General features: G+C 41.0%; 59 protein-coding genes (2 of these 59 only partly in view). 27 read left to right on the forward strand and 32 right to left on the reverse strand.

All coding sequences use genetic code 11. From position 1 onward, the window contains the following. On the forward strand, positions 1 to 231 hold the 3' end of the coding sequence (locus LCM11_RS18620; protein ID WP_224895775.1) for a YqjF family protein. 474 nt of this gene lie to the left of the window's left edge; the window shows 231 of its 705 coding nt (coding positions 475-705); the start codon falls outside the window, past its left edge; it ends in the stop codon at positions 229 to 231. 96 nt (positions 232 to 327) lie between these two features. Next, a complete protein-coding gene (locus LCM11_RS18625) occupies positions 328 to 1287 on the forward strand; it encodes a ring-cleaving dioxygenase (RefSeq protein WP_224895776.1) in 960 nt (319 codons plus the stop codon). A 46-nt stretch (positions 1288 to 1333) separates the two neighbouring features. On the opposite strand, the gene LCM11_RS18630 is transcribed toward LCM11_RS18625, so the two are convergent. Together LCM11_RS18630 and LCM11_RS18635 are read right to left on the reverse strand one after the other, a co-directional pair. Further along, positions 1334 to 3283 (reverse strand): aconitate hydratase, encoded by a 1950-nt coding sequence (locus LCM11_RS18630; protein ID WP_224895777.1) that lies wholly within the window; start codon positions 3281 to 3283, stop codon positions 1334 to 1336. 350 nt (positions 3284 to 3633) lie between these two features. Beyond that, on the reverse strand, positions 3634 to 5220 hold the full coding sequence (locus LCM11_RS18635; protein WP_224895778.1) for a M4 family metallopeptidase: 1587 nt from the start codon (positions 5218 to 5220) through the stop codon (positions 3634 to 3636). A 225-nt stretch (positions 5221 to 5445) separates the two neighbouring features. On the opposite strand from LCM11_RS18635, the gene LCM11_RS18640 reads away from it, so the two are divergent. The 3 genes from LCM11_RS18640 to LCM11_RS18645 all read left to right on the forward strand — a co-directional run bounded on the left by LCM11_RS18640 (position 5446) and on the right by LCM11_RS18645 (position 7632). Next, positions 5446 to 6729, forward strand: coding sequence for a helix-turn-helix domain-containing protein (locus LCM11_RS18640; protein WP_224895779.1), 1284 nt, complete (start codon positions 5446 to 5448; stop codon positions 6727 to 6729). Then, entirely contained in the window at positions 6726 to 6851 is a 126-nt protein-coding gene (locus tag LCM11_RS20470; RefSeq protein WP_263622732.1) for a hypothetical protein, read from the forward strand. The genes LCM11_RS18640 and LCM11_RS20470 overlap by 4 nt, the downstream gene beginning before the upstream one ends. 121 nt (positions 6852 to 6972) lie before the next feature. After that, positions 6973 to 7632 (forward strand): DUF429 domain-containing protein, encoded by a 660-nt coding sequence (locus tag LCM11_RS18645; RefSeq protein ID WP_224895780.1) that lies wholly within the window; start codon positions 6973 to 6975, stop codon positions 7630 to 7632. Positions 7633 to 7662: 30 nt separating this feature from the next. Here the strand turns inward: LCM11_RS18645 and LCM11_RS18650 are convergent, their stop codons facing one another. The 4 genes from LCM11_RS18650 to treP all read right to left on the reverse strand — a co-directional run bounded on the left by LCM11_RS18650 (position 7663) and on the right by treP (position 12206). Then, positions 7663 to 8166 carry a DUF6933 domain-containing protein gene (locus tag LCM11_RS18650; RefSeq protein WP_224895781.1) on the reverse strand — a complete coding sequence of 168 codons (504 nt, stop codon included), beginning with the start codon at positions 8164 to 8166 and terminating at the stop codon, positions 7663 to 7665. Positions 8167 to 8359: 193 nt separating this feature from the next. Continuing rightward, positions 8360 to 9076: a trehalose operon repressor gene (treR, locus tag LCM11_RS18655; RefSeq protein WP_224895782.1), complete on the reverse strand. Its 717-nt coding sequence runs from the start codon at positions 9074 to 9076 to the stop codon at positions 8360 to 8362. A gap of 22 nt (positions 9077 to 9098) precedes the next feature. Further along, a complete protein-coding gene (gene treC, locus LCM11_RS18660; RefSeq protein ID WP_224895832.1) occupies positions 9099 to 10781 on the reverse strand; it encodes an alpha,alpha-phosphotrehalase in 1683 nt (560 codons plus the stop codon). A 15-nt stretch (positions 10782 to 10796) separates the two neighbouring features. After that, a complete protein-coding gene (gene treP / locus LCM11_RS18665) occupies positions 10797 to 12206 on the reverse strand; it encodes a PTS system trehalose-specific EIIBC component (RefSeq protein ID WP_224895783.1) in 1410 nt (469 codons plus the stop codon). 715 nt (positions 12207 to 12921) lie between these two features. Between treP and LCM11_RS18670 the strand changes: the two genes are divergently transcribed. The 4 genes from LCM11_RS18670 to LCM11_RS18685 all read left to right on the forward strand — a co-directional run bounded on the left by LCM11_RS18670 (position 12922) and on the right by LCM11_RS18685 (position 17619). Beyond that, on the forward strand, positions 12922 to 14109 hold the full coding sequence (locus tag LCM11_RS18670) for an MFS transporter (RefSeq protein ID WP_224895784.1): 1188 nt from the start codon (positions 12922 to 12924) through the stop codon (positions 14107 to 14109). A gap of 427 nt (positions 14110 to 14536) precedes the next feature. After that, a complete protein-coding gene (locus LCM11_RS18675) occupies positions 14537 to 15085 on the forward strand; it encodes a cysteine hydrolase family protein (protein ID WP_224895785.1) in 549 nt (182 codons plus the stop codon). Positions 15086 to 15231: 146 nt separating this feature from the next. Continuing rightward, entirely contained in the window at positions 15232 to 16593 is a 1362-nt protein-coding gene (locus LCM11_RS18680) for an MFS transporter (RefSeq protein ID WP_224895786.1), read from the forward strand. Between the two features lie 84 nt (positions 16594 to 16677). Then, positions 16678 to 17619 (forward strand): rhodanese-related sulfurtransferase, encoded by a 942-nt coding sequence (locus tag LCM11_RS18685; protein WP_224895787.1) that lies wholly within the window; start codon positions 16678 to 16680, stop codon positions 17617 to 17619. Between the two features lie 32 nt (positions 17620 to 17651). Here LCM11_RS18685 and LCM11_RS18690 read toward each other — a convergent pair whose 3' ends face one another. The 3 genes from LCM11_RS18690 to thiD all read right to left on the reverse strand — a co-directional run bounded on the left by LCM11_RS18690 (position 17652) and on the right by thiD (position 19691). Beyond that, positions 17652 to 18101 carry a regulatory YrvL family protein gene (locus LCM11_RS18690; protein ID WP_224895788.1) on the reverse strand — a complete coding sequence of 150 codons (450 nt, stop codon included), beginning with the start codon at positions 18099 to 18101 and terminating at the stop codon, positions 17652 to 17654. A 101-nt stretch (positions 18102 to 18202) separates the two neighbouring features. Further along, positions 18203 to 18832 carry a Type 1 glutamine amidotransferase-like domain-containing protein gene (locus LCM11_RS18695; RefSeq protein WP_224895789.1) on the reverse strand — a complete coding sequence of 210 codons (630 nt, stop codon included), beginning with the start codon at positions 18830 to 18832 and terminating at the stop codon, positions 18203 to 18205. Positions 18833 to 18890: 58 nt separating this feature from the next. Continuing rightward, positions 18891 to 19691 carry a bifunctional hydroxymethylpyrimidine kinase/phosphomethylpyrimidine kinase gene (gene thiD, locus LCM11_RS18700; protein ID WP_224895790.1) on the reverse strand — a complete coding sequence of 267 codons (801 nt, stop codon included), beginning with the start codon at positions 19689 to 19691 and terminating at the stop codon, positions 18891 to 18893. A 115-nt stretch (positions 19692 to 19806) separates the two neighbouring features. Between thiD and LCM11_RS18705 the strand changes: the two genes are divergently transcribed. The 4 genes from LCM11_RS18705 (at position 19807) to LCM11_RS18720 (ending at position 23273) form a co-directional block, all read left to right on the forward strand. Further along, entirely contained in the window at positions 19807 to 20151 is a 345-nt protein-coding gene (locus LCM11_RS18705) for an MGMT family protein (RefSeq protein ID WP_224895791.1), read from the forward strand. Positions 20152 to 20183: 32 nt separating this feature from the next. Then, a complete protein-coding gene (locus LCM11_RS18710; protein WP_224895792.1) occupies positions 20184 to 21119 on the forward strand; it encodes a PD-(D/E)XK nuclease family protein in 936 nt (311 codons plus the stop codon). A gap of 109 nt (positions 21120 to 21228) precedes the next feature. Next, positions 21229 to 21861, forward strand: a complete 633-nt coding sequence (locus LCM11_RS18715; RefSeq protein ID WP_224895793.1) for an SDR family oxidoreductase — start codon at positions 21229 to 21231, stop codon at positions 21859 to 21861. Between the two features lie 149 nt (positions 21862 to 22010). Next, a complete protein-coding gene (locus LCM11_RS18720) occupies positions 22011 to 23273 on the forward strand; it encodes a tetratricopeptide repeat protein (RefSeq protein ID WP_224895794.1) in 1263 nt (420 codons plus the stop codon). 28 nt (positions 23274 to 23301) lie between these two features. On the opposite strand, the gene LCM11_RS18725 is transcribed toward LCM11_RS18720, so the two are convergent. Next, complete coding sequence (locus LCM11_RS18725) at positions 23302 to 24177, reverse strand: 5'-3' exonuclease (RefSeq protein ID WP_224895795.1); 876 nt, start codon at positions 24175 to 24177, stop codon at positions 23302 to 23304. Between the two features lie 199 nt (positions 24178 to 24376). On the opposite strand from LCM11_RS18725, the gene LCM11_RS18730 reads away from it, so the two are divergent. Next, positions 24377 to 25897 carry an aldehyde dehydrogenase family protein gene (locus LCM11_RS18730; RefSeq protein WP_224895796.1) on the forward strand — a complete coding sequence of 507 codons (1521 nt, stop codon included), beginning with the start codon at positions 24377 to 24379 and terminating at the stop codon, positions 25895 to 25897. Between the two features lie 24 nt (positions 25898 to 25921). After that, complete coding sequence (locus LCM11_RS18735) at positions 25922 to 26287, forward strand: DUF779 domain-containing protein (RefSeq protein ID WP_224895797.1); 366 nt, start codon at positions 25922 to 25924, stop codon at positions 26285 to 26287. A gap of 35 nt (positions 26288 to 26322) precedes the next feature. Here LCM11_RS18735 and LCM11_RS18740 read toward each other — a convergent pair whose 3' ends face one another. Together LCM11_RS18740 and LCM11_RS18745 are read right to left on the reverse strand one after the other, a co-directional pair. Then, positions 26323 to 27033, reverse strand: coding sequence for an alpha/beta fold hydrolase (locus LCM11_RS18740; RefSeq protein WP_224895798.1), 711 nt, complete (start codon positions 27031 to 27033; stop codon positions 26323 to 26325). Then, positions 27011 to 27775, reverse strand: coding sequence for a GNAT family N-acetyltransferase (locus LCM11_RS18745; protein ID WP_224895799.1), 765 nt, complete (start codon positions 27773 to 27775; stop codon positions 27011 to 27013). The genes LCM11_RS18740 and LCM11_RS18745 overlap by 23 nt, the downstream gene beginning before the upstream one ends. A gap of 149 nt (positions 27776 to 27924) precedes the next feature. On the opposite strand from LCM11_RS18745, the gene LCM11_RS18750 reads away from it, so the two are divergent. From LCM11_RS18750 to LCM11_RS18770, 5 genes are all read left to right on the forward strand, one after another. Next, a complete protein-coding gene (locus LCM11_RS18750; protein ID WP_224895800.1) occupies positions 27925 to 28935 on the forward strand; it encodes an NADP-dependent oxidoreductase in 1011 nt (336 codons plus the stop codon). 323 nt (positions 28936 to 29258) lie between these two features. Beyond that, a complete protein-coding gene (locus LCM11_RS18755) occupies positions 29259 to 29828 on the forward strand; it encodes a biotin transporter BioY (protein WP_224895801.1) in 570 nt (189 codons plus the stop codon). 322 nt (positions 29829 to 30150) lie between these two features. Continuing rightward, positions 30151 to 30360, forward strand: coding sequence for a helix-turn-helix transcriptional regulator (locus LCM11_RS18760; protein ID WP_224895802.1), 210 nt, complete (start codon positions 30151 to 30153; stop codon positions 30358 to 30360). Continuing rightward, entirely contained in the window at positions 30353 to 30664 is a 312-nt protein-coding gene (locus tag LCM11_RS18765; protein ID WP_224895803.1) for a DUF2178 domain-containing protein, read from the forward strand. Before LCM11_RS18760 ends, LCM11_RS18765 begins: the two co-directional genes overlap by 8 nt. A gap of 30 nt (positions 30665 to 30694) precedes the next feature. After that, positions 30695 to 30871 (forward strand): hypothetical protein, encoded by a 177-nt coding sequence (locus tag LCM11_RS18770; RefSeq protein WP_014645080.1) that lies wholly within the window; start codon positions 30695 to 30697, stop codon positions 30869 to 30871. A gap of 11 nt (positions 30872 to 30882) precedes the next feature. Here the strand turns inward: LCM11_RS18770 and LCM11_RS18775 are convergent, their stop codons facing one another. Genes LCM11_RS18775 through LCM11_RS18785 form a run of 3 tightly spaced genes read right to left on the reverse strand, consistent with a single transcriptional unit; the run spans position 30883 to position 33602 of the window. Next, positions 30883 to 31251 carry a thiol-disulfide oxidoreductase DCC family protein gene (locus tag LCM11_RS18775; RefSeq protein WP_224895804.1) on the reverse strand — a complete coding sequence of 123 codons (369 nt, stop codon included), beginning with the start codon at positions 31249 to 31251 and terminating at the stop codon, positions 30883 to 30885. Positions 31252 to 31275: 24 nt separating this feature from the next. Then, the gene (gene pabB / locus LCM11_RS18780) at positions 31276 to 33000 is read right to left on the reverse strand and encodes an aminodeoxychorismate synthase component I (protein WP_224895805.1); all 1725 of its coding nucleotides are present in this window, start codon (positions 32998 to 33000) and stop codon (positions 31276 to 31278) included. Beyond that, a complete protein-coding gene (locus LCM11_RS18785; RefSeq protein ID WP_224895833.1) occupies positions 32997 to 33602 on the reverse strand; it encodes an anthranilate synthase component II in 606 nt (201 codons plus the stop codon). Before LCM11_RS18785 ends, pabB begins: the two co-directional genes overlap by 4 nt. Positions 33603 to 33790: 188 nt before the next feature. Here LCM11_RS18785 and LCM11_RS18790 point away from each other — a divergent pair, with 188 nt between their 5' ends. The 3 genes from LCM11_RS18790 to LCM11_RS18800 all read left to right on the forward strand — a co-directional run bounded on the left by LCM11_RS18790 (position 33791) and on the right by LCM11_RS18800 (position 36594). Next, complete coding sequence (locus LCM11_RS18790; RefSeq protein ID WP_224895806.1) at positions 33791 to 35143, forward strand: sensor histidine kinase; 1353 nt, start codon at positions 33791 to 33793, stop codon at positions 35141 to 35143. Continuing rightward, on the forward strand, positions 35121 to 35744 hold the full coding sequence (locus tag LCM11_RS18795; protein WP_224895807.1) for a response regulator: 624 nt from the start codon (positions 35121 to 35123) through the stop codon (positions 35742 to 35744). The genes LCM11_RS18790 and LCM11_RS18795 overlap by 23 nt, the downstream gene beginning before the upstream one ends. Positions 35745 to 35871: 127 nt before the next feature. Continuing rightward, positions 35872 to 36594, forward strand: a complete 723-nt coding sequence (locus tag LCM11_RS18800) for a Bax inhibitor-1/YccA family membrane protein (RefSeq protein ID WP_089751541.1) — start codon at positions 35872 to 35874, stop codon at positions 36592 to 36594. Between the two features lie 38 nt (positions 36595 to 36632). On the opposite strand, the gene LCM11_RS18805 is transcribed toward LCM11_RS18800, so the two are convergent. Next, positions 36633 to 37937, reverse strand: a complete 1305-nt coding sequence (locus LCM11_RS18805) for an alpha/beta hydrolase (protein ID WP_224895808.1) — start codon at positions 37935 to 37937, stop codon at positions 36633 to 36635. Positions 37938 to 38290: 353 nt separating this feature from the next. After that, positions 38291 to 39466 (reverse strand): MFS transporter, encoded by a 1176-nt coding sequence (locus LCM11_RS18810; protein ID WP_224895809.1) that lies wholly within the window; start codon positions 39464 to 39466, stop codon positions 38291 to 38293. Positions 39467 to 39704: 238 nt separating this feature from the next. On the opposite strand from LCM11_RS18810, the gene LCM11_RS18815 reads away from it, so the two are divergent. Further along, positions 39705 to 39809 (forward strand): putative holin-like toxin, encoded by a 105-nt coding sequence (locus LCM11_RS18815; protein WP_014645089.1) that lies wholly within the window; start codon positions 39705 to 39707, stop codon positions 39807 to 39809. Between the two features lie 148 nt (positions 39810 to 39957). Here LCM11_RS18815 and LCM11_RS18820 read toward each other — a convergent pair whose 3' ends face one another. Next, positions 39958 to 40422 carry an NUDIX hydrolase gene (locus LCM11_RS18820; RefSeq protein ID WP_224895810.1) on the reverse strand — a complete coding sequence of 155 codons (465 nt, stop codon included), beginning with the start codon at positions 40420 to 40422 and terminating at the stop codon, positions 39958 to 39960. Between the two features lie 299 nt (positions 40423 to 40721). Between LCM11_RS18820 and nagZ the strand changes: the two genes are divergently transcribed. Next, the gene (nagZ, locus tag LCM11_RS18825) at positions 40722 to 41960 is read left to right on the forward strand and encodes a beta-N-acetylhexosaminidase (RefSeq protein WP_224895811.1); all 1239 of its coding nucleotides are present in this window, start codon (positions 40722 to 40724) and stop codon (positions 41958 to 41960) included. 41 nt (positions 41961 to 42001) lie between these two features. Here the strand turns inward: nagZ and LCM11_RS18830 are convergent, their stop codons facing one another. Next, a complete protein-coding gene (locus LCM11_RS18830; protein ID WP_224895812.1) occupies positions 42002 to 43399 on the reverse strand; it encodes an amidase in 1398 nt (465 codons plus the stop codon). A gap of 189 nt (positions 43400 to 43588) precedes the next feature. On the opposite strand from LCM11_RS18830, the gene LCM11_RS18835 reads away from it, so the two are divergent. Further along, the gene (locus LCM11_RS18835; RefSeq protein WP_224895813.1) at positions 43589 to 44224 is read left to right on the forward strand and encodes a hypothetical protein; all 636 of its coding nucleotides are present in this window, start codon (positions 43589 to 43591) and stop codon (positions 44222 to 44224) included. A 31-nt stretch (positions 44225 to 44255) separates the two neighbouring features. Here LCM11_RS18835 and LCM11_RS18840 read toward each other — a convergent pair whose 3' ends face one another. From LCM11_RS18840 to LCM11_RS18895, 12 genes are all read right to left on the reverse strand, one after another. Next, the gene (locus LCM11_RS18840) at positions 44256 to 45545 is read right to left on the reverse strand and encodes a TRAP transporter large permease (RefSeq protein ID WP_224895814.1); all 1290 of its coding nucleotides are present in this window, start codon (positions 45543 to 45545) and stop codon (positions 44256 to 44258) included. Then, complete coding sequence (locus LCM11_RS18845; protein WP_224895815.1) at positions 45542 to 46021, reverse strand: TRAP transporter small permease; 480 nt, start codon at positions 46019 to 46021, stop codon at positions 45542 to 45544. The genes LCM11_RS18840 and LCM11_RS18845 overlap by 4 nt, the downstream gene beginning before the upstream one ends. A gap of 68 nt (positions 46022 to 46089) precedes the next feature. Continuing rightward, on the reverse strand, positions 46090 to 47127 hold the full coding sequence (locus tag LCM11_RS18850) for a TRAP transporter substrate-binding protein (protein ID WP_224895816.1): 1038 nt from the start codon (positions 47125 to 47127) through the stop codon (positions 46090 to 46092). 38 nt (positions 47128 to 47165) lie between these two features. Beyond that, the gene (locus tag LCM11_RS18855; protein WP_224895817.1) at positions 47166 to 47807 is read right to left on the reverse strand and encodes a bifunctional 4-hydroxy-2-oxoglutarate aldolase/2-dehydro-3-deoxy-phosphogluconate aldolase; all 642 of its coding nucleotides are present in this window, start codon (positions 47805 to 47807) and stop codon (positions 47166 to 47168) included. Positions 47808 to 47821: 14 nt separating this feature from the next. Next, complete coding sequence (gene hxlB / locus LCM11_RS18860) at positions 47822 to 48376, reverse strand: 6-phospho-3-hexuloisomerase (protein WP_224895818.1); 555 nt, start codon at positions 48374 to 48376, stop codon at positions 47822 to 47824. Beyond that, on the reverse strand, positions 48348 to 48998 hold the full coding sequence (gene hxlA, locus LCM11_RS18865; protein ID WP_224895819.1) for a 3-hexulose-6-phosphate synthase: 651 nt from the start codon (positions 48996 to 48998) through the stop codon (positions 48348 to 48350). The genes hxlB and hxlA overlap by 29 nt, the downstream gene beginning before the upstream one ends. 9 nt (positions 48999 to 49007) lie before the next feature. Next, the gene (locus LCM11_RS18870; RefSeq protein ID WP_224895820.1) at positions 49008 to 49961 is read right to left on the reverse strand and encodes a sugar kinase; all 954 of its coding nucleotides are present in this window, start codon (positions 49959 to 49961) and stop codon (positions 49008 to 49010) included. A 26-nt stretch (positions 49962 to 49987) separates the two neighbouring features. Next, on the reverse strand, positions 49988 to 50992 hold the full coding sequence (locus LCM11_RS18875; RefSeq protein WP_224895821.1) for a LacI family DNA-binding transcriptional regulator: 1005 nt from the start codon (positions 50990 to 50992) through the stop codon (positions 49988 to 49990). Between the two features lie 274 nt (positions 50993 to 51266). Then, a complete protein-coding gene (locus tag LCM11_RS18880; protein ID WP_224895822.1) occupies positions 51267 to 52010 on the reverse strand; it encodes a CAP domain-containing protein in 744 nt (247 codons plus the stop codon). A gap of 185 nt (positions 52011 to 52195) precedes the next feature. Then, complete coding sequence (locus LCM11_RS18885) at positions 52196 to 53335, reverse strand: DEAD/DEAH box helicase (protein ID WP_224895823.1); 1140 nt, start codon at positions 53333 to 53335, stop codon at positions 52196 to 52198. Positions 53336 to 53444: 109 nt separating this feature from the next. Next, positions 53445 to 53885 carry an SRPBCC family protein gene (locus tag LCM11_RS18890; RefSeq protein WP_224895824.1) on the reverse strand — a complete coding sequence of 147 codons (441 nt, stop codon included), beginning with the start codon at positions 53883 to 53885 and terminating at the stop codon, positions 53445 to 53447. Positions 53886 to 53980: 95 nt separating this feature from the next. Further along, on the reverse strand, positions 53981 to 54841 hold the full coding sequence (locus LCM11_RS18895) for a GAF domain-containing protein (RefSeq protein WP_224895825.1): 861 nt from the start codon (positions 54839 to 54841) through the stop codon (positions 53981 to 53983). A gap of 207 nt (positions 54842 to 55048) precedes the next feature. Here LCM11_RS18895 and LCM11_RS18900 point away from each other — a divergent pair, with 207 nt between their 5' ends. Continuing rightward, positions 55049 to 56458: a Na+/H+ antiporter NhaC family protein gene (locus tag LCM11_RS18900; RefSeq protein WP_224895826.1), complete on the forward strand. Its 1410-nt coding sequence runs from the start codon at positions 55049 to 55051 to the stop codon at positions 56456 to 56458. Positions 56459 to 56635: 177 nt separating this feature from the next. On the opposite strand, the gene LCM11_RS18905 is transcribed toward LCM11_RS18900, so the two are convergent. Then, positions 56636 to 57145: the 3' portion of an RDD family protein gene (locus LCM11_RS18905; protein ID WP_224895827.1), read on the reverse strand. It continues 6 nt past the right edge of the window; 510 of the gene's 516 nt are visible here — the last part of the coding sequence; the start codon falls outside the window, past its right edge; it ends in the stop codon at positions 56636 to 56638.

Below are 57145 nucleotides of genomic sequence, written 5' to 3' on the forward strand. Positions count from 1 at the left end.
GGTTCTCTCATGAACTGGTTAACGGAGAGATATGTGTTATGGACGGTACGTGGCTCTTCTGTTTATAAAGGTCCTATTGATCACAAACACTGGGAACTTCAACCTGCTGAAAGTAATATTGTTATGAATGAAATTGTGGAATTCCTGCCAGACTTAATCTTTCTGCAACAGCCAATCACCTGCTATTCAAAATCTTTAGAGGTGTATCTCTACCCTTTTCATAAGGTATAAACCTGTAAATTGACATGAGGAGCAAATAAAGATAACATTTATCTTGAATTCGAGATTATAGTTCGTAACGTTTTATTAATAAAGGAGGCCGCTTCCATGAATATTAAAGGAATCCATCACGTCTCAGCGATAACAGCGAACGCAAGTGCAAATTATGACTTTTATACAAATGTATTGGGGATGCGCCTGGTTAAAAAAACAGTCAATCAGGATGATCCTTCCATGTACCACTTATTTTACGCGGATGAAGCTGGATCCCCGGGAACGGATTTAACTTTTTTTGAGATTAAACGTGCAGGTCATACCTACCCTGGATCTCAGAGCATTTCTACTACCTCTCTTCGTGTACCAAATGATGAGTCTCTACACTTCTGGAAAGAAAGACTCGATCAATATGAGGTTAAGCGAGGTTCTATCGAAGAAAAAGCAGGCAGGAAAGAAATCTCTTTCCTAGATCCTGAAGGCCAGCGTTTAAAGCTGATTTCAGACGAATTTAATCAAGGGGTTTCTGGTGGAATTCCCTGGTCAAAAGGCCCCGTCCCTGAACAGTACGGAATACTCGGCCTGGGTCCTGTATATCTGACCGTTACCGATGCGGCACTTACCAAAGCGGTTTTGATGGACACTTTAGGTTTTCGTGAACTGGAGCACCCTGCACCAGATTGGCATGCTTTTGAAACGGGAGAAGGCGGAAACGGCGCCCGTGTTTACGTAGAGGAACAACCTGATTGGAAACGTGAAAAACCCGGACGCGGCAGTGTTCACCACGTGGCTTTTAGAGTAGAAGATGAACAAGAACTGGAGAAATGGAAAGCAAAGATCCAGGATGCTGGCTTCCCAAATTCAGGTATAGTAGATCGCTACTATTTTAAATCTCTTTATTTTAGAGAACCCAATCATATATTATTTGAACTGGCTACAGACGGTCCAGGCTTTGACACGGATGAAGATAAAGAACATCTAGGAGAAACTCTGGCCCTGCCTCCATTCCTTGAAGAAAAGCGTAGAAAAATTGAAGATCGTTTAACCCCGCTCGTCACTTCTAATCCTAAATAAACGTAAAAGACGGCGATCCTTTTAAGATCGCCGTCTTTATTACATATTATTTTTCTAAGCGATTTTTAACCCAGTTAATCAAACCGCCCATTTGCATGATTTCGATTTGACGTTCAGATAGTGCATGTTCTAGTTTTAAGGTTTTGTCCTTACCTTTCACTTCTACTTCTACTTGGTTTGATTGTTTAATACCATCTCTCAATCCTTTAAACACTAGAACATCCCCTTGTTCCAGCTCCTCCAAGTCCTGTTCATTCACAAATGTTAACGGAAGCACTCCAAAGTTGGCCAGGTTTTGCCAATGAATTCGGGCAAAGTCCTTCACAATGGCTACTTTCAGACCTAAATATTTTGGTGCAAGAGCAGCATGTTCACGGCTTGAACCTTGACCATAGTTCATTCCTGCGACAACCGCGTGACCGCCTTGATCACGGATTTCCATGGCACGATCGTGGTAAGTTTCATCTACGATTTCGAATGTGAACTTACTAATCTCAGGCAGATTACTGCGGTATGGTAATACTCTGGCACCGCCTGCTAAAATTTCATCTGTAGAAATATCATTGCCCATTTTCAGTAAGATTGGAAGTTCCATTTCATTCGGAAGCTCATCCATCTCAGGAATAGACGCAATGTTTGGCCCTTTTACTAGTTCCACTTCTTTCGCTTTTTCATAAGGAAGTGGATCATCCAGAAGCCTTGTATCAATGGTTGGCTCTTCCAGCTCTTTAATAGATGGATAATCGAAGTCTGACTTTCTAGGGTCCGTAATTTTCCCTGTCAAAGCTGACACGGCAGCTACTTCCGGACTGCATAAGAACACACTGTCTTCTTTTGTACCTGAGCGGCCTGGGAAGTTCCTTGGTGTCGTACGTAAGCTGTTACGTCCCGTGGCAGGTGCCTGTCCCATTCCAATACAACCATTACAACCTGCCTGGTGCAAACGGCCTCCAGATTGCAGGAAGTTAGCTATATGTCCTTCCTGAGAAAGATCAATCAGCATTTGTCTTGATGTTGGATTCAAGTCAAAGGATACACCGTCTGCAATTCTGCGTCCCTCCACTATCTTAGAGGCAACTGCGAAATCACGGTATCCTGGATTGGCTGATGAACCAATATAAGATTGATAAATAGATTCTCCTTCTACTTCTTCAATAGGTACTACGTTTCCTGGGCTGGACGGTTTAGCAATCATTGGTCCAAGTTCAGATAAGTTTAGTTCATCATGAACATCATAAGAAGCTCCATCATCTGCTTTTAACTCAATCCAGTCATCCTCACGACCTTGCAGTTTCATGAATCTCTTCGTCTCTTCGTCGGATGGGAAGACTGTTCCTGTAGCTCCAAGTTCTGCACCCATGTTTGCAATCACGTGACGATCCATTGCCGTTAAATTTTTGAGACCTGGACCGTAGTATTCAAATACATGGTTAGTAGCGCCTTTCACACCATGTCTTCTCAACATTTCAAGAATCGCATCTTTAGCACTTACCCAATCAGGGAATTCTCCTGTAACTTTAACGCCCCACACTTTAGGCATTTTCACATAGAAAGGTTCTCCTGCAATAGCCATCGCAACATCGATTCCGCCTGCTCCCATGGCAAGCATGCCCATACATCCATTGGCACAAGTGTGACTGTCGGACCCAAGTAATGTTTTACCAGGCGTAGCCAGGCGCTGCATGTGCACGGGGTGGCTCACTCCGTTACCAGGACGGCTGAAATGAAGACCGAATCGTTTAGCTGCACTTTCTAAGAATAAGTGGTCATCAGGGTTCTTACTGTCTTCCTGAATTAAGTTATGGTCAACGTATTGAGCAGAAGCCTCTGTCTGGGCACGTTCAATCCCCATAGCTTCCAGTTCAAGCATAACCATTGTACCTGTAGCATCTTGTGTTAAAGTCTGATCAATTTTCAATCCAATTTCAGTTCCCGGGGTCATTTCCCCTTTGACTAAATGATCTTTAATCAGCTTTTGTGTGACATTATAACTCACACTTAATTCCTCCTTCTCACCAATTTAATAGGTAGTTTCTTGAGGTATCTAAGTAATCCTATACTTTTTATACCCTAAATACTGGTCCTTTACTCGTAGAATTGGTCGTCTCCTGGTTAAAAATAGAATATTCTCTACTATTTATAATCATGTGACTGGGCTTTTTAATCGAGGTTTCGTGAAATGTACCAGATTAATTTCAGTTAAAGGTACCCACTATGACAGATTCATGATCCGAAAACTCACTGAGTTTTGTGAAGAAAAGCACCCGGGCAAAACGACTATAATTACTATCGTAACTAATTAAAAAAGAAAGGAGCTTATTCAGCTCCTTCCTTTCTACTTTTCGTTTAATATACCCCTACATTGCTCCAGGCATTCCCAACAGCGTTCGCTGCCTGAGATCCATAAAGATCCTGAGCTGATTGAATGAGAGCCTGACGCGCGTTTGAGAAATTACTGCTTGGCGTTAAATAAACGGTTAAAGCCCGGTAATAAATATCTTCCGCTTTGGATATTCCTATGTTGTTAATCGTATAATAAGCTGCTTTGTTTGGAATACCACTATTAATATGAACTCCGCCCCAGTCTCCAGATTCTGTATTAGGAAGGTTACGGTATTCATTCATATGGTCCGGCTGATTGTACGCATTTGGATTGGAAAGAGAACGCAATGCATCGCCTGAGGTTCCTGGAGTGTACACATCTTCTCCCATTAACCAATCTTCTGAATCCACAAAGAAACCGAACACATCGGAGAATGATTCATTTAATGCACCGGACTGATTTTCATATACTAGTTCAGCTGTTGTATCAGTTACAGCATGAGTTAATTCGTGAGCTACAATATCATCAGCGCCAGACAAGTAAGTAAACGTCGAACCATCACCGTCGCCGTAAATCATTTGATTTCCAGTCCAAGCCGCATTATTGTAATTTGATCCATAATGAACGGTGGAACGAATATCAGATCCTTGATTGTCATAGCTGACCCTTCCGAATGTATCATAATAGTAATCAAAAACTTCTCCTGCATAGTAATGAGCATCTACCGCTGCTTTCTGCCTTTCACTGTAGAATGTATTACCGGAATCCGTAACATAATAACCAGGCAGGCTGCTATATTGCCCTCCGTAATTATCAAACGTTTCAATAACTCCATTCATAGGTTTTGTTGTATCAAATAAGTAGTAAGTGTTATTGTAAGCATACGTGTTCAGCGTTTTAGAATCACCTAGCACCCCCGTACCTGTACCAGAAGCTTCATGAACCACATTTGCCGCTTTTAATACTTCTCCATTTTCAGCATTAATATAAATCTGCCAATTCGCAGGGTATGGCTGAGAAAATTGGAGTTCCACGTGATAAGCTAATGTATACTCCCCATCTTGGTGATGCACGACAAGATTAGAGTTTTCCGTTAGGGTTTCAAAATCCTTACCAAGTTCGCTTTTTTGAACTTTATCAGCTTCTTCCCTGGTAACATCAATATGGTTCCATGCTAGATTAATAGATTCTTTCTGGTTCAATTCCTTCAACTGCTTCACTTTTTCTGGAGCGTCCTCATGAAATTCACCATTAACTGCAGTAACGGCTCCGTTCGAATCTGTATGTACCATAACTTTTGCATTAGCTATCGGGACATTTCCAACAGTTCTCTGATAAGTATAGTGAGTCATTCCGACCTCATCTTTTTCCTTTTTAACTAAATATAAATCCTTATTTGGATTAAAATTGAAATCCTGCCGCTTCTGTTTAAAGAATTCTTTTACAGCTTTATCGCTCTTGATCTTAGATCCTTTCAAGTTCTCTGTTATAAATTCCGAAGAAGCCTCTTTGTTTTTAATACCTGAACTATCTTCGGCATTAGCTAATGTCCCGCCAGACACTAAGCTTGTCCCTAGTACAAACGCAGCTGTTACTGATTTCCAGTTCATCGAATCCCTCCTATATTTGTAATACAATTCCAATGTATCACAATATTCAGACGAATATACTGTGAAAGTCAGGGGTCAAAATCCCCCTTAAAGCCTCTTTTTTTTCACGACTTGGGAAACACATGATTATTGTTGAAAATTCTCAATCGAACATGTATTCTAAATATAGATTTGAAAGAGGCACACTCTTCCAAATCAACAGTTGATCAACTAGGTGTGTGGCCAATGGAATATGGTAAAGTACTTCGATTTCATCGAGTCAAGCAGGGATTAACTCAAAACCAGCTGGCAGATGGAATTATCTCACCGGCGTATCTTTCCAAAATTGAGAATGATCAAACCGTTCCCGCGTTTGAAGTATTAGAATTGCTTTACGAGCGGCTAGGTCTTGATTTCCTTGAGACTTCATCCAACCATCCATCAAAGGAAAAGTTGAAGGAATGGTATGAAGCTATAGCTTTCAAACGTCAAGAAGACGCTCAGAAACTTAAAGAGGATATTCTCAATCAGAAAGAAACCCAGGAAAACCATCATTTGTATATTTTCTTCGAATTGTTTCGGATACGGCATCTTCTATTAGAAAATGAAGTAGACGAAGCTTATAAAGTTTGGGAAAATATCCGACAATACAAGGATACTTTTGATGAAGAGATGGAGTTCTATTATCATCTGGGTTCAGGACTCCTTAAGTACTATCAAGGAGATTTTGATAATTCATTCCAGGAATTAATGGAAGCTAAAAACTATAGTTCATCTATTAAACTGGAAGACTGGGAATTCAGTGACCTTTATTATCTTCTTGCTTTAAGTACAAGTCAGGCCAACCACATATCTGCATCCGTATTTTATGTAGACCAGGCGTTGGAAATCTATCAAGCAAATTATGACTTATCAAAGAGTGCAGATTGTCACATTTTGCAAGGTATCAATTATAGTCGTTTAAAAAACTATGCAAAAGCACTCGAAAATTTTCATTTGGCGAGAAAAATAGCCACACAAACAAATGATACTCACCAACTTAAGCTTGTTTTTATTAATATTGCTGTCTTAGAATCAAGGGTGGAGAACCATGAAGCATCAATTCTAAATTATAAGAAAAGTCTAGAATATACAGATGAGCTGGGTTCTTCATTTGATATATTCGAACTTCTTAATATTATTCATGGATTAATCCTTGAACATTATAGACTCGGTGATAGCAAAGGTTGCTTGGAATGGATTGAGAAAGGTAAAAGGAAACTTGAGTCCTTCCCTTCTGAAGCGCACGAGTATCATTTCGAAGTTTATTACAAATTCTTACAAAATAGCAATAATACTATAGAGTATCTTGAACATAGTGTTATTCCTTATTTTAAGGAAAAGAAAGAACATGTATATATTATTCGTTACGCTAAATTTCTAGCTGATTTGTTAGAACAACAGCGAATGTACAAAAGATCTTCAGAATATCTTAGGTTAGCAATTCAATTGTTAAATAAACATTCTCACTTAGGAGGTATTATGTTATGAAAAAGCTCATCGCATTTGTTGCTGTCCTTGGGTTTGTTGCTTCTATTGCAGCCCCATTAACACAGGATAGTGCAGTAGAAACCTACCCAAGACCACTAGTAGCTGAAGTTGAAGAAGTTTAAGATTTGTTTTTCATTATTTATGTGTAATTAGCACCTCCCCTAATCCTATACCTATACAATTTTTCGCCTCTGCCCCTTGTGGCAGAGGTATTTTTTTTTATTACGGAAAAGAGGTTCTAAAGTGAAAATCATCGGGATCGATTTGTCTGGACCCTCCAACCATAAAGATACAGCTGCTGCGGTTTGCCGTGAAGAACATGATCAATTATTCATAGAAGACCTTCACACAGGATTATCGGATCAAGCCCTACTCTCCCTTATTTCTGAGCAAGCAAAAAAGAATAATAAAATTTATATCGGAATTGATGCTCCCTTATCCTACCAGGATGGCGGAGGTGATAGAGAAACTGACCGAGAGTTAAGAAGTTACGCGAAGCACCTGGGAGTTAAGCCAGGCTCTATTATGCCGCCCACCCTCACGAGAATGATTTACTTAACGGCAAGAGGTATTCACCTTGCCCATATGATCAAAAATTCATTACCTGATAAAGTTGAAATTGTCGAGGTTCACCCCGGTATAGCTCTTGCTTCCCGGTTACCTATTGAAGACAGACCACAGGCAGTTCTTTATAAAAAAGATGAACAAAGCAGAAAATTTGTTCATAGGTGGTTATCAGAAGTGTATTTCCCATTGGCTGACCAAGTTGAAGACTCCTCTACCCACCAATTAGATGCCTGCCTGGCTGCTCTCGCTTGCTGGCATTGGTCCAGTGCAGCCAAATTACCGGCTTGGCATATGCCGGCGCAACCTCCCCACCATCCCTTCCCTTTTTCCTGTTAAAAAAAGCAGCACGTAATGTGCTGCTTTTTTCTACTCTTCGAAATACCTTTGGAAGGTGTAAAGAGGAGTTTGGCCATCAAGAGCCTTGAATATCATCCGATTATTCTTTTGATTAATTGTTACCGCATCAATATCTTTATACTCTGTGTTTTTCGCTTGTTGTTCGATACTCGCCTTTACTTCATTCATTAATCCTAATGTTTGACGGCTGCTCGTTTTTGTATAAACAATTTCCTGGGAGGCGTCTAACATCTTTTCAGCGATCGATTCTTCAATACCAAGTGTTTGAAACAGCTGGTTCATGGATCCTTTTATTACATTATCAATATTTTCAAACTGAGGACTTTCCAATCCAAACAACGTAAGATTTAATGCTGTCCTATTATTCATTAAAATTAAGCATTTACGCCCATTCACCTTAATAATATTAGCTTGCCATTGGTATATCTGAGGTATCTGTTCATATTCTTCTGTACTTTCAATTGTCTTATCTATATGACTTTGTAACTTTTTCGTAGCTCCGATAACAAACAAAACGATTCTCCTCATCTTATTAATATACGTTCATTGTAACAGTTTCTGCTGGTATTCCCTACTGGGATCACCTGTGTATTTAATAACTAATTCTTCCTTTTCTCTACTGAGCGAACAATATTCTTAAAATAACCATGAGATTACCGGCTTTATTAGAATAGACAAAAAAGAAGAACCGCTAAACGGTTCTTCTTTAAGATTTCGATCTTCTGGCAAAATCAACAAATTGAAATTTATCAGGTCTGTGCCTGGATTCAGTAAATTGAAATAACGTAGCATCAGCAAGATACACGTGGCTTCGGATGACCACTACCTGTTCATGCCCCTTTAGATCTAAATAGGTACGATCTTCCTCAGTTACTGGTTCTACAACAATTTCTTTTTTTGCAAAACTTATCGTAAGTCCCAGTTCATTTTCGATGTACTCATAGATAGAATCCTCAACAATCTCACTGGTCAAGCCCGGAACTATATCTTCTCGAATATAGTCCTTATCAAGAATGATTTTTTCACCGTTGATTTCCCTTGCCCTGATAATCTTCCAAAGTTTATGATCCTGTGAACAGTTTAGCTGTTCTCCAATTAAACCATCCGCCTGTCTTAAGGTGAGATTATGGACAAATGTTCGAAAATCCTTCCCCAGTTGATTAGATAACTCTTTAAAACTTGTAAGACCTGACACAGGGAACTCAAACTTGCCATGATCCAGTACGACGGATCCCTTTCCTCTTACCTTTTGAATATAGCCATTTTGGGCAAGAAGATTTAAAGCTTTCCGAATGGTTTCTCTTGAAGTGCTAAACCGGCTCGATAGTTCGTGTTCAGAGGGAAGCGTGTCTCCTGGATGAATGCTGCCTCTTTGGATCTCTCCAACAAGATCATTATAAATGACTAAATACTTATTTTTCATTTTCATCACCATTCGTATTTTATCATACTTGGGTAATGTGATAGACCACTGATTCATAAGGACGAAGCTTTACATCCCGCAATTCTTGACTGACATCATTATAGTTACTGATCATAACCTCAGTTTTTCCTTCAAGTTGTAAGTTTTCAGGTAAGCTGAAGGAAGTTTCAGTACCATAGAAATTATTGATTACTAATAGACTTTCTCCATTCCATTGACGAAGATAAGCAAAGACTTGTTCATCTTCCGGAGTCAACAGCTCATAGTCTCCAAATGTAAGGATGTCATTTTCTTTTCGAAGCTGAATTAGTTTCTGATAATAATGGAAAATAGAGTTCTCTTTGCTTCTCGCTTTTTCTGCGTTGATGGTTTTGAAATTATCCGCCACAGAAATCCAAGGATTACCAGAGGTGAAACCGGCGTTAGGTTCATCGTTCCATTGAACTGGTGTACGAGAATTATCCCTTGATTTTTGTTTCAAAATCTCAAGAATTTTCTCTTCGCTGACGCCTTTTTCACGGAACTCTTTATACATATTTATAGATTCAACATCTCGGTACTTTTCGATGGATTCAAACCCAGGATTTGTCATCCCGAATTCTTCTCCCTGATAAATATAAGGCGTGCCCTGCATCATATGAATAGTTGTCGCCAGCATTTTTGCTGATTCTTCCGGATAATTTACTTCATCTCCAAAGCGTGACAATACCCTTGGCTGGTCATGGTTGCACCAGAATAAGGCATTCCATCCGTTTCCTTTATTCATTTCGCGCTGCCACTTAGAAAGAATTTGTTTCAGTTCACGGAAATCAAAATCGGCAACGGTCCATTTTTCGCCATTTGGATAATCTACTTTTAAATGGTGAAAATTAAATGTCATACTAAGCTCGTTGCGATTAGGAGCTGTGTACTGAATACAGTGCTCAACTGTTGTAGAGGACATTTCACCTACAGTCATCAAATCATAAGGGGCGAAAACTTCCCTGTTCATTTCCTGCATGTACTCATGGACACGCGGACCATCTGTATAATATTTACGACCATCCCCTGGTGCCACACTTCCGTCATCATTTGGGAATTTCTGATCTTTGGAAATGAGATTAATGACATCAAGTCGGAATCCATCAATCCCTTTTTCAGCCCAGAAACGCATCATTTGATACAATTCATCTCTTACTTGTTCATTCTCCCAATTCAAATCTGCTTGTGTGACATCAAATAGGTGTAAATAATACTGACCGGTCTTTTCATCATATTCCCATGCGTTGCCGCCAAATTTCGATTGCCAGTTCGTAGGAGCTCCCCCATCTACTGGATCACGCCAAATGTAATAGTCACGGTAAGGATTATCCACTGATTTTTGAGATTCCTGAAACCACTGGTGGAAAGTGGATGTGTGGTTGACCACAAGATCCATAATAAGTTTCATTCCACGCTTGTGCGTCTCTTCAAGCAGTTGCTCAAAGTCCTGCATAGTTCCATATTCATCGTGAATGTCGTAATAGTCACTAATGTCATAGCCATTATCATTTTGTGGAGATTTATACATTGGGGTCAGCCATAGCACATCCACCCCTAGTTCATTTAAATAATCCAGCTTTTCAATGATGCCTTGAATATCCCCGACCCCATTGCCGGTTGTATCATTAAAGCTTTTTGGATAGATTTGATAAACGACAGCTTTTTTCCACCATGGTTGTTCAATCAAAGTAACGCCTCCTTACACATCTTTTTGACGCTTAGCGTATAAATAAGTACCTACAAGAGGAAGTACGATAACGATCACCATTCCGATAATGAAGTCGAACCAGTAATCAGAAACAATGGAGAAGATTCCCGGAACTCCCCCTACTCCAATTGAGTTTGCTAGTACGCCTCGAGCCGAAATATATAAACCAGCAATCGCTGAGGAAGAAATAGCGATGATAAAAGGATATTTAAATCGTAAGTTTACACCAAACAAAGCGGGCTCTGTAATTCCCAGCCATGCAGAAACCCCTGAAGATAACCCAAGACCTCTAAGCTTCTCATCTCGAGAGGCAAGCATGATCGCGAATGCGGCAGACCCTTGAGCAATGTTGGATAGAGCAAGCATTGGCCATAGGAATGTTGTACCTGTACTTCCAATTAATTGGATATCAACAGCTAAGAAGGTATGGTGCATACCCGTAATAACAAGCACACCGTAGAGTGCACCGTAAATAAGTCCACCTAGTGCAGCGAAATTATCAAAAATAGATACAAGACCGTCTGTAATAGCATTACCGATCGCAAATGTAACCGGTCCGATAAATAAGAACGTTAAGAAACCTGTCACAAGTAAAGCAACTGGACCGACGACTAATAATTGAATGCTGTCTGGTACACGTTTTCTCATGAAAACTTCGATTTTAGTTAATACATAGGATGCCACCAGCACTGGTAATACTTGTCCCTGGTAACCAATTTTCTCAATTTCCCATCCGAAGAGATTCCATGTAGGAACCGTTCCTTCTTTTACAGCTTCCCCGTAAGCCCAAGCATTCAGTAATTCTGGATGAACAAGAATAAGACCCATGACTATACCTAAGATTGGACTACCACCGAATTTTTTAACAGCAGACCACCCAATCAGTCCGGGTAAAAACGTAAAGGCCGTATTCGCTATAATGATAATCATGTTAGCAATATCTGACCACTGTGGATAAACGTCAATAACAGATTGCTCGTCCCAGAATATGCCTGGAGCTGTAAGTATGTTGTTTATACCGAGCAGCAAACCAGCTGTAACAATCGCTGGAAGAATCGGGATAAAGATATCGGCTAACGTTTTAATTGCTCTTTGAAGTGGATTCATCTTTTGCGAGGAAGCTTCTTTTACTTCTTCCTTAGATGATTCCCCAATTCCCGCTAAAGCTACCAATTCTTTATAGACTTTATCTACGGTTCCTTGCCCTACGACGATTTGAAATTGACCGTTGGTAGAGAAAGACCCTTTTACGGCATCGATATTGTTTAATTTTTCCTGGTCGACAATACCTTCATCATGAAGGGCTAATCGAAGTCGGGTAACACAATGAGTAGCAGCTGATAAGTTCTCTTTCCCACCTATTGCTTCCAGAATCTGCTCGGCTTGCTCTTTGTGATTCATTTTCATTCCTCCCGAGTATGGGTTATTTTTGTTCACGCTCATCAATGTTGCTTGAGCCACTGCAGCTTGAGTTTTACTCGAAGCCTGACCCATCAATCGTCACTGTGGGTAACAATGGCAGATGTGATTATAGTTTTTCCTCTTCCTTACCAAATTTGAATAAGGATTTCTGCTCCTGTTTCCGTTTTAATCCCTACCACATGAATGGTTTGGAAAACTTATATCACCTCTCCTTTTATTGAGTTAAGAATCATTCCATCATACGGTTCGATGGCGATGGCTTCTCACCTCTTCTATTGGAAAAAACACAGCGGTTGGCACTTCTTCCAAAGCTTCAACCTTGTCACTCTGGGATACCGCTAAGCTAATATCCACATTTCTTTTTATTTCCATAAAGCTTCTGGAACCTGAACCTTCCTCCAAAACCATAAACTTGTATATACATCAATTACTTATGATTATAATTTGTATATACAAGTTTTGCAACCGTTAACAAAACATTCATAGTAGTCATCTATCACTCTTTTATCTTTCCAAAACCTGGTGACATAACCTTTTTTACAGGATCATGCTAATTTATAGTGAATAAAATTAAATTTTCTTTTATATATCAGGAATTCGTGGTATATATTTAGAGTGTCGAAATAAATATTTTTTTGGAAGAAGTGATTCTATCCTTAGGAAAAAACACCAAACACAAAGAAATTTATGGATTATGTGGTTTGCCAATTTTTTTATTGCTGGTAGTATCACCATGGTCTTGCCCTTTTTGTCTTTATATATTGATCAATTAGGTGATTTTTCAGATTCATTTGTTCAAACATGGTCTGGCTGGATCTTTGGAATTACCTTTGTGACTGCTTTTATTTTCTCACCGATCTGGGGCCGTATTGGTGATCGATACGGCAGAAAAAAAATATTGATCATGTCTGCTATGGGTCTTGCCGTTTCTGTCCTACTTATGGGTTTTGTTGAAACCGTGTGGCAATTATTCTTATTAAGGTTGTTTATGGGGATTTTCACAGGATTCATTCCAATGTCTCAAGCGCTTATTTCCACTCAGACCCCAAAAGATACAGCCGGACAAGTTCTTGGAACCCTTCAGACAGGAAGCATAACTGGAAGCTTACTTGGACCTATGCTCGGCGGGTGGATTGCTGACCATATAGGATACGCCACTACATTCCAGCTAGTATCGATAACCGTAGCTCTATCCGCCGTGATCGTTTTCTTAGGTATTACAGAGAAACGTGTGGAAAGAGAAGGTATAAATGAGAAGACGAGCTATAACTCAAAAGAAGTACTTTCTCACATAATGAAACACCCTGTACTTTTAATTGTTATGGTTATTTCTTTATTTGTTCAAGTAGCCCACTTCAGTATTCAGCCGATCCTTTCACTATTTGTAGGAAATTTACATGGACCTGAAAATTTAGCTCTATTCTCTGGAATTGCTTTTTCAGCTGCTGGATTAGGTAACCTGTTGATGGCCAAACGATGGGGCAGAATATCAGATCGCAAAGGTTATATTAAAATATTAATCTTCCTTCTTTTTATGGCTGGAATTGTGTATCTTCCCGCTGCGTTTGTCACAAATATATGGCAGTTAGTCATCTTACGATTTTTGTTAGGGATATCCATTGGAGGAATTATCCCTGTCCGAACTGCATATATACGCCAGGAAGCCCCTTTGGCTATGCAGGGGGAAGTACTTGGATATAATACAAGCCTTCGTTTTTTAGGAAATATTATCGGCCCTGCTTTGGGCGGCCTTTTGTCAGGAACATTCGGGTTTTCAGCTGTATTTTTCGTCACAAGCAGCCTCCTGATTTCTTGCGGAGTTCTTCTACTCCTTACAAAACAAAGACATCCAAAATCCGTAACTCAGGCCGCCTCTTATTAGATGGGTCTGCTGTTCCTGACCTTTTGGTTTCGATTAAGTCTTATGGAAAAGTTTCCATTAATTGAATACTCAGTTTCGAGATACTTGATCAGCGGAAGGTGCTGTGTTCAAATGTGGAATCACCCCGGAAGACACGACTAGCATAAGCCGCCCATCAAAAGGATTGTGTTTTTTCAATCCATTGATGAACGGCTTATGTCTCGAGGATCTGGGTGATGGAACAAGACGAGTTGTTTCCGCAGCCACTCCCCTCTCTAAAAGAGCACCAAACTCAAAATATCTCGAAATCGAGTCTTCTACTAGCCGGCCCTATAGCTCAACAAACCTCTTTCGAAAAATCAGTGTCCTCTATTAACAGGGCTATTTTTTATGTAGAAAGCGTTCCTGTCTGTTAATATATGTGTATAGACATATTAGGAGGGATTGGATGAAACAAGCCTTGCTTGTTATTGACTATACAAATGACTTTGTAGCTCCTGAAGGTTCGTTAACCTGCGGGGAACCTGGGCAGAAGATCGAAGAAAACCTCACTACATTATGTAAAGAATTCTTATCCAATGATGAATTTACGGTGCTCGCGGTGGATCTCCACGAAGAAAATGATCCTTACCATCCAGAATCAAAGCTTTTCCCGCCTCATAATATTCGCGGCACTGAAGGTAGACGATTATACGGGAATCTCCATCATTTGTACGAGAGGAGTCAGTTCAAACCAAGCCTCTACTATATGGATAAAACCAGGTATAGTGCTTTCGCCGGAACAGATCTTGATATAAAATTGCGTGGAAGAGGAATTACAGATGTGCATCTATCAGGGGTCTGTACAGACATCTGTGTTCTCCACACAGCTGTTGATGCTTACAATCTTGGCTATAATCTTACAATTCATAAAGATGCTGTAGCCAGTTTTAACCAACCAGGTCACGAATGGGCTCTTGGGCATTTTGAATCCGTATTAGGAGCCACTATTAGATAAAATAAACTTGAGACCGTCTTAAAAATTCAAGGCGGTCTTTTTATTTTTATATTTTCCAACCGGTTCCACTATGTTTTCTATTAATGAATGTTATGGTATAGTATTTCGAGTGTCTAACTACTTTAATAGAAAGGAAGGGACAAAGAATGGTTGAAAGCCCCCGCCCTTCAAATAAGCATTTCCGTACGGTGCTCATTTTAAGTGCATCGATCCTGATTGTGGTTATGAATACTACTATGTTTAATATTGCATTACCTAATATCCTTAGAGACTTCTCTTTGCAGCCCTCAGAAGGGGCCTGGATTGTATCCGGATATTCTATTGTACTTGCGATTTTTACAATCACCTTCACTCGTCTTTCTGATTACCTTCCCATACGAAAGCTTCTGACCATCGGCATTTTAATCTTCGGTTTATCCTCCATTCTTGGCTTCTTTGCTGAATCTTATATATGGCTGTTAATTGCGAGACTTTGCCAGGCATCTGGTGCAGCAGCCATCCCTGGGTTATCGATGGTGTTCGCCGGAAGATACATCCCTATGTCACGCCGCGGAAGTGCTTATGCGCTAATTGCTTCCGCTACTTCTTTAGGGTTTGGCCTTGGCCCAGTAGCAGGCGGTTTTATTACGGATTATTTAAACTGGAATTTTTTATTTATCGTCACTATTTTAGTAGTTTTCGTGATCCCTGTGCTCTATAAATATATGCCGTTAGAAACTTCTAAGAAAACTAGTTTTGATGTGATTGGAGCCTTACTATCCGGAACCAGTGCTACGTTGTTTTTATTATATATTTCCACCTTTAACCATCAGTATCTTTTGAGCGGATTACTTTCTGCTGCTCTGCTCTGGTGGAGGATTAATAAAGCAACTACACCTTTTATACAGCCTGAGTTAGTGATGAATAGACATTATCGCCGCATTGTTTTTATGAGTTATATTGGATTCACTCTCCATTTCGCGGTTCTATTCTTAATGCCAATCATGCTTGAACAAGTGTATGACCGGGGAGCAGCTGCCATTGGATTGATCATCTTTCCAGGAGCTATGCTTTCTGCGGCGGCCGCAATTTATGTTGGTGGACTCATTGATGCCTATGGAAACATTAAAGTGCTTTTTTTGGCGCACGGTCTTTTACTAACCTCTGCACTTATCTTTTTCTTATTTGCCAGAGAAAGCCCCTACATGATTATGCTGGCTTATATGTTTACAAGCTTTGGCTTTTCAAGTCTATCTTCCAGTTCCACAAACGAAGTGTCCCGAATATTACCGAGTGAGCAAATTGGGGCAGGGATAGGATTAAAGCAGCAGGTTCATTTTATAGGAAGCGCCACTGGATCCGTGCTGGCTGGTATCTTGCTTGAGCTGAATCGTCAGCCTTATACTGCTCAGGATTTCAGCCTGCCGTTTGGTATTTTAATCATGCTCATGCTTGCTTCAAATGCTGTCCTGTTGGTCTATTCTGTTAGAATTAAGAAGTTTAAACCCGTTCAAGAAATTGACATTTGAAATTTAAGATCGAATCGAATATGATTGAGTATGGACATTTATGCTAATAACTGATATATAGATCCAATATAGGAGGAATCACTTATGAGCTCAAAAGATTATCGAGTTCTGTTGTATTATAAGTATGTCGACCTTCCTGATTATGAAGAATACTGCCAAAATCACCTGAATTTCTGTAAAGACCTTGGTCTTAAAGGACGAATTATTGTAGCTCCAGAAGGAATAAACGGGACCGTGTCCGGCACCGTAGAGCAAGTGGAGCAATATATGGACTACGTTCGCTCAGATGAGCGTTTCGCAGACATCCAGTTTAAGATGGATGAACATGAAGGTCATGCCTTTAAAAAGATGCATTGCCGAGTGAAGCCAGAACTTGTAAACTGGAGCATTGAAAATGATGACATTGATCCAAAAGAATTCGGTGGAAAGCACGTAAAACCAAAAGAATTCTATGAACTTCTTCAAGAAGATGACACGGTGGTTATTGATGGTCGCAATGAATATGAATACCGTATCGGTCATTTCCGTAACGCGATCCGTCCAGAAGTGAACCACTCTCGTGAGTTTCCAGAATGGATTGCTGAAAACGCGGATCAGTGGAAAGATAAGCGAGTGATCACCTACTGCACAGGTGGAATTCGCTGTGAAAAGCTGACTGGAATATTGAAGAAGAATGGTGTAGAGGATGTCTACCAGCTAGAAGGTGGAATCAATACGTACAGCAAGGATCCTGAAGTAAAGGGTCAGCTTTTCGATGGTAAAATGTACGTGTTTGACGAACGCATCTCTGTACCTATTAATCAGGTAGAGGAAAAAGTTGTCGCACAATGTGAACACTGTGGTAAAGAAGAGGACCGTATGATCAATTGCAGTAACCCTGTTTGTAATAGACAATACGTTTGTTGCGAGGACTGTGAAGAAAAATATCATGCAGCGTGTACAGCAGAATGTAAAGAGCACCCGGAAAACCGCTGGGATGCTGAACGTAAGAAACAAATTGATAAGTATGACAGGATTTCTAAATAACTTGAAATACTCGTAAAAAAACTCGCCTTAACTCAGGCGAGTTTTTTAGTATGTTTCTTTTCGTCAAAAACATAATCAACTATAACTAGAAGGCAAGTAAAAAACCATTCTGACCACAGAACCATGGTCACTTGAGAGACCAGTTCATCTACTGTGTAAATGGTCAGCCAAGTAAATAATAGATCAACGAAAATACGCCAAACCGTAAATACAGAAGGGGAAGGTTTAGTATATGAACTGATCATTTTAACTATTTTAGCGGCCGCTTCAAAGAGCAATCCTAGAATAAAAATAAGCACTCCAAACAGGAGCAGGGACGATACAGATTCATATGAAACTCCCATTAGTTGAAATAGTCCGACCATGCCAAAGAAAAATACGCCAAAAATTATGGTTATTCCAAGAAGAAGCAGGATTCCCATACTTATAAATACCGTGGACTTATCTTTTCTAAAAGAATGACGAAATCTATGTTTTTTCATTCTTTTCCTCCCTCATAGCCCTCCGTATATCCTTTAATTTCCACCTCAGGTCATCCATTTTATGGATGACCTGAGGTGGAAGGGTTTACCTGATCTTAGTATTAGCTTTCTATGTGGATATAGCCTTCTGTGTCGCTAAGGTGTCCATTCTTCATATAAACTCCTGAGTTTTCTGCAATTCCATATCCTTTGGTTACCCCAGTCTCCTGCACAGCTGTTTTGAGATTTACTTCCTCTTCCCATTCAAGATAATGTGCTGAAACTACTGCATCCGATAGAAGTCCTAATCCTTTCTCAAAGAGCTGCACTTCCTGAACGTTATCGTTAGGAGAAATCACACATTCTTCCGGGGAGATCAATGCTCCCGCTGAGAACCCGGCAAAAGGTCTCCCCTCTTCAAACAAGTTTCTCACTATCTGTCCAACCGACGTTTCTACAATAAATTTCCTGTACAAAGCAGTGTCTCCTCCCCCTATGATAACTGCGCCTGCCTCTTTGAGAGCTGCTAAATCCTCTGAAGAATATTCGTTTCTTAAAGGCAGATAATAAATCTCAGAATCGGAGATACCTAAACAAATCGTATAAAGGGGAAGGTAGTCGGCGGACCCTTCCCTCTCAATATAGAGGACAGCAATTTTGGTTCCCTCTGCTAACCTTTTAAATTCTTCTCCCAGGTTCGGTGTAAAGGGAGGCCCTGAACCAAATAAGAATAAATGAGTAGAACGATTCAACTTTCCTCCCCCTTTTTTAATATCTAATACTTAAATGTTTATTAAGGATTTCATGAGACTAATTCTTTGTTCGGTGTGCGGCATGATAAGCAGAACCAATTCCTCGATCAAACGACAAGGCATAGACAATGGCGCTGGTTACAAATGATTTCGCCTTCCGAACCGCTTCTTCTACAGTTTTTCCTTTCGCAAGCTCAGCTGCAATGGCGGCGGAATAGGTACAGCCTGCTCCGCTTGTATGAACGGTCTTTACGCGCTCTGATTCAAGTTCTACCATACTTGTCCCGTCAAACAATATATCAACAGCAGGATAGTCTTTTAAAGCGCCTCCTTTTATAAGGACGTAATCCGGGCCAAGACTTTGCAGATCGCGCGCCAATGCCTTCATATCTTCAGGGCTTTCCGGCACAGGAGCATCTAATATCCGGGCTGCCTCCTGCAAATTCGGTGTGATAATGGTAGCCATTGGCAGCAATTCCTTTACCAGCGTATCAATAGCTTCATCTTTTAACAGTTGCGATCCCATTTTACCTACCATGACAGGATCAACGACTATATTTCTGACTTCAGAGTAACGAATTAGTTCAGCCGTACGCTTAATAATATCTTCGGTAAACAACATCCCTGTTTTAATAGCGTCTGCCCCTACATGTTCAAGAGACGCATACACCTGCGCTTCAACCGCTTCTAAAGACTGGGTAAAGATCCCTTGATCAGTTGTATTATTATTAGCCACAATGGCTGTAATGGCGCTCATTCCATACACATCAAACTCTTCAAATGTCTTTAGATCAGCCTGAATTCCCGCACTTCCTTGTGATGCAGAACCTGCAATGGACAATACTCTTGGTATACTCATACTTAATTATCCCCTCTCGTAATCTTATTTAAATTGTAACAAATAATTTTTTCCAGAATCTATTCATACTTTATTTTTTTACTGTAAAATTAATAACATGAGGAGGGATGAACCTATGCAAACCTTTACCCAGAATGTCCTGAAGGTTATTAAGCTCATACCCGAAGGAAAGGTGATGACCTACGGGCAGATAGCTCGGCTATCCGGGAACCCTCGCGCAGCAAGACAAGTATCCAGACTCCTTCACTCCATGAGCCAAAAACACGAACTGCCGTGGCACAGGGTAATTAATGCCCAAGGAAAAATTGCCATTCAAAATGAGGAAGGTGCTGAGAATCAGCGAATGGCACTCGAAGCTGAAGGTGTACCCGTTATTCAATGGAGAATCAACTTGCAGGAATTCCAAGCAAGTGACTCCGAGCTCCCTATTGATTCTAATTTTCTGGAAGATCAATTATAATAAATGGTTACATATGCAGTTGGAGGTTTTCTATGTTTGAAATCAATCCCTACCCCGAATTGTCCTGGTCCCTTTCGCGTCACAAGACACTGATGACGTGTGTTCGTAAATATGCTTATGATTACTATTTTTCACATAATGGCTGGCTGAAAGACGCTGACTCTCTTGCACGACAAACCTATCGTTTGAAGAAAATTACTAATCTGGAAATGCATTTTGGAAGTATCGTTCACGACCTGATCTATCAGACCATTCAGCAAGTTCTTAACAATCAGCACATCCCAAATGAACAGGCTCTCACTGAGGAAATAAGGAGGCATTTAAACCGCGGTTTTATTGAATCCACACGGAAAGAGCATTTATGGATGAACCGGCCCAAACACTACACGATGCTTCACGAAATTTATTATAGCCAATCCAATAAGCTTCCTGAGGCTAAAGTCAAAAAGATAACTGAACGACTTCAGACTACGGTTAAGAATTTTTACTCCAGCCGTTCATTTCAAGACGTTTTAAATAAAAAGCACATGCGTTTTATAGAGTCAGAGGATTTCCGTTTTATGAAAGCCAATGGAGTTAAGATATTTATTGTGATGGATCTTGTCTATAAAGACTTACAAAAAGATCAATGGGTCATTGTAGACTGGAAGACCGGTAAAGCATCCGATGAAGATCGAAACCAACTCGCTCTTTACGCCTTGTATCTCAAAGAGAAATATGACATCCCGTCCATCGAGGATATTGTTATCCGTAATGAATACTTACTGGAAGGGACCCATATTGAATACCAATTAAAAGAACAGGATTTAATCAATGTACAGCATCTATATCAAATTAGTATGGAGCAGATGAAAGCTTATCTGGAAGATTCCTCTAAAAACAAGCCTCTTCCGATCGAGAACTTTCCTATGCAGGAGGATCCTCGGGTCTGCGCTCGTTGTAACTATCAAGAGTTATGCTTTTCATAATTCAACCTCCTTTTGACCTGTTCATATGTTTCAAGCTCTGAAAAAAAGGCTAAATAAGGAGTGGACAACATATCCAGAGAATATATCTATCGGAAGGAGTCGTTTTAGCATGCAAGTACTAGTAGCAGGAGCAAACGGACATACAGGCCGTTTACTTATTCAATATCTAAAAGAAGATGGTCATGAGCCATTTGGTCTGGTACGTAAGGAAGAACAGAAGGCAAAGATTGAAGAACTTGGAGGAACTCCAGTATTAGCGGATCTTACTAAGGATGTAGGTCACGCAATTAAAGGTAAAGATGCTGTTATCTTCGCAGCAGGTTCCGGAGCAAGCACAGGAGCCGATCAAACTGAAGCGGTTGACCGCGACGGTGCCATTAACTTGATCAAACACACAGAAAACTTAGGCATTAAGAAATTCATTATGCTGAGCTCCATGGCTGCCGGAGATCCTGAGCGCGGCCCTGAAGAATTGAAGCATTATCTACAAATGAAAGGCGAAGCGGATGATTATTTGAAGTCCACTGAACTCGACTTTACAATTGTCCGTCCAGGCGGTCTAACGCATGAAGAAGGAACCAGCAAAATTAAAGTAGGCGAAACGGTCGAACAAGGTTCCATTCCTCGCGCAGATGTGGCCAAAACCATGATCGCTGCTCTACAAGAACAAAGCGTTTTCCATAAAACGTTTGAAATGATCTCAGGCGACACTCAAATCGAAGAAGCTCTACGCTCTCTATAATTAGGTATAAAAGCCATCTCCGCCTGGAGGTGGCTTTTTTGTTTTCTTTTAGTTTTGAAATAAATCGAGAAAAAATAGATAAAAATACGGAGGAACGGTGTGATTTGATATAATGTACATACTTATGCGCTTTAAAGGAGTTGTGCACATTGAAAGGTTCATTAATTAAACAACATCGTAAGTTCAATAATATGACCCTCGAAGATTTGGCGACGGGTATATGCTCGGTCTCTTACCTGAGTAAGATTGAACATAATACCATCAACGCCAGTCAAGAAATATACAGACTCCTTGGAGAACGTTTACATATCAAGCTGAACGATATTAATCAGGATTTTGATGAAAAGATTTATCAAGATCTGCGGGAATGGCATGAAGCTGCTCAGCTAAGAGATTTGTCTTTAATGGATGAATTGAAAAGAAAATGCGAGCTTGCTTTGGAAGATAATCACAATATCGAATTAGTACATTTATATAAAATCTTTCATGCCCGCCATGTTCTTACAAAGGAAGATAAGCTGCTTAGTAAGAATTGGCTTAAAGAATTGGCAGACATTTTCCCTGACTCTACGTTAGAGTTCCAATTCTTCTATCATAAGACATTAGGGATTAATTATTTGATGATGGATAAGGTAAAAGATGGTTTACACCATTTTTTAAAAGCTAATCAACTGATGGAAAAACTTCCGATCATTGAATATGAAAACTATTTTCATATTTCACTCGCCTATTTAAAAACTCGGTCTTCTATTGAGTCTATTTATTATGGAGAGAAAGCTATTGAAGGGTATAAGAATAATCTTAATTATTCTAGGCTAGTGGACAGTTTCATGATCGTTGCTTTGAACTACAGATATTTGAATATTCATTCCGTAGCAGAGGAATATTTTCTAAAATTACTCAAGTTTGCTAAATATCATCTTCCCCAGTTGGAAAAAAGAAGAATCTTTCATAATCTAGGTTATATCTATGCTAATCAAGAAAAATACCAAGAAGCCTTACATTATTTACAAAAGGCACAGGATATTGAAACGTCTGAAAAATATTTCGAGATTAGCACCCTCTATCTACTCGCCTCTACAAGTTACTACTGTAACGATCTGAAAGCGACGTGGGATTATATACGCTTAGGCGAGCAAGAAGCAAATGACTCTCGTAGTATATTTTTCATTCATAAGTTTTCCGTGTTACGTCATACCATTCAAAACACAACGCATAATGATGAATTTATCGATCAGCTTGAGAATGAAATTATTCCAAGTATGCGAGAACTAAACGAATACGAAGATTATAAAACCTACCTGGAAATGCTCGGGAATATTTTTTACCAAAAACGATTATATAAGAAATCAGCCATGTGCTTTAAAGAAGCCAACAACTTTAGGTTTACCCAAAAAAAAGATTTGTTATAAAAAAATCAGGAGCAGCTGCTCCTGATTTTTATATACGAACTAAATTCTTTTTCCAATTACGGAATTCCAGTTCATTAAATTTAGCTTCCATTTTTTCATCATCAATATAAAATAGGGCGTCCTCAAGGGAACAGTTAACATCTGCCTCACAATTAATCCTGGCAAGCTCTCTGGATAAGTGAAGCATTTCTAAATCTTGCTCAATCTTGGCCCGTTGCCCCTTTGTCAGCTTATCTAAATTTTCAAGAATACCTTCTATGGTCTGGTGCTCCATTAAAAGTTTAAGAGCCGTCTTTTCTCCGATCCCTTTTACTCCAGGATAGTTATCACTACTGTCTCCCATTAAAGCTTTCAAATCTACCATTTGAGAGGGTGCGATCCCTTTTTCTTCGTAAAAGGAGTCTTGATGATATTCCGCATAATTACCGTATCCTTTTTTCAATAAAACTACGTGAACATTGGGCTGCAATAATTGAAGCAGGTCCTGGTCACCTGTGAGCAGAAACACTTGAGAGTGCTCACTGTAAAGTCGGCTTAATGTTCCCATACAATCATCTGCCTCATAACCAACCTGCCCCACATTTGGTATATTGAGAGATTCGACCACCTCTTTAGCCAGATCAAACTGTGGAATTAATTCCTCTGGCGGGGCCCCGCGGTTAGCTTTATAATCCGGAAATAAATCATTGCGGAATGTCTGACTTCCCATATCCCAGCAGCACACTACATGCGTAGGCTGATAGGTTTCTATAGCTGTAAAAAGGTGCTTCACCATGCCATAAACGGCATTGGTTGGTGTCCCCTTACTATTAATCATATAATAATTGCTCATGGCTGTAGCATAGAAAGCACGGAATAATAAAGCCATCCCGTCCACAACCATAATTCGGTTCGTTGTTGTCATTCACCTGTTCCCCTTTATTGTTAAGTTGACTCCATTATAACAAAAAGGAGCAAGCAGGCACCAAAACGTTTATACCCCTCTTTCCTTCTAATAATTGACAAAATTCTGATAACATGCTAGTTTCAAGATAAGTGTCTGCTCTTTACATAAAGTCCTTTGTAAGCGTTTACACTTTACTACACATTGAGGAGGAGTAAGAATGGTCTATGCATTTCCGAATACGGAAGGATCGATTGTCCAATACAAAGAGCGTTACGATAACTTCATTGGTGGTAAATGGACGCCCCCGGTAAACGGGGAATACTTTGAAAACGTGACACCTGTCACAGGTCAGAACTTCTGTCAGGTGGCCCGTTCCACAGAAGAAGATGTGGAATTGGCTGTTGAAGCTGCCCATCAGGCAAAAGATGCCTGGGGAAAAACCTCTGTGACCGAACGATCGCTGATCCTTAATAGGATCGCAGACAGAATGGAAGAGAACTTAGAAAAATTGGCAGTAGCTGAAACTTGGGAAAATGGAAAAGCGGTGCGGGAAACTTTAAATGCAGATATCCCTTTAGCTGTCGATCATTTTCGCTATTTCGCCTCTGTTATTCGTGCTCAGGAAGGATCAATTGGCGAAATTGATCAAGATACAATTGCTTATCATTTCCACGAGCCGCTGGGAGTTGTAGGTCAGATCATTCCGTGGAACTTTCCTATTTTAATGGCTACATGGAAGATTGCACCAGCTCTTGCAGCAGGGAATGCGATTGTACTTAAACCAGCCGAACAGACTCCGGCATCGATTATGTACTTACTCGAATTGATCGAAGACCTCCTTCCTGCCGGTGTTCTAAACATAGTAAATGGATTCGGACTTGAAGCAGGTAAGCCTCTGGCTCAGAATCCACGCATCAATAAAGTAGCTTTTACTGGTGAAACCACAACCGGACGCATGATTATGCAGTATGCTTCCCAGAACATCATCCCTGTCACGTTAGAACTTGGAGGCAAATCTCCAAATATCTTCTTTGAAGATGTGATGCGCGAAGATGATGACTTCTTAGATAAAACCATTGAAGGCATGGTCATGTTCGCATTAAACCAGGGTGAGGTCTGTACATGTCCATCAAGAGCTCTTATACAGGAATCGATATATGATCAGTTTATGGACCGTGCTATTGAACGTGTGAAAGCCATCAAAACAGGTAATCCACTGGATCCTGAAGTTATGATGGGAGCTCAGGCTTCCTCTGAACAGCTGGATAAGATCTTATCTTACCTGCAAATTGGCAAAGAGGAAGGTGCAGAATGCCTTGTCGGCGGCGAAAGAAACCAGCTGGACGGCGATTTCAAAGATGGCTACTATGTGAAGCCTACCATGTTTAAAGGAACCAACGACATGCGTGTCTTTCAGGAAGAGATTTTTGGACCTGTTCTTTCTGTGACCACCTTCAAAGACAAAGAAGAAGCCATGTCCATTGCAAACGATACACTGTATGGTCTGGGAGCCGGAATATGGACGCGGGATATGAATACGGCCTATCGTTTCGGCCGGGGAATTGAAGCCGGTCGAGTCTGGACCAACTGTTACCATACTTACCCTGCACATGCAGCCTTCGGAGGATACAAAATGTCTGGTGTTGGGCGTGAGAACCATAAAATGATGTTAAGCCACTATCAACAGACCAAAAACATGCTCGTCAGCTACAGCCCTCAGAAACTAGGATTCTATTAATCTAAAATGAGGAGGTGACAAAAGATGGTCGAACGTGTGACTGCGACTGATGCCGCCCTCGAATTGATTGACAAGCTGAAAGATAAGCATGGACCTTTGATGTTTCATCAGTCCGGAGGGTGTTGTGATGGAAGTTCGCCAATGTGTTATCCGGATGGTGACTTAATGATAGGCAAACAGGATATTCTATTAGGCGAAATTGGTTCTTCCCCCTTTTATATAAACAAAAAGCAGTATGAATACTGGAAGCATACTCAACTGATTATTGATGTGGTAGATGGGCGAGGAGGAATGTTTTCTTTAGAAGGCGTAGAAGGTAAAAGATTCTTATCAAGGTCACGCGCTTTTACAAAAGAAGAAGCAGCAGAACTTCAAAGCGCAGACCAATAAGGAACAGCCCTCTTTATTGCATGAAGAGGGCTGTTTTATATTGTTTTTTTACGAAGAAACTGCAGGAGAATTTGATTATAAATCACTGGCTGATCTTTATGGACGGAGTGACCGGCAAAAGGAAGTACTGCTTTATGAATAGAAGGACAAGCTCCGTAAATGGAAGCGCCAGATGCTTCATACTGAACGGACTCCCCTGCTATGAAAAGGACAGGCACCCTCAGGTCTGGTAAACCTTCCGATAAATAAAACGGGTACCAGTCCGGGTTTCTTGCCAGGTAAATAAATTCTCTCCAGTTTGTATTATGAAGGAGATTATAATAATCTATCTGAGTCTTATCTCGAAGTAGACGTCTTTGTTTCTCGGTCTCTTTTCTATGCAACTGCTTCCAACGAGCAGGTTTTTTGGGATAAATGCCCGAAACCGTTAAACTCTTTACTCTTTCAGGGTGATTCTGGGCCAATAAAATCCCGGCAAATGCTCCTAAATCGCTGCCGATGATGTGAGCTTCATTCACTTGTAAATGTTCCATTGTTTCAGCGAGATCCTGAGCTGTATTCTCGAAGAAATGATTAAATTCATCACTAAAAGAATTGCCGTGGCCCCTTAAGTCAGGAAGGATTACCTGAAACTGATCACATAACTGGTCACACTGGTATTCAAAATCTGTAATCCCTGTTTCCAGTCTGCTATGAAGAAATATTACTGGCTCCCCTGTTCCTTTAATTGTGGTGTGAAGAATCATCGAATCCCCCTCTATTCGACCTTTTAAATAATTTAATAGTTTCTGTAACCTCACAGCCATTCCGTTGAAGTATGGAAAGCATAGGGTGGTTGTTTACACTTGTAGCTCCTACACTATATAACGCTCCAAATTCTTTTTTCAGCATGTCCAATCCCTGCCTATAAAGAACTGAGCCTTTCCCTTGGCCGCGAGCTTCCGGAACCAGTCCAAAATAAAACATCCGGCCTTCATTCTCTGTCCCGGGCTCAATGTGAGGCATTACCACACCAATAGCTTTCTTATTTTCATAAGCCACGTTACATGTATCTATGTAAGAAGAACCCAATTCCTTTTTCACGCTCTCTATTTGCTCATCCATACTTAAATATGGCGCAGCGTTTAAAGACCCTTCCATAGATCTTTGCCATACATCTTTAAAGTGTGCCACAGAGACCTCTCTCAACGATTTCATAGTAAAAACTGCCGCCTCATCCCCCATTCTGCTAAGATCAAAGCGTACAAAGATTCTCTCATCATGAAATTTGAATTGGCAGGATTCTAAATACTTCTCAACTTCTGCAGATCGGGCGCTGTTCACTAGTATAGTTAGATTATCCTCCTGCTGAATATCTTTATCTGAAACTAATAGATCCGTCAACTGACAAAGTTCCTGGTCTGTTAAGCGGCCGGTTTCTTCTATGGTTATAAAATTATCGCCTATTACAAATTTGACTTTTTCATAGAGATTTTGCTTCTGGTCCATAAATCCTCCTAAGATTTTACTTCTACACTGTTCCCCTATCATCCTACCTTATCTAAGCCGAATATGGTAATAACAATCACATTATTTTCATTTTATAATCCTTACGCGGTACAATATAGATTGAAATTACAAGAAAGGAGTTTTATCAAATGAACCGTGAAATACATTTAGTAGAAAGACCAAAAGCTGCACCTACGCATGAACATATTAAAGTTGTAGAAAATAACCAGCCTGAACCAGGTTCAGGAGAAGTACTCCTGAAGATGTTATACGTTTCCGTAGACCCTTACATGAGAGGTCGAATGAGCGATGCTAAATCTTATGTTGCACCTTTTCAATTAAACGAACCGATTGAAGGTGGGGCCGTTGCAGAAGTGGTGCAATCCAACGCTGATCAATTAAGTGAAGGCGACATTATTACTGGAATGCTTCCATGGAAAGAATATACAGTACAAAAGGCAGACGGCCTTCGTAAAATTGATCCGAGTCTCGGACCAATCACTACTTCTCTAGGTATTCTTGGGATGCCAGGACTTACCGCATATTTCGGCTTAATGGACATCGGACAACCTAAAGAAGGAGAAACGATTCTGGTCTCCGGAGCAGCAGGTGCTGTTGGTTCCACCGTCGTTCAAATCGGTAAAATCATGGGCTGCCGCGTTGTTGGTATTGCGGGCACAGAAGAAAAAACCAGTTATTTAAAAGAAGAACTAGGCGTAGACGCCACCATCAACTATAAAACCGAAAATGTTTCTGAAGCTCTTCAGGAGAAATGCCCGGACGGTATTGATGTATATTTCGATAACGTAGGCGGAGATATTTCCGATGCCGTCTATCCTCTTCTTAATAAATATGCAAGAATTGCCCAGTGTGGTGCCATTTCATCTTATAACGTTCCGAACGACCAGGGACCGCGTATTCAAATGCACTTAATTAAATCAAGTGTCTTAATTAAAGGATTCACTGTAGGGGATTATCAAAACCGCTTCTCCGAAGGTTTCCAGCAATTATCTAAATGGTTGAGTGAAGGAAAGCTCACTTACGAAGAAACGATCACCGAAGGGTTCGAAAACATTCCTGACGCTTTCTTTGGACTGTTTGAAGGAGCTAACCTTGGTAAACAGCTCGTTAAAGTAGCAGAACCTTCTCAAAAATCTTAATAGGTAATAGAGCAGGTGTACCCATTTTCGCCTGACTATTTGAGAGAGCGTACAAATATTGTGCGCTCTCTTTTTGTTTTATATCGAACCCATTCTCTTTGATCGAACATAAGGCACTAGGCAGCGCGCGACTCAAAAAGATTTCTTTCCTATTACAGATTCCCTACCGGCCCTATTGCGTAGTAATATACTATTACGAGAAGTTAACCATAAACTATAGCTGAGCCAAAAGAATTTAATTTACAAATTACCCAAAAAATGTACTCATTTCCAAAACATTTATGTTAACCTATATTAAAATGAGTTAACAAGGTGGGATTACTTTGAACTCCGAGAGCAGAAGACTTCGAATTATGATCAACTGCGCTATTTTTGCGGCCGTAACAGCTATACTGGCCCAAGTAGAAATTCCTCTTCCATTAGTTCCGATCAGCGGTCAAACGTTAGCGGTTGGATTAACCGCTACTATTCTAGGAAGCCGCCAGGGAGCGGCAGCAATGACTTGTTATGCTGCTTTAGGAGCAGCAGGCCTGCCTGTATTTGCAGGGTTTAAAGGCGGTGCTCAGGTTCTGGCTGGGCCTACGGGAGGCTATATCATTGGATTTATTGCTGCGGCATTTGTCACTGGGTATATCTTAGAAAAAACTTCATTCAACTTACCGATGGCTTTACTTGCTAATACGGCCGGAATGATGATCACTCTTTTGTTTGGCACTATTCAATTAAAGTTCGTTTTAGACCTTACTTGGGCACAAGCCCTTGCCGGTGGTGTATACCCTTTTATCGCTGTAGGATTGATTAAAGCTTTTCTGGCAAGCTGGCTTGGAATAACTGTCAGAAGACGTCTTGTACAGGCAAACTTACTTCTTTCTTCCCGGAAAGCTGTGGCTTAATTATTAGATCTACCCTATTGGAAGAAAGTTCGATCATGCTTGATATTGTCAGCAGTACCCTCTTAATTCTCCCGCTTTGAAAATAAGTAATTAACTTTTCCCGACTTTCGAACTGAAACTACCCTTCATTAAACTCCCCCTGCTTGTATCGAGGCGGTGGTGAGGGATTCGGCCCACAAAATCAAGAGAGGTTATAAATAAGCCAGGACTCCGTTCCGGCTTATTTTTTTACTTACACTCCATATTTAACTTGACCCTCTGCATAAAAGTAAAGTAAACTTAACGTTAAGTTTACTTTACTTTTATGCAATTGGAGGAAGCTATGAAAAATATCATCAGGGATCAGCGAATCGATCATCAATTGACCCAGGAGCGACTCTCAGAGCTGCTTAATGTGTCAAGACAGACGGTGATATCTCTTGAAAAAGGAAAGTATAAACCTTCTCTAATCCTTGCCCACAAGCTTGCCCAGATTTTTAACTGTCATATCGAAGATCTATTTATCTTTGAAGGAGATGAAAACATTGAATGACTTCTGGAATAACATGATTGGACTTACAGGATTGATTGTGGGGTTATCCATTGCACTGGCCGTTATTTTGATTAATCAAAAGTATATGAAGAAAAACAGACAACTTGATGAGCGCCAGCATACCATCAGTGTCCATGCTCGTGCAGGAGGCTGGATGGTTACCTCAGCCTTAATCATTATAGTCTGGGCAGTGGAAATCGTAGTAGAAGGAATTACCATTTCTTTCTTCCTGCTCACTTTTCTATATGTAGGGCATATGACGGCCTACGGACTCTTTGCTTATCACCACGCTGCAAATAACTAATTATAAGCCAAGAAGCTAAGGAGGACAGCTATGAATACGATCTCGCTCATGATTTTTCTTTTACTGTGTTTATTATTTCTTGGGAATGGAATTTACCAGGGTATAGCTAACGAGAGCTGGACAGCGCTTATTATAGCCATTATCGTTATTATTTTCGGTGCAAGAAGCATGTGGAAACGTCAAAACAAAAAACGCCCCCGTGACTAGGGGGCATTTCACTAGGAATATCTAGGGTATTCATAACGCCCGAACCATTGATATCGGTGGCTTGAAAACCATAGATAAAGAGGAGATCCGATAAGATTCAATCCTGGTAAATAAAGGAGAAGACCAATCAAAGAAACGGGCGGCAATACAAGCATCAATCTGCGTATCGTAAAAAAGCCTTTCTTAATCTCCCCCTCCTTCGTCAGCATATGAATCTCATCCAGGGTATTACGGCCTTCTAAGTAAGGATACTTCCCACTTTTCTCGATTGCTTGAACAGATACCCACTTAATTTGGTTCAGCCAGTCAAACTTGCTGAAAACTCTCTTAATCTGGTAACAGAAAGGACACTGAGCATCATAAAAAACCACATGTTTCATTCCATCATCTCCTTAGATCCATCACTATTCCACGAGATGGACTCTAATCCATCCGCGAACACTATTAATCATCCATATTTCCTGGAATTCTTCCAACTCTTCTTTCCTCAGAACCCGCTCCTTAAGTACTCCTTCGTCGACTAATTTTTTTCGGTAAGTGCCTGAAAGCAGACCGCACGAAATGGGTGGCGTGTAAAATTCTCCATTACATTTCACCACAAGGTTAGCTATCGTAAACTCTGTTAATTCACCTATTCGGTTCCAAAGCAAAACCATTTTTCCCTTCTTTTGATGTTCTTCGTAAACTTTTCTGTGAGTTGTTTTATGGAACAAAAAAGGGTCTTCCTCATCTACAGGATGATCGGCCAATTCAGCTTCTAAAGCTGAAGGGAATTCCTCTAATGGTGTGCACTCAATTACAGGGTTCCCTTCTTGATCCACCAACATCCTTACCTTATGTCCCCCATCTCGATAAAGAGAAATAATTTCACGTATTTTCCGTAGCAGCAGGGCCTGGTCAACTTTAAACCCAAAATAATCACTGGAATTTTGTACACGTTTCAGATGATAAGGAAGTAAAGGAATCCTTCCATCGTCCAATCTCATTGTTTCTAACAACCGGAATTGAGGCACAGTTTCTGTGAGAAGTTTCGCCTTTGTATGGATCTCCTTATACTCTCCCTCAGACGTAGATTCCCATGTCACTCCCCCGCCTGTTCCATAGGCCGCCGTTCCATTATTCAACATAACTGTACGAATCGGAACGTTAAAAACGGCTTCCTTTTCAGGGGTCATATATCCTATGGCTCCGCAATACACTTCACGCGGACTGCGTTCTAATTCTCGAATATATTCCATCGTCCGAACTTTTGGGGCGCCCGTAATAGACCCACACGGGAATAAAGCTTGAAAGACTTCCCACATACTGAAGGAACCATCGAGTTGTCCTTTTATCGTGGAGGTCATTTGATGGACGGTTGGATAAGTCTCCACCTCAAAGAGTTCAGGTACATGGACGGATCCTGGTAAAGCAATCCTGCCGAGATCATTTCGAAGTAAATCCACAATCATCAGATTTTCAGAGCGTTCCTTTTCTGAACGAAGAAGATCAGCTTTCCGTTTTTCATCTTCTACCAGAAACCTGCCCCGGGGAGCCGTCCCTTTCATCGGCTTCGTGGTAATCGTTCCATCATCAATACGGAAAAACAACTCAGGTGAAGCCGATAATAGCTGGTGTGTTCCCGTATTAATATAAGCACTGTATGAAGATTTCTGTGCATTAGCCAGTTGTCTGTAAAATGCATATTCATTTCCTGAGAAGTCGGCCTTCAGCCTGGTTGTGTAGTTTACCTGGTAAGTCTCACCACGCTTTATGGCCTTTTTTATCTCGCTTATTCCTTCTTTATACTGGCTGTAATCACCTTCCATAAGCCAGTCTGATACTTGAAACGACTCCGAATGGGAACTTAATCCACTAGAGACCGGTTCATTAAATATCCCAAACCATACCAGCGGCCATTCTGAGTCTGGGTGAACTTGTAAAGCTTCATCAAAGGCAGGGGCAGCTTCGTAGGAAACAAATCCTGCAGCGTAATAGCCTTGTTGCAACGCCTGCTCAACTTCAAAAAACGCTTGCTCCACCTGCTCGATCGTTTCAGCAGAGACAATACGCTCCGGGTCAGCAAATCTTTTAGGGCTCTTGTCTCCATAACGATCACTAAACTCGAATAATAAGGTTGGTCCGTTCATTGAAGCGATCCCTCCAGTTCCAAATTACTTTTGGAAACAGCGGAGTGATAGGCATTTACGAGCATCTGATACCCGTAATCTGTCATGATAGACTCTGGATGGAATTGTATCCCTTCTATAGGCAGTGTCCGATGCCTCACGGCCATCACTACTCCGTCTTCTGATACAGCACTAATTTCAATCATAGGAGGAAGCTCCTCCGGCGGGGTATGAAGGGAGTGATAGCGTGTGACTTGAATTGCCTCTGGAATGTTCTTGAAAACGGTATTCCCGTCGTGGTTGATTTTCGTGACTTTTCCGTGCATGGGCATGGCACCTGCTTTCACCGTGCCCCCAAAGAATTGAACGATTAATTGATGGCCTAAACATATACCTAGAATTGGTTTGGTCTGATGAAACTGTTCGACAACGTCCCGGCATACCCCCGTCTCTTCAGGTGACCCAGGGCCGGGAGACAGAACAATAAAATCGGGATTAAGACTTTTGATATCATCAATCGATATCTGATCGTTTCTATATACTTTTACATTTGTATCGATTTGTTTAAAGTATTGAACAAGATTATAAGTAAATGAATCATAATTATCTAAAATTAAAATCATAATAGCAGCACCTTCACTTGATGTAATGGTTTGTATTATCATTATACAAGCTTTCTCATTTGATTCTATAATTTCTTAGGGGAAAAATCATCACGTTATAGTAACGCTTTTACGTAAAAAAGAATCGAAAAAATTCTTTTCCTGTATTAGAATGAAAAGAAAGAATGCTCGGCGTTAGGATGATTAGGATGAACAAAGCTTTGTTGCGCTCCAAAAGTATCTGGACAAAAGTCCTTCTGATCGTACTTGGGATATCGATGCCTTTATGGCTCAGCGTAGAGATGTCCGGACTTGGCAGCTTAATGAGAAGCCTAAGAGAAGAGCCGGATGGAAGCACATTAATGTTGGCCGCTTTTGCTCTTGTCCTATTGAACACCATTCGCGCCCTTCCGCACTATATAGGGGCCCTGCTTCTAGGAGATGAGATTGGCGCCTATTATGGAAAGTCCTGGCTTAAGGTACTTATTCCCTTGTCCATTATTCCACTAAGTTACCTGATCATTAACGGGTATAACTCCATTAATTATCATTTCGGCGCCCCTGCCCTGCTTCTGTTATTGTCCATTATGCTTCTGCATATGCTCGGTAAAGGAAGGCTTCGTCCTGTTTTTAAATCCTTTGTGTTAGCGCAATTGCTCTTCGGGGTCCAATGGCTCGATACCGTATTATTTTTAAGTGCCTTTGGATTTGGAGGCGGGACGATTTCAATGGAAGTGAAGGCAATTGCTGAACAACTTGGCTTTGGCACGACGTTGTCATTTTACAGTCTGGTTTTCAGTGCCGTATTTATCGTTAACGCTATTGTACTGGCTGTTTATTTAACGGTCTCGGAACAGAAATGGAAAATGCGGCAGGACCTTGACATTGCCCGCCTGGAAATGGTGGAGTCACGTTCTGGTCGAGAAGCCCTGCACCTAGTGCATGACCTGAAAACCCCCCTTTCTCTAATGGAAGGGCTAAATTCATTAATTCAAATGAAAACAGAGGATCCTGAAATTCTCCGCTACACAGACAAAATCTCTTCTTCAATTCAATCAACCAGCGACATGGTTTCTGAAATCTTGTACCATGAGAAGAAAAATTGGTGTACATTAAAGACGTTCATTGAATATGTACGAGCTAATAAACTTTCTGATTCGGCGACCATTTATGATTTCGATCTAGAGGCAGATGAGAATATTCAGATCTATATTAATAAAATACGAATGACTCGAGCACTTGTGAACTTAATTGATAATGCAAGTGATGCCGTTGAAGGCCTGAGTGACGCTACCGTAACGATCTGCTCAAAAACAGGTGAAGGTGGTGTTTACATCGGTGTGAAAGATAATGGACACGGGATCAGTGAAGAAAATATAGAGAAAATCTGGAATGCCGGTTATAGTACCAAGTCTCACCCCGGGGTCGGCTTGACGTTTGTAAAAAATGTAGTCCAAGAACATGAAGCCGAATTGTCCATTGAGAGTGAACATGGAATTGGCACTACATTCTGGATTCATATACCGAAGGAGAGAGTGAATGATGAAGATCCTGATCATTGATAATGACGAATCCCTGCGCTTTATGCTGACGGAATTCTGTAAACATGCAGAATGGGAATCCGATACAGCAGTGAATGGCAGAGAGGGTATAGAGAAATTCCTGAACGGGGCATTCGATGTGGTGTTAGTTGATTATCATATGCCTGAGATGGATGGTTTACAGACCGTCCGTGAGCTGCGTAAGCATAATCAGCAGATCCCGATCCTTGTCCTGACGGTAGATGAAAGACAGGAAGTGGCCGATCGCTTCCTTGAAGAAGGCGCAACTGATTTCGCTTTAAAACCTGTGAAGGCTCCTGATTTAATATCACGGATTCGTCTTCATGCCCAAATTGCAAATATGAAGAGTGTCCAGGATGAAGAAGAGGATGTTTTCACGGTAAAAGGGATCAGTAAGGGGACACTGCAAACCGTTGCCAGTTTCCTGAAAGAACACAAAGCATCGATTTCAGTAGATGGTATTTCTAAAGAAGTCGGTCTTGCATACCCTACTGTTTACCGCTACCTCATGCATCTTTTAGAAGAAGGCAAAGTAAAGCAAGTTGTTAGTCACCAGAAAATCGGGCGGCCAAAAAAGCTGTATAAATGGTACACCCATTGAACAGTTTCTAAATCTCCAACGTGTGTCTCTAAGTGTAATATCATTTTGTAAGGGTACAATCTTACAGTAATGAAATACATTTCGCTCTAGTATATTACTATGACAAGCTATTTTAAGGGAGGACATCATGAGAACAGGAAATCCTGTATTAAAAAACGATACTTTCCGAAGTCGCAGCCAAGGTGAAACCATGACGCTTGGCGGTACGGTTGCGAAAATTGCACTCTTATTCATTTTTCTTTTAGGAACTTCGCTGTACACCTGGTATCAGTATTCTTTAGGAGCAGATGTGACGGCTATGATGCTGATCGGTGCAATAGGCGGGTTGATCTTTGCTTTGATTACGGCATTCATACCTAAGGCAGCTCCCATAACCGCACCGATTTATGCCGCACTCGAAGGCTTCTTTATTGGAGGTATTTCAGCCTTTTTTGAAAGCAGCTATCCTGGCATCGTTATTCAAGCGGCTTCCTTGACGCTCGCCGTTATGGGTGTGCTCCTCTTCCTATACGCGAGTCGAGTGATTAAAGTAACGAAAAACTTCCGACTGATGGTGGTATCCGCTACTCTAGGTATTTTTGTCGTTTATCTTATTAACTTTGTCATGAACATCTTCTTTGGAATGGAGGTTCCGTATCTTCATTCCAGTGGGCCAATTGGAATTGGTATTAGTCTATTTATTGTCGCCATTGCCGCGCTGAACCTTGTTCTGGACTTTGATTTTATTGAGGAAGGTGTAAACCGCGGTGCTCCGAAACATATGGAGTGGTACGGCGCTTTTGGGCTGATCGTTACACTCGTATGGCTATATATTGAAATTCTCCGTTTGCTACAAAAGTTGAGGAGATAATGAAAGGAGCCTTTCCATACGTGGAAAGGCTCCTTCTTCTACTTAACCCCATTCTTAGTCAAAAAATTCATTATTCCTGGCACTAGTTCCTCTGCTAAAGGTAAATCCGGATTCCCATATGTCTTCAGGTTCCCCTCCCGATCTTCGGGAGCCTTTTTCAAGACATGGTTCATACCTTCGATAAGGAGTAATTCTGCCTCAGGGTTAGCATCTGATAGAATTTGAGCATCTTTTTTAGTAACTTGAAGATCGTTTGTTCCATTAACAATAAGAGTCGGGATTTCCAATCCTTTCATCTGTTCAGCGGGATCATAGGCCATCCAAGAATGTAAGAAAGGCTGTACGGAAGGTTTGAACACACTCATTAGAGGATCACTTACTTCTTCAACGGTCTCCCCTTCTCTTAACCTCTCAAGGATTGTGAGGCTTTCCTGATATAAATCATCCGGCTGACTTTCAGAAAGCTGCTCTTCTAACAATTGATCAAACGTTCGTCCAGCTCCTGAGATGGATACAAAAGCATCCGTACTTCCTGATTCAGATGCAACCATACCAACCAGGGACCCTTGACTGTGTCCAATTACAACTACTTCGGAGAATCGTTTATCTTCATTAAGCTTATCTATCCATTGCTTAGCATCATCTACAAACTGATCGAAGCGTATATCCCCTTCCTTCGTAACGGCTTGAGCATTTTTGCCTGCTCCTCGTTTGTCGTACCGTACACTCGCCACTCCTCTATCCGCAAGTTCTTCCGCAAGAAGTTTCAGGCTATTGTTTTTTCCTTGTATGCCGGGACTGTTGCCATTACGATCCGTAGGTCCCGATCCAGGAATAATTAAAGCTACCGGGTGCTTTGAACCTTTTTCGGGTAAAAGCAGTGATCCATACAAAGTGCCGGTAATGGTTTCAATCGTCATAAAGTCTTCCTTACTCGCACTGGAGGAAGAATCTTTCTGTTTCTGTAATTCAAAGTTAAAATTCTGGCCGGACTGAGTAAACGTTCCTTTGATTACATCTTTTTCTACCGCTCCAATGAAACGAAGGGACTGGCCGGAAATAGACATTTGGAACGTAAGTTCTTTCCCGTTTAACTTTACTTGGTCCAGGGGATAGTCTTCTATATTTTGAGCGGGGATTGATATTTCACCTTGCAGCGTTTCCTCATCCCGAAACTCCACGATGATATTTATGGGCTGATCAGGCACTTGAATCGAACCACTCCACTCCCCCTCTACATAGTCCTCTCCCACTTTATCACTTCCTTCGGATGTCTGATTTCCTTCACTACAGCCAGTTGTTATGAGCAGGATCAATAGGATGATCGGCAGCCAAACACGCATAATAAACCTCCCTTTTTATTCCAAAGATAAGGGTCTCATTCAAAAGAATATTCCACAATATATGTTATAACAATTTAATAATTAACCTATTTATAACATATGTGTCCGTGAAAATCTTTAATTTCCTGGCTTTATTAGAGGGTATTGTTAATATTTCAAGTTACATTCACTTTTCAGAAAGGATTCTTCATCGCCGCCAATTCGTACTATAAAAACAGCTTATAACGGTTAAAATGCACAATCTTCCAAGAGCAATCCTTTTATTGAATGAATAACAATTACCCTAAAAACAAAGTCAATTACTAAAGACGCATAGTCTCTTGTGAGACCATGCGTCTTTCTTATAATCCGGGCTACGCTTCTTTTAATTGGCTTGACTTCTTACTGTTCATAAACAAGGTAGTGATCAGCATAAGAAGCAAGAATATAAGCACGATACTGAATCCTCCAGCCTGGCCGAATATTTCAGAGGCCAAGCCGACAATATAACCTGCAATACCACCGCCGATACCGGAAGCAATGTATATTAAACCAAGTGCAGAACCCCCTGTCTTGGAAAGCTGTGTACCAAAAGCTGTGGCCGTAGGGAATAATGTTGAGAAAAACAGACCTGCACCGGAGAATAAATAAGGGAAATCATTAGCAAACACGAAGCTGATTCCTACCATGAGCAAGGAGCCGGCAGAGAATGTAATCAATATAACACGTTCATTGATCCAGCTGGTCAGGTAAGCAATTGCGAGTCTGCCTGCCATAAAGAATACAGAGAACAGAGATAGAATGGTTGCTACCATGTCTTCTTTGGCTTCAGTAGAAATCCCGCCTAAATCAAGAGATTTAAGATAAGTCGGGAAGAAGTTCATAAAGGATACTTCCGCCGAGACTTCAAAAACTAAGAAAAACATAAGAAATACGAATTGTGCATCTTTTAACATAGGAATAAAGGCTTTCAAATCAATCTTCTCAGCTTTTCCAGACGGGAAATGAACGGAAGTAATGTAGATAATAACGGCTACAAGGCTTGCCGCAATCCCTATATAGAAATAACGCCAGGAAGCAAACTGGAAAAGATAATTTAAGAACTGTGGAAATACGACCATTCCTAATCCATATACACCCATAGCTAAGTTAAACATCTTGTTTTGTCGATCAGGGTATGCGGCCGGCACGATTGCGTTAGAAGCAACACCTAAAGAACCCAGACCGAAGCCGACAATCATATAAAACCCTAAAAAGAACGTAATATTAGGAGCAAGACCGGTACCTAGAAATCCAAGTCCCATAATAATTGAACCGATGATGGTCATAATGCGAAGCCCTTTTTTATCGGTATAGTACCCGATCAGTACACTGGCTAGTGTAAAACCTAATTGAAATATAAAAACGACAAGACCGAATTGGCTCATATCAAGTCCTAAATCCTGTTCTACCTGATCAAGCACAATTCCTTTTGTATTCGTCACCCCACCCGATATAAACTGGGTAAACATTAGGATGACAAGAGCGTGAATACTCTTTCCTCGGGACATGTGAGTTACCTCCTGATGATTGTAATATATATCAACCTGTTTGATTGCTTGGAGGGTTTTCCCACGGTTTCTTTACTTAAAACTATAAAAATAAATGTAAACGATTTATTATATTAAAAAAATTTATACACCTATTATTTTCATTCTATTGACCTATAATAGTTGTGATAAAATGACAATCAGGCAGTGTTTCTAAATAGGAGGTCGGCTGCCCCCTTATCGAAATCGAAAGGGGGTGATGCCTTTTTTGAGTATCTATGAGGTGTTCATGGTTCTATTTTCCTTTGGAACTTTCCTTATTGCTCTGCTTGCGTTGGTCATAAAAATGACCAATAAAAAATAGACCTCCTGTCTGGTAACGGGAGAGGTCTATTCCTCAAGTGAGTAGCCGATCCCTAAGGAACAGCTGCCTGTCTGGCCGCAGTGGACGCTGCGGCCTTTCGAATGTTCAATTCTGACTACATTATACCACAAGTATATGCCTTCATCCATCACCCTATAACAGGAGGTTTCTTGTTTATGTAATCGTTTAAGAATATTCTATGCTTCTCAAATAGTTGATCCGGCAATTGATCCAACGGAAAAAAGCGGGCATCTAATGTTTCTCCATCCTGAAAATTAAAGGTCCCGGTAAACTCTTTGCAAGTAAATAAAATCTGGACGAGAGCGACCTGATCCCCATTGGGAAACGTTTTATGCAGTTCTGTCCCTGAATACACACCAAACAGTTCCATTTCTCCAAGCTCAAGTCCTGTTTCCTCTTTCGTTTCCCGTCTGGCTGCGTCTTCCACTTTTTCATCCATCTCCATAAAGCCTCCCGGCAGCCCCCACGTCTGCGTATCAGCCCTTAATTGTAGAAGCACACGGTTGTGTTTATCTATAACAAATGCACCGCATACGGTCATAATGACACGCTCTTTCCCTACTTTCGAACGGATGTATGTAATATAGTCCATAAATAATGTACTCCCTTATCTTTATTTACACGCGCTTTGTTCAATTCGTTTGTACTTCTCATTGAATCACTTTCTTATTTCCCCATTCAAGTTATCCGGACTTTATTAAAGGAGGAGCCCCTCTCCAAAGCCTGTGTTAAAATAAATCATATGGTAATATTTGTTTGACCTGAGGTGGTAAAATATGGACGCACTTACCATGAGTTGCTTTTCAATTGAATAGTGAAGTCTTCAACGACTACAGGATACTTAAAAAATAGACAGCAGTAAAAACTCTCATTTGAAAGCGAGGCATAACTTTGAAACGGATCCTTACAGCTATTGGACTAACGCTTGTGGTGGTGTCAGCTATCCTTCTAATAACGAACATCAGAGGGGATACTCAGAACGAGTCAAAAGAGGCAGCTCCCCACTCCCAAATGCCATTAAGAGCGAACGAAAAGAAAAGTTCTCTCTCCCCTCTCTTACATTGGTCTATGGAACAAAAAGTCTCCCAGACCCTGTACATTGGTGTCCAGGGACTTACTTTAAGTAATCAGGAGAAAGAAATGATCAGCCAGAATCAGGTCGGAGGTGTGATTTTACTCGGGCGAAATGTTGAGAGCGCCCCACAGCTAAGAGATTTAGTCGATTCCATTCGCCAGGCAAATGCGACCAATCCTACTCCCCTTTTCTTAGGGATAGATGAAGAAGGCGGACGGGTAAGCCGAATTCCGGACAGCGCCATCATGAATCTTCCTGCCAGCAAAAAAATTGGGGACACAATCGATACAGAGCTTGCTAGACATACAGGACGACTATTAGCTGAAAAAGTGAAAGCATTTGGCTTTAATATGAACTTTGCACCTGTACTTGATATCGTAAACAACCCGAGTAATCAGGTGATAGGAGATCGTTCCTTCGGCGAAACTCCAGAGCGCGTGAAAAATATGGGCATTCCTGCGATGCAAGCCATACAATCAGAACGGGTAATTCCCGTGGTCAAACACTTCCCAGGCCATGGAAACACGTCTGTGGATTCACACTATGACCTTCCTGTCGTGGAGGAATCTATAGAAGAGTTACGGGATTTCGAATGGGTACCTTTTCAGACGGCTGTTGAACAAGGAGCAGATGCTATTATGACCGCTCACATTTTATTCCCTGAACTGGATCAGCAATACCCTGCCACTCTTTCTAAAACCATTATTACAGGGATTCTTCGAGAACAGCTTGATTTCAATGGGCTTGTCATTACGGACGATATGGCTATGGGAGCTATCTCCAATAATTATGGAACAAGTGAAGCTGCCGTACTCTCGATACAAGCAGGAGCGGATATGGTTTTATTAACAGATACAAGTCAATTTCAGAATGTGAAAGATTCGCTTATTAAAGCCGTGAGGGACGGGCAAATTCCAGAAAGTCAGTTAAATACCAGCGTCACACGAATTCTTCAGAAAAAGGAAACTTACAAGTTAAGTGAACCATATGAGGAGACCGAAGAAATACCTCAGCTCAATAAGCGAATTGAAAAGATATGGAATCAAATCCAATAAGCGTGCTTCCCTTTAATCGTAGGGAAACACGCTTTTCTTTTTTAAATTTCTTTATAACGATACCACCAGGGTTTAGCTTCCTCAAGCTGGGCGGCTAATTTAAACAGCGTGGCTTCATCCCCAAACTTCGCCATAAAATGTGAGCCGATCGGCACATTTTGATCATTCCAGTACAACGGGACACTCATGGCAGGCTGGCCGGTCACATTGGCATTAGGAGAAAGGTGAGCATATTGAGCTGACACCGCGAGAATCTCATCAATCGTATTTTCTTCTCCATTATAGCAGCCAAGCGGCAATGCCGACTTAGAAGTAACCGGATGAAGCAGCACATCATAATTCTCAAAAAATCGATGAACTTTCTCACTTTCAGAAGCTAAGAACATTCGGGCCTGCTCGTATTCCATAGCTGTAAATCGAGAAGCTTTATCAATCAAGGTAGAGAGCATTCTTTCAAGATTCTCAGCAGATGGTGCTTTTCCATTCATTTGGGCAGCATCCTGAACAGCAAGCGCTCCTCCAAGCACCCAAACCGTCACGTATGCGTCCATGAAACGGTGCAAATCAAAATCAGGATAAGCAACTTCTACTTGATGTCCTAAGGATTCCAGCAAATGGGCAGTCTCATTCACCGCTTGCTGCACATCGGGTGCAATGTCCATCAATTCCCCGAAATCAGCCAGATAGCCTACTTTAAGGGTGCCTAACTCCTCTTTAAGTACCTCCGTGTAAGGTTTTTCGTAAGCAGGGGTAGCAAACAGATCACCCATCTGCGGACCTTCCAAAACATCGAGAAGTGCCGCACTGTCCCGAACAGAACGGGTTAGAGCGTGACTAACGGCGAAACTATTCAAACGCATGGAAAAAGGTGTCCTTCCCCTGGTCGGTTTGAGTCCAAACACTCCACAGTTCGATGCTGGAATTCGAATGGATCCCCCTCCATCACTACCGTGAGCAAACGGAACCATTCCAGATGCTACAGCCGCTGCAGCTCCCCCGCTTGACCCGCCCGGGGAATAGTTATGGTTCCAAGGATTCTTTGCGAAGCCAAGATGAACAGATTCCGTAGCGGGCGTAAAGCCGAATTCAGGTGTATTCGTTTTACCTAGAATCGTTAATCCTGCCTGCTTATAGCGTCTAACAATCTCATCATCTGCTGATGCTTTAAACCCCTCCATTATCTTAGAACCGTAGGAAAGCGGGTATCCTTCCATCGCATTTAAATCTTTAATTAGAAACGGAAGCCCTCTAAACACCCCATCTCTATTAATATTTGCTGCATTATCAAAAGTCTTATGTACAACTGCATTGAGCTCAGGATTCTTACGATCAATCATTTCCTTATAGTGATTAACAATTTCCTCAGGCTTCAATTTATTCTCTTCAATTAAACGCCGCTGCCCTGTCCCATCTAAGTCATGAAGTTCATATATTTCCATATAATCAACCTCCCTTTCCTTTCTAATTTTCTATGAAATACCATCAAAAATAAACTATTTACTACACCTCTGTCTTTTAACCTTAAGTAGAAAACAGTGAAGGACTTTCCACTAATAAATAAACAAGCCAGCGTTTATTTTCATCCAGCCAGGGAAAATTATAGCAAAGTCAAAGGAGAGGATACGTGAATGAAAACCCATTTCCCCCTTAGAAGTCGAAAGCTAGTTTGGATAATTGGATTCGCCTCTTTCCTTATTGTATTATTCACATTAAATTTAATTAGTGATACACCCTCTGTAAACCTTGCCCGAAGCTTCATTGCGTTTGGCGCTTCGCCCTTGTTTATCCTGTATGCGAACCAAAACCATCTCTGGTTTCGTAAATCCTTTCGATGGCTGGTCTCAAGCAGCCACCTTCTGCTTTCCAGTGCTTTCATTTTCTTTTTCGGTGTCTTAGTCAGCTTTGAAGCTTTCTCTATAATTCCCGGTGGATACGGCTTTTTTCTACATCTCTTCTTATTAGCTGTCTCCTCTGTTATCTATTGGGCGCCTTTGCTGCTTTCCTGCCCGTTTCACAAATCTAATTCATTCATGTCACGATTTGCTTATTTCACGCTTACCACTCTTGTATTTTTTATTTATCATGAAGTAGCTTTTTACTATTACGGTTCACGTCCTTCGGCGGGCTTCATGAATGCAGGCCTTGCCGCCATGCTTATCACTCTATTCTATATTATTACTCAATGGGCTAATGTGGAAAGCCATACCGACCGACCTACTGTAAAAGGATACGTGCATTCTTTGACGGAAGAAAAAAATTCATAAAAAAACAGCCAGCATAACTGACTGTTTCGTCTTAAAATAAGTTAGGACTAATTAATTCTGGCAGGTAAAAAGCCACTCCTGGAATGAAAGCAATGACCAATAGTACGACCAGGACCACTGCGATGTAAGGCAAAACAGCCACAAATGATCGTTCGACTGGAAGCTTTCCAATCTTAGCTGCTAACAATAGACAGAGTCCATACGGCGGCGTAACGAGCCCTACCGCTAAGGTCATGATGGTTATGATCCCTAATAATATAGGACTCACGTCAAAGCTGATCGCTACCGGAAGAATGACAGGAATAAACAAAATCATTGCCGGTATAGCATCCATAAATGTTCCTACAAACAGGAAAAAGCCAATGATGATTAATAGAAACAGCCATTTGCTGCCGATATTGTTCGTGAAGAACTGCTCAGCCCAGATCGACAACTGGTAATAACTCATTAATTCTCCCAGTGCATTAGCTGCTGCTAAGGCAAATAAGGAAAGAGAGCTTAACGTAAGAGTATCCACTAAAATCTTAGGGAAATCTTTAAGTTTTAATGTTTTATAATAAAACATTCCTACAAGGACCGTATATAAAGAAGCGAATGCTGCTGCTTCTGTAGCTGTAAAAATCCCGGTAACAATACCTCCAATTAATATTACAGGTGTCATTAAAGCAGGTATCGTATCTAGAAATTGCTTAACGAAGTTTTTCATGGAAGCCTTTTGATAAGTAGGGTAATTTCTTTTCAGTGCTAATACATAAACAATAATCATCATACCTAATCCGACCAGTATCCCAGGGATAATCCCTACCATAAATAGAGCACCAACGGATACATTAGTAAGACCCGCATATATAATCATAGGGATACTAGGAGGGATAATAACCCCGATGGTAGATGAAGCAGCAGTTATACCGACGGCATTCTCCGTATCATATCCCTGCTTCTTCATATTAGGAATAAGAATTTTACCTACTCCGGCTGTATCTGCCTGCGAAGCACCTGACACTCCTGCAAAGATCATCGATACTAAGATGTTAGCATGAGCGAGGCCGCCGCGTATGTGACCGACGATCGAGAGCGAGAAGTTAATTAGCTTTTGAGAGATCTGGCCACTATTCATGAGATTAGCCGCAAGAATAAATAATGGCACAGCAATTAACACAAAGGAGTCTAGACCATTTAACATTTTCACTGGAACAGTGACCTCCGGGATATAAGGAACATTGAAAATCCCGATCATCGCCACGATTCCGATGACAAACGCTATTGGTATCCCGATCAGCATTAATAGAATGAATAGAACGACTAGAATGGAACCAATCATTGGGCCGCCTCCTTCTGACTGAAGTTTTTAAGCGTTCTTACGATGTGGGCGAATGTATAAATCACCATGGTTCCCCCCATAATCGGAACAGAAATCCAAACATACCCCATCTTTAATTGCGGGAGCGAAACCCAATTGTAGTTCCAGAAGTTTAGTACCGCTTGCCAGCCATAGTAAGTAATAGCTAGTGTGAACACTAAAAGAATTGAATCATTTACCAAATATAAAGTACTTCTGCCCTTCCCTTTAAACTTCTTTAAAAGCATATCAAAATTGAAATGCTCTCTGCGGTTGAGCATGACAGAGGCCCCCATAAAAACGGCCCAGATAAAAGAGTACGTAGCCACTTCTTCTGTCCATACTGCCGACACTCCCATAAACCTTGTGACAACCTGGATCACAATCGTGATAAAGAAAGCGACAAGAAATAAAACGCCAATAACCAATTGAATTCGTTCTAATAATTTTATAAGCATGCTCTCACTTACCCTCCTTAAAGAAGACTAAAGGGAAGGACACAATGTCAACTGTGCCCAGCCTTCTTCTACTTCATTTCTCTTATTTTCTTAAGCATATCTTGAGTGCCTACTCTTTCTGCTGTTTCATCTTGAATGGTTTCTGCCTTTTTAATGAATGGTTCACGATCGATCTGGTTAACTTCTGCACCATCATCTATGGCTTGCTGCTTATACTCTTCTTCTTGAGCATATAAAGCTTCGCGTTCTTTCTTCACAGCCGCTTCGGCCGCTTCCATAACTGTTTGCTTTTGTTCGTCGCTGTATGAATCAAATTTTTTCCCGTTGATTAACAAGAAACGTGTGGTGTAATCATGAGCTGTTTCAGTAATATATTTTCCGTTTTCCGTTTTGTGGTGATTCTGCTGGACAAAGTAAGGATAAGCATTTTCGGCAGCATCTACTACACCTTGCTGAAGGGCCTGGTAAAGCTCACCCCATGCTACTGCCGTTGGAACAGCCCCTGTGCTTTCCCAATATTTAGCAACTGCACCGGAAGTTTGCGTACGGTATTTCATTCCACTAATGTCTTCCATGGAATTCAAAGGCTTCTTACCATAGTAATGACGAACTCCAGCCGTCCAGTAGCCAAGAAGCTTAAAGTCGTTATTAGATTTTTCATTAATGATATCTGCCATTTGATCGCCAATTTCTCCATCTACTACTTTTTCCCAATGCTCGTAGCTATCAAAAATATAAGGAGTAGCAAACATATCAATCTCTTGGATCCCCGTCTTAGACATGAATCCTGGAGATACTAACACAACATCTGCCCCACCTAGTTTAAGCTTTTCTACTAACTCAGACTCGCTAGTTCCTAATGTTCCAGCGTGTACCTCTACCTCTACATTTTCATTTTCTTCTGCAACTTTCTTGAACTCTTTCATTCCAATTTGATAAGGGTTTTCCGGTGAAGTCTGGTTATGCGCTGCAATAATCTTCAAACTTTCGCCTTCACCCTCACCTGATGATCCCCCTGTTTCGTTTCCACTTCCGCCACAACCTGTTAGCGCAAAAACCATACCGGCGATTACAAGAACAATGATAGAAAATGATTTTTTCTGCATAAATGAACCTCCTATTATTTGAATACGCTTTCAAATTTTTATAAATTTTCCATTACAGAAACTTGATCCACATACTCGTTCGCTAATTCTTCCAATCTCTTATAATCTTTTTCACTATTGAGATTACTTGCTGAAACCAATTGACTTCCTATCCCGACAACTTCTGCTCCACTTTCTAAGAACTCCTTCATGTTGCTTAAATGAATGCCACCTGTAGCCATAATTGAAACTTGAGGAAGCGGTCCTTTTATACTTTTAATAAATTCTGGACCCATAGTGCTTGCTGGAAAAACTTTCACCATATCCGCTCCATATTCATAAGCAGTTAGAATTTCTGTAGGAGTGAACGCCCCTGGTATACAAACTTTTCCATATCTATTGGCTGCCCGTATTGTCTCAACGTTTAGTGTTGGAGCCACGATAAAATCTGCACCAGCCGCTATCATTTGGATAGCTGTCTCTCCATCAAGTACGGTGCCTGCCCCTACTAAAAATTCTTCCTTACACTCTTGCTTCACCTGTGTGATCATTGTGGCACAGCCTGGTGTTTCTGCGGTGATTTCAATAGCTTTAATCCCGCCATTTTGCAAAGATTTGGCTATGTTTACGATCTGGTCTTGTTTGGCCTTTCTGATAACCGGGACAACTTTCGCATTTTTTAACTGCTGTAAATGTGTCATGTCCGCCTCCTCTTTTACTCTAAATTGGCATGCCGTTTCGTCATTTCTTCATATGAACTCATCGGACGCTGGTTTAAGCTGTAAATGATAATGGCATCTAAAAGTAAGTGGAGAGATTGATCAAATTGATTGCCGAGTGGTTGGATCGTTTCTGGTTCACTTGGCAATCGTTTCTTAGTGGCTGCCGGTACAATCAATTTCTTATCACTGATCTCGGCAAGCTTAGAATCTGGATTAGTGGTGATTGCTATAACCTCTGCTCCTGCGTTGTGAGCACTTAAAGCCTGTTGATAGATAGAAGCCGTCGAGCCAGATCCGGATATGGCGATTAATAGATCACCCTCTTCAATGCTCGGGGTTATGGTTTCTCCAGTGACATACACGGGATAGTCTCCATGCATTAATCTCATGGCGAAGGCCTTCCCCATCAGCCCTGAACGTCCTTCCCCCGTCACAAAGATTCTGGCTGCCTGGTTGATAGACAACGAAACCTCTGTAGCCTGATTTTCATCTATAAGCGATAGTACTTCGGAAACTTCATTACTGACCGTCAGAATCGTCTGCTTCATATTTATCAATTTCTCCTTTCAGAAGAGATGCTGTTTCTTTAGGATCCGGCTGCTTGGTTATCCCACTCCCAATAATTAAAGTGTCTGGTTCATGGGCGAGGATTGTTGGCAGCGAAGATAAGTTAATTCCTCCAGCAACAGCTACTTCAAGAGATGGAAGATCCTTTACTAAAGAAAATAAGTCATCACTCATCTCTCCTGATTTCTGCATATCTTTACCAAAATGCAGGCTAACTAAATCCACTCCCACAGCAGTTAACTGCTTCAATCTCTCTTGATCTGTTATCCCTAAAAGATCTACCATAATTCTTTTGTTTCGGTCTTCAGCAACTTGGAGCATATCTTGAATGGTCTGATCTGCAGCAAAAGCCATAACCGTGGTAATATCTGCCCCGGCATCAAATGCCTGAGCTGCCTCATGCTTTCCTGCATCACACGTTTTCATGTCTGCCACAATCACTTTCTCAGGATACTCTTTTCGAATACGCCGAATGATACTCATCCCGTATTCTTTTATGACGCCTGTACCTACTTCAATCCAATCTGTAGATTCATAGGTTGCCTGAATCAAGTGCATACATTCTTCCTCGGTTAAACGATCTAACGCAATCTGAAGATTCATTTCATCACCTCAACGTTCTACATATTCTCTTTCGCCTAATTGAATTAACACTTCTTCCAGCTCTGGCAAGCCTTCATTATCGCCATAAACACTAACAACCATGGCGCCAATAGTATTAGCAAATCTTAATGTCCTTTCAAGACCCCAACCTTTAAGAATCCCGAATATAAATCCGGCATCAAATCCATCCCCAGCTCCCACGGTATCGACCACTTTCGCTGGTTTGCTAGGCGGAAGACTCAATGTTTCGTTCCCGCAGTAACCAATAGCTCCTTCTGCTCCTTTTTTAATAGCAATGGTGGAGATTCCGTATTGCTTGCAGGCATCGATGATTTCATCAGGCTGACTAACTCCGAGGAGCAGGGCGGCTTCGTCTACCCCTGTTAGCATAATATCTACGTAAGGAAGTAATTGTTTTAGGTTTTTCTGTGCTTCTTCTTTGCTCCATAGTTTCAATCGAATGTTTGGATCGAAGGAAATAAGGGCTCCATGATCTTTAGCGATGGTTATGGCCCGCTTAAGTAAAGGAATATTCTTTTGAGGGTCAATGGCTGCAAATACTCCTGTAATGTGAAGTAATCTAGTATTTCTAAGGGAATCTATATTTAATGTTTTCTCCGTCAGTTCTGTCGTTGGAGAGGGATAACGATAGTAGAAGGTCTTCCCATTCCCTCCTTCACGAATCTCTTTAAAGTTTAGCGAGGTTTGGTAATTATCCAGAAGTTTCACCGCAGAAGTATCCACCCCTTCCCCTCTCGCAAAATTCCTAATATACTTTCCAAACTCATCATTTCCTAGGCAGCTCAACCACCTCGTCTGCAGTCCCAAACGAGCACAGCCGATAGCAACATTAAATTCTGCTCCTCCTGCTTTCCTTTGAAAAGTAGAGGCAAACCGCATAGGTCCCGTCTGGGAAGGATCAAGCGTGATCATTGCATCGCCTATAGTTAAAACATCATTCATATTTTCGATCCTCCTCAAGTGGCTAATTAAACCGATTCCCTGATCATTAAAGTTGGCTTAAAACGGTAATCAGGCCGGTCATCTCGTATCTTATTCTGCTTAATTTTATTTAACAAAAGCTCGGCTGACATCTTACCCATTTTGAATGTAGGCTGAGCTACTGTTGTAATGGTCGGGGTATAAAAGCTTGCAAAGGATACGTCGTCAATGCCGATAATGGCTAGATCTTCCGGTATTCTGAGATCCTTTTGCTTCACATATTTTAATACCTCCACTAAAACCAGATCATTACCTGCAAGTATAGCTTCCGGGGGCTGTTTTTGCCCTAGCATCTGATCCAAAGCAGCTTGTATCTCCTGAGGAGCTACACTGCTGATATAATTCTCGTTTTCTGGTATACCATGCTTTGTTAAAGCATTTTGATAACCTTTCAGTCTTTCAAGACGTGGTGTAATACTATCAATGATAGAAGTAGTAATAAGTCCAATCCTGTTGTAGTTTCTTTCCACAAAATGATCTACCGCAAGTTCAGATGCCACTTCATTCTCTAGCATAATGGAGGAGACCGGGATATCTGGAACCGAGCGATCCAGAAATACTACAGGGTATTTCTCATCGAGCATGCGCTGGTACAATTCTCTATTATTCCCAGTAGGGAAAATGATAAGTCCGTCCACCTGCTTGGCTCTTAGCATTTCAATGTAACGCTTTTCTTTTATGGGATCGTCGTCTGCGTTACAAACAATGGTATGAAAACCTTCCTCGTTGCACACATCTTCAATAGATCTGCTCACCTCTGTCGAAAAGGTGTGTAGTATGTTCGCCACTATAACTCCTATAGTTTTAGTACTTTTTTGTTTCAGACTTCTAGCCACAATATTTGGTTGATAACCTAGGTCTTCTATTGCTTTTTTTATTCTTGCTTTAGTTTTTTCACCCATATAGTCATATCGTTCGTTTAAATACTGCGACACAGTACTCTTTGAGACCGCTGCGTGATTAGCTACATCGGCTATTGTTATTTTTTTCATCGGCTAGTCTCCATATCTTTATTTGATTATTTCTAAATTACTAAACCGATTTACTAAATCGATTTAGTGAAAGTATAAAATACATGAAAGCGCTTTACAACCTTTTTTTCTGAATTTTTTCGTTCGATTCTCTGCCTGGAAGGTTTTAACCCCATGGAAATGAGGCTTTCAACCAATTTTCTTTTATCAGAAAAATTTCTTCCTCTCTATTCTCTGATCATTAAAAAAACTGCGCAAAAAGGGTCGCCTTTTGCGCAGTTCGCTGTCGTTATTATTAACGAGGTTTCATAAACAGTTGAGTCCAGTACGTACCATATTTCCCAGAGTCTTCTATATAACCTACCCCAATGTGTGTAAACTGATCATTTAAAATATTGGCCCGGTGTCCTTCGCTATTCATCCAGCCTTCCACGACTTCTTCAGGCGTTCGTTGGCCAGCCGCAATATTCTCACCGGCGGCCCAATAAGAGAAGTCAAATTCATCCATCATCTCAAATGGCGAGCCGTAGGTAGGAGATGTATGACTGAAATAATTTTTTTCAGCCATGTCCTCGGATTTTACAACCGCAAGTCCACTTAGACGATTGAACATTTCAAGAGGCTTCAAGCCTTCTGCAGCCCGTTCTTCATTCACCAGCGCTACTACTTCTTTTTCATACTCAGAAGGTTCATAATCTTTAAGAGAAGAAGTAGTAAGATCGGCTTGTTCCTTGTTAACTTCTTCTCCAGAACGTTCTGCAGATTCAGCATTCTGGTTATCTTCAGGGACAACAGGTGCAGGACTAGTTTCTATTTCAGGTTCCGGCATCTCACCGCTTCCAAAATATTTTTTAAGTTCTTCAATTAAGGGGCTGGAAGCATCCCAATCGCTGAACCAATTCCCCACCTGGTGGGCTTTCTCCGTGACCGAACCGAGGTGCTCGTCTTTATTTTCCCATATTTCCTGAGCATAGGACGGGGCAGCTATTGTTCCAATAATTACAGCTACTATTATTACTAACAGGAGTTTTTTAATCATCTACTCCACTCCTTATCATCAAGTTGCCTAAAGTCTAGAGGTTACTGATAAGTCTATTATCTCATTCACGGGAAGGTACCACAAGCAAAGGGAATAAGCCAATCGTTTCCATAAAATTATTCTCTAATTCATTTATCCTAAGCTTTCACAACTCTTTACTAAAGAATACCCCTTGATCCAATTAATCAAGCGTCTTTTAGAGAACCTTTATAGATCACTTTCTCCTGCATCGATAAATCAAGATCACGGGCATGCTTCAACAACCTTTTTTGTTCTACTGGATTCACAAGGGATATTACCGTCCCGTCCGATGCGCCTAACCGTGCTGTACGTCCAGCTCTATGGATATAAGCGGTAGCATCTTTCGGTACATCTAAATTGACGATATGGTTAATATCTTTAATATCAAGACCTCTTGCGGCCACATCAGTGGCTAAAAGCAGTGAATATTCACCTTTACGAAACTCTCTAATTGCTTTAGCTCTCTGTTCTTTCTTTGCATCACTATGCAAAAGACCGAGGTCTAAGTTTTTATAGGTTAGTTTCTCGGCAAATACATTCAACTTCGCTATATCCTGAAGAAATGCAAGTCCCTTAAATCCATCCATCCTGGCAAGCTTACGAAGGACTTCAATCTTATCCCGATCTTCACACACCATATACGTATGCTCGACATCCGGCTTTTGTATTTCGGTTTCCACACGTACGACTTCTGTTTCTTCGTCCATAAACTCCTGTGCTACGTCAATTACTTCTTCAGGCATCGTTGCTGAGAATAACAGGATCTGTCGGTCTTTGAGCATACTTTCCAGGATATCATTAACCGTTCGAATATGTTCCGGTACAAGCAGCTGATCGGCTTCATCCATGACCACTGTTTTGATTTCATGAGCTTTAACTTTTTTCTTTTTCATTAATTCATAAACTCTTCCAGGAGTACCAATCACCACTTGCGGCTTCTTCTTCAGTTTCTCCATTTGACGTTTGATATTTGCTCCGCCAATAAGGGTAGTACTATTAATACCGCTTCCTTTCGTCCAATTCTGAACCTCTTCATTAATTTGCATGACCAGTTCATGAGAAGAAGCTAAAATAAGCACCTGGGTGTGCTTTTGGTCAGGATCGATTTTATGAAGCAGAGGAATAAGATAGGCAAGCGTTTTTCCACTTCCGGTTGGAGCTTCCCCTAATACATCTTCTCCATTTAAAACGAGCGGAATGGCGCGTTCCTGTACCGTTGTAAGGGTTTCATATCCAGAATTGCTCCATGCTTCCTTTAGAAATGGAGATAGTTCATTAAACCATTCTGTTTGGTGATTACTCATATTTTTCATATCCTTTCTTTCGATCATAAAAAAAAGAGGCCTCATACCATATTGGATGGTTTAGAGACCTTTTATACATAATCCATAGCTTGCTTTATATTATACACGATTAATGGTTGGTTTCGATATAATTTTTCAAATGGACAAGGTGGTCCTGATCCTCTTTTCTAATAATTCTTTCAATCAAAGGTCTGGCCAGCTTATTACGAAGCCCTTCTGTATAAAGTTCCCCGCGAAATTCTACCTTCGTACCATCACTCACTTCGGAAAACGTATAATGATATCTCAAGTCAAGACCGTTCTGGACGCTTTGTACAGAATAACGCTGGTCTTTCAGAAATTTAGTCACTTCAATCACAGAGGAAGCCTTCCTGCCTCTGATCTCTCTTGTTTCTTTAAACTGATAACCTTCCCGGACCGGTCCTTCCGACAATAATTCAACTTTAATCACAGCATCCATAATTTCAGGGCTGTTTTTGAAATCAATAGCGGCTTCAAAAACTTCATTAACGGGCTTATTAATGGTTATACTTTTTTCAAGAAAAGACATAAAAACCCTCCGGAACACACAGAATCAATCCTCAATTAAAATAGTTCTCTACTTCACCTTATATCCCTGCTTCAATTAAACAATATTAGAATAGGTTACTTATTTCTTTTTAAAGAAAAGCCCAGTTTTTTAAGCGCGCTCCCTAAGTTTGGCTGACTCTCCACCTCTTTTAATTCATCTCTGATATCCACTGCTTTCACAGCAAGATCCGGCTGCATTCCTGTAATTACAGGGGTAACCCCAATTAGCTTAAGTATATTCACAATTTTTAATAAAGAAGCCCCGACTGTCTCATCGATATTCGAAATCCCTGACAAATCTATGACTAGATCATCCAGCTCCCATTCCTGGCTTTTCTGCAGAGTCATTTGAATGATCATATCCGCTCTCTCCTCACTAATCTCCCCGATTACCGGTAAGATCGCTACGCTTTCCGTGATAGGAACAAGAGGTGCGGACAATTGATTAATCTGTTCCTTAGCACGCTCAAGTTCAAGCACATAAGTCAGGAGCGATGCCATGGTTTCAAACAATTCAATACTCTCCCGGGAAAAATGTAAGGGCTCTGAATGCAGTCCACAGATGGTTCCATAATTGGATCCATCTTTATAAAAAATAGGAACTGCTATAAAACTGCCTTCTTCCAGCGGCCGCTTTCCCAAAATGGCCTGACCTTTTTCTTCTTTCGTCAGATCAGAAATGATAAATGCTTTCTTCCCGTGATCGAGACTCCTTTGACAGAGCGTCCCATCTAAAGGAAAGGTTTCTCCCTTTGATACCAGGGGTTCCTTTTGACTGGCTACTTGTACAACTTTACAAGTTTCTCCGTCATCTGAGGTGAAAAATAAAGTATGAAGATCAGTGGATTGATCCATCAGTTCTATAATACTCCTTGCTACTTCTTCAAAGTCTTGAAAGTTTCTTGGGATTAAAAATTTTTTAGGTGGATGATTCATAACTAACTCACCTTTCTATACTCTTACGTCATTTATATTGACTATACTGGAAAACGCTATTCGTTATCTACCCTTTTACAGTAACAAATATGTCACTATTAAGTAATGTTTTTATTCAAAGTTAAAATCCAATAAGCGAAAGGAATATCTTTTGCCAACTCCACACAACCTATAAAAATCAATCGTGCGAAATGAGGTACATCTATTATGGACTGGATTGCCATTATTCCTTTTATAGTCGTTATATTAGCAGCCATTTGGACCAAGCAGGTGATCCCTAGTTTATTATTTGCCGTAATTGTAGCTGGATACTTGGTAGATCCACATTGGCTTAGAGGGATGATGACAGGTTTCATGTTCATCGTTCAGGGTCTGACAGATGAAAATAATATGAAAATTATTATTTTTCTCTACGCCTTTTCTGCCTTAATAGGAATTGTGAAAGTGTCCGGTGGGATTAAAGGGTTTGTACAGGAAGCCACAGAACGTATTGATAAAAAAAGGGGCGCTTTTATCCTTACCTGGCTATCCTCACTCGGTACGTTCAGTGCTCCTAGTTTTCGCATCGTAACCATTGCACCTGTTATGAAAGCCATGCGGAAAAATATTCCGATGAGTAAGCAGGAACTTGGATTTGTTATCGAGACAACTGCTTCCCCTTTAGTCGTATTAATCCCTGTAGCCACTGCCTTCGTTGGTTACATGACATCTGTGATCGAGTTGTCGTTACAGCAGGCGAATGCAGAAGGTGATCCGTACTCTCTTTATATCAGCAGTATTCCCTTTAATTTCTTTGCTTTTTCTATGCTGATTGTAGGTTTCTATTTAAGTTTTTTTCATCGTAATAAAAAACCTGCCACTGATGCTGAAGATATGAGCCAGGATCAGGGCAAGGATGATGATGAGTGGCAGGACTGTCACCCTGCCGTAACTAAGGAGCTGCCGGCAAAGCCCTGGAACTTAATTGTGCCGCTGGCAAGCGTAATCGTATTAACCTTCTTTTTTATGTATATGGTAGGAGTCGAGGAGGGCGAGCAGGGATTTAAGGCACTGATCAACGATGCTGTGTTAGACGCCATGGTTTTAGGTGTAGTTACTACTCTGATCGGGTTCGTCATTTATTTAAAAATAACAGCATTGCCGCTAAAAAAAATTATGGACAGCTTAATCTATGGGGGAAATGAAATAATGGGGGTTATCCTCTTACTGGGAACGGTATGGGGGCTTAGTAAGGGTTCGGAAGCTCTTGCGTTTGCAGATACCATTTCCTCATGGTTCGGATGGATTCCTCCTGGATTCGTAGCCGTCATTATCTTTATTGTCGGATGCGGGCTTTCCTATTTCATTGGTTCATCATGGGGGACCTGGGGAATTCTTATGCCGGTTGGTGTTTCCATAGCCGCTGTGGCGGGCAGTTCTCTTCCGATGGTCATCGGTGCCGTGTTTGCTAGTGGGACATTTGGTGCTTTTGCTTCTCCTTTGAGCGACGACACCAATACGACCGCGGGGATTTTAAATTTGAATGCCATTAAATATGCTAAGTTCAAGTTGAAGCCTGCTTTATGGGCCGCTTCGGCTGCAGCAGTTTTATACTTTGGCCTCTCCTTTTTCTTTTAAATCCCCCATCGGTAAATTTTCGAATTCCAATTCAAGATAAGCTCCCGTATGTTTAAGATTCAGTTTTAAGATAAATGTGTCCGTTACCTTAAAAGGAGGAGGGCTGGTTGGAAAATAAGTCGCTTTTCTGTGGGATCGCTAAGTTTACTTCAAGAACTTCATCTAACAAGAAGTTCTTTACTTGTTTATCACGGCTGTCCCTGCCACCCAGTCATAGACATTTCTTCGCATTGGATTGGTAAGAGGAAGGATTAAATACAAAAACACCGTGATATATACAACGCTTAATATGACATAAAGAGTCCTCTCCGAAAAACCAGAGGGAAGGATTAAATTCCAGACTACAAAATGAGCAGCTTCCCAGGGAAGGAATTTAATAGTTGTTCGAAGGATAGAACGTCCGATTCCTATCCGCTCCCCTGTAAGATCCACAACACAAATTCCCGCCTTCCTTTTTCCAACAGTCCCCTTCCACTCCGACTGCTCACTAATGATGAAATAAAGTGAAACAGGGAACGTGATAAGCAGGAAGCCTGTCCATTGAGCTGTTACGGGAGAATGAGAAAATAAAGGGGTGATCGATGATCTCAGTATAAAAGAAATACCTCCCACCACAAGCAATCCGTATAATACAATGATGAGATAATCCAGCACAAAAGCATATAATCGTGTTTTGAAGAGGGAAAA

The sequence above is a fragment of the Halobacillus halophilus genome (assembly GCF_020171985.1).
Lineage (GTDB): Bacteria > Bacillota > Bacilli > Bacillales > Halobacillaceae > Halobacillus > Halobacillus halophilus_A.

What these genes read in the sequence shown, in the direction of transcription:
- hxlB (WP_224895818.1), bottom strand. Translation starts at nt 48,376, where the DNA reads ATGAAGCAGACGATTCTGACGGTCAGTAATGAAGTTTCCGAAGTACTA.
- LCM11_RS18625 (WP_224895776.1), top strand. Translation starts at nt 328, where the DNA reads ATGAATATTAAAGGAATCCATCACGTCTCAGCGATAACAGCGAACGCA.
- LCM11_RS18750 (WP_224895800.1), top strand. Translation starts at nt 27,925, where the DNA reads ATGAACCGTGAAATACATTTAGTAGAAAGACCAAAAGCTGCACCTACG.
- LCM11_RS18685 (WP_224895787.1), top strand. Translation starts at nt 16,678, where the DNA reads ATGAGCTCAAAAGATTATCGAGTTCTGTTGTATTATAAGTATGTCGAC.
- LCM11_RS18840 (WP_224895814.1), bottom strand. Translation starts at nt 45,545, where the DNA reads ATGATTGGTTCCATTCTAGTCGTTCTATTCATTCTATTAATGCTGATC.
- LCM11_RS18870 (WP_224895820.1), bottom strand. Translation starts at nt 49,961, where the DNA reads ATGAATGATGTTTTAACTATAGGCGATGCAATGATCACGCTTGATCCT.
- LCM11_RS18805 (WP_224895808.1), bottom strand. Translation starts at nt 37,937, where the DNA reads ATGCGTGTTTGGCTGCCGATCATCCTATTGATCCTGCTCATAACAACT.
- LCM11_RS18710 (WP_224895792.1), top strand. Translation starts at nt 20,184, where the DNA reads ATGTTTGAAATCAATCCCTACCCCGAATTGTCCTGGTCCCTTTCGCGT.
- LCM11_RS18715 (WP_224895793.1), top strand. Translation starts at nt 21,229, where the DNA reads ATGCAAGTACTAGTAGCAGGAGCAAACGGACATACAGGCCGTTTACTT.
- thiD (WP_224895790.1), bottom strand. Translation starts at nt 19,691, where the DNA reads ATGAGTATACCAAGAGTATTGTCCATTGCAGGTTCTGCATCACAAGGA.
- LCM11_RS18725 (WP_224895795.1), bottom strand. Translation starts at nt 24,177, where the DNA reads ATGACAACAACGAACCGAATTATGGTTGTGGACGGGATGGCTTTATTA.
- LCM11_RS18815 (WP_014645089.1), top strand. Translation starts at nt 39,705, where the DNA reads ATGCCTTTTTTGAGTATCTATGAGGTGTTCATGGTTCTATTTTCCTTT.
- LCM11_RS18760 (WP_224895802.1), top strand. Translation starts at nt 30,151, where the DNA reads ATGAAAAATATCATCAGGGATCAGCGAATCGATCATCAATTGACCCAG.
- LCM11_RS18875 (WP_224895821.1), bottom strand. Translation starts at nt 50,992, where the DNA reads ATGAAAAAAATAACAATAGCCGATGTAGCTAATCACGCAGCGGTCTCA.
- LCM11_RS18770 (WP_014645080.1), top strand. Translation starts at nt 30,695, where the DNA reads ATGAATACGATCTCGCTCATGATTTTTCTTTTACTGTGTTTATTATTT.
- hxlA (WP_224895819.1), bottom strand. Translation starts at nt 48,998, where the DNA reads ATGAATCTTCAGATTGCGTTAGATCGTTTAACCGAGGAAGAATGTATG.
- LCM11_RS18690 (WP_224895788.1), bottom strand. Translation starts at nt 18,101, where the DNA reads ATGAAAAAACATAGATTTCGTCATTCTTTTAGAAAAGATAAGTCCACG.
- LCM11_RS18895 (WP_224895825.1), bottom strand. Translation starts at nt 54,841, where the DNA reads ATGAATCATCCACCTAAAAAATTTTTAATCCCAAGAAACTTTCAAGAC.
- LCM11_RS18800 (WP_089751541.1), top strand. Translation starts at nt 35,872, where the DNA reads ATGAGAACAGGAAATCCTGTATTAAAAAACGATACTTTCCGAAGTCGC.
- LCM11_RS18705 (WP_224895791.1), top strand. Translation starts at nt 19,807, where the DNA reads ATGCAAACCTTTACCCAGAATGTCCTGAAGGTTATTAAGCTCATACCC.
- LCM11_RS18675 (WP_224895785.1), top strand. Translation starts at nt 14,537, where the DNA reads ATGAAACAAGCCTTGCTTGTTATTGACTATACAAATGACTTTGTAGCT.
- LCM11_RS18830 (WP_224895812.1), bottom strand. Translation starts at nt 43,399, where the DNA reads ATGGAAATATATGAACTTCATGACTTAGATGGGACAGGGCAGCGGCGT.
- LCM11_RS18740 (WP_224895798.1), bottom strand. Translation starts at nt 27,033, where the DNA reads ATGATTCTTCACACCACAATTAAAGGAACAGGGGAGCCAGTAATATTT.
- LCM11_RS18885 (WP_224895823.1), bottom strand. Translation starts at nt 53,335, where the DNA reads ATGAGTAATCACCAAACAGAATGGTTTAATGAACTATCTCCATTTCTA.
- LCM11_RS18900 (WP_224895826.1), top strand. Translation starts at nt 55,049, where the DNA reads ATGGACTGGATTGCCATTATTCCTTTTATAGTCGTTATATTAGCAGCC.
- LCM11_RS18880 (WP_224895822.1), bottom strand. Translation starts at nt 52,010, where the DNA reads ATGATTAAAAAACTCCTGTTAGTAATAATAGTAGCTGTAATTATTGGA.
- LCM11_RS18735 (WP_224895797.1), top strand. Translation starts at nt 25,922, where the DNA reads ATGGTCGAACGTGTGACTGCGACTGATGCCGCCCTCGAATTGATTGAC.
- LCM11_RS18845 (WP_224895815.1), bottom strand. Translation starts at nt 46,021, where the DNA reads ATGCTTATAAAATTATTAGAACGAATTCAATTGGTTATTGGCGTTTTA.
- LCM11_RS18640 (WP_224895779.1), top strand. Translation starts at nt 5,446, where the DNA reads ATGGAATATGGTAAAGTACTTCGATTTCATCGAGTCAAGCAGGGATTA.
- LCM11_RS18890 (WP_224895824.1), bottom strand. Translation starts at nt 53,885, where the DNA reads ATGTCTTTTCTTGAAAAAAGTATAACCATTAATAAGCCCGTTAATGAA.
- LCM11_RS18820 (WP_224895810.1), bottom strand. Translation starts at nt 40,422, where the DNA reads ATGGACTATATTACATACATCCGTTCGAAAGTAGGGAAAGAGCGTGTC.
- LCM11_RS18635 (WP_224895778.1), bottom strand. Translation starts at nt 5,220, where the DNA reads ATGAACTGGAAATCAGTAACAGCTGCGTTTGTACTAGGGACAAGCTTA.
- LCM11_RS18810 (WP_224895809.1), bottom strand. Translation starts at nt 39,466, where the DNA reads ATGTCCCGAGGAAAGAGTATTCACGCTCTTGTCATCCTAATGTTTACC.
- LCM11_RS18795 (WP_224895807.1), top strand. Translation starts at nt 35,121, where the DNA reads ATGATGAAGATCCTGATCATTGATAATGACGAATCCCTGCGCTTTATG.
- LCM11_RS18670 (WP_224895784.1), top strand. Translation starts at nt 12,922, where the DNA reads ATGTGGTTTGCCAATTTTTTTATTGCTGGTAGTATCACCATGGTCTTG.
- LCM11_RS18730 (WP_224895796.1), top strand. Translation starts at nt 24,377, where the DNA reads ATGGTCTATGCATTTCCGAATACGGAAGGATCGATTGTCCAATACAAA.
- LCM11_RS18745 (WP_224895799.1), bottom strand. Translation starts at nt 27,775, where the DNA reads ATGGACCAGAAGCAAAATCTCTATGAAAAAGTCAAATTTGTAATAGGC.
- LCM11_RS18835 (WP_224895813.1), top strand. Translation starts at nt 43,589, where the DNA reads ATGAAAACCCATTTCCCCCTTAGAAGTCGAAAGCTAGTTTGGATAATT.
- LCM11_RS18775 (WP_224895804.1), bottom strand. Translation starts at nt 31,251, where the DNA reads ATGAAACATGTGGTTTTTTATGATGCTCAGTGTCCTTTCTGTTACCAG.
- LCM11_RS20470 (WP_263622732.1), top strand. Translation starts at nt 6,726, where the DNA reads ATGAAAAAGCTCATCGCATTTGTTGCTGTCCTTGGGTTTGTTGCTTCT.
- LCM11_RS18855 (WP_224895817.1), bottom strand. Translation starts at nt 47,807, where the DNA reads ATGACACATTTACAGCAGTTAAAAAATGCGAAAGTTGTCCCGGTTATC.
- LCM11_RS18680 (WP_224895786.1), top strand. Translation starts at nt 15,232, where the DNA reads ATGGTTGAAAGCCCCCGCCCTTCAAATAAGCATTTCCGTACGGTGCTC.
- treR (WP_224895782.1), bottom strand. Translation starts at nt 9,076, where the DNA reads ATGAAAAATAAGTATTTAGTCATTTATAATGATCTTGTTGGAGAGATC.
- treP (WP_224895783.1), bottom strand. Translation starts at nt 12,206, where the DNA reads ATGAATCACAAAGAGCAAGCCGAGCAGATTCTGGAAGCAATAGGTGGG.
- LCM11_RS18785 (WP_224895833.1), bottom strand. Translation starts at nt 33,602, where the DNA reads ATGATTTTAATTTTAGATAATTATGATTCATTTACTTATAATCTTGTT.
- LCM11_RS18790 (WP_224895806.1), top strand. Translation starts at nt 33,791, where the DNA reads ATGAACAAAGCTTTGTTGCGCTCCAAAAGTATCTGGACAAAAGTCCTT.
- pabB (WP_224895805.1), bottom strand. Translation starts at nt 33,000, where the DNA reads ATGAACGGACCAACCTTATTATTCGAGTTTAGTGATCGTTATGGAGAC.
- LCM11_RS18850 (WP_224895816.1), bottom strand. Translation starts at nt 47,127, where the DNA reads ATGCAGAAAAAATCATTTTCTATCATTGTTCTTGTAATCGCCGGTATG.